This window comes from Pseudomonas sp. MF06569 (assembly GCF_059862735.1).
The window spans coordinates 1-56,228 of sequence record NZ_JCBCUZ010000001.1; the positions used below are offsets into that span (position 1 = coordinate 1).

Below are 56,228 nucleotides of genomic sequence, written 5' to 3' on the forward strand. Positions count from 1 at the left end.
CAGGGTGAAGCCTTGAGCTTGACTGAGCTGAATGATCGCGCGCTCTTCAACGCTGAGTTCGGAATAGGACATAGGGGCAGCACCGTACCGGAAAGGTCAGGTGTTGCACTCAGTTTTCGCGGCCGCCGGGATATTGAACAGCAAGAGTTTATTGATAACACTGAAATCGTATATGTAAAAAATGAAAAAGAAGAAAGAGTGGCACTTTCTAAGTTTGCTTTAACTGATGAGCGTAAAGCGTCAGAAATCTATATGAAAGTTAAAGATTTAGAAAAGGAGGCAGATAAAAAGGGCTATATCGCACTGTTTACGACATTTACGTGCCCAGCAGAATTTCACTCCAATCCTACCACTGGTAGAAACTGCTGGAATGGAGCGACGCCTAGGGAAGCATCGGATTGGCTTTCGGCAAAGCTTGTTTCGTTAAACAAAGATAGAGAAAGGCACGAAATTGAAACGCTTGGAATGTGGTGCAAAGAAGCCCACAAAGACCAGTGTGTTCATATGCACTCGATGTTTTTTGTTCGTCCCGACCAAGCGGATGAACTAATTGGCCTTATACACAAGCACTATTCTCATAGTGGAAATGCTGTAAGAATTGTTCGTATATCAGAAGAAGAAGCAAAAAAAGCGGGTAAAAAAGGCGCAAGCCCTGCTTCATATATAACGAAGTACGTTATCAAAAGTCTTCGTGAAAAGTCAGATGAGTCGATGAAAAACAAGGCAGTTGCTCGCCTTTGGGGTTATAGGATGTATGGTTTTTTCGGAAAAACTCAAACTATTCTATGGCGTGCATTTGATAGATTTTTCGACAAAGAACCACACGAACTATTCAAGACATTAAAAAACAAGGCTTTTGTATACCTTGCAAAACTTAGGCAAGAAGGAAGATTCTGGGCTTTTTGTGAATATGCTAATGAATTTGTTCAGTCTGTAATTGTTGAACACGATAAAGTTTCTTGGAGCGGATTTGAATTTATTAGAAAAGTGAAGTGGGGGTATCGAGTCGTAGGAACTGATGATTGTCTAAAAACAAAGTTTGAGTGTAGTTTGAAAACGAACTTCGCTTGAAGATAAAGAGCCAGCGGCTCTCATCATTCAATATGTAGAGTTTACGTATTTTTCAATTTGTGTGAGTTTTCATTTTTGACTTTGCTTGAAGGAACACTCCTGTCTAAGTTTTCAGTCCATTCGTTTTTTGAGGTTTTGTTATTTGCGGCTCTATGCTTCACTTCTTCGTGTGTACGTTTTTTTGTTCTTGCTTCAAAGTCTTTATCTTTCTTATCGTAATGCCTATCAATTGCGTTGAATAACTCTAATGACGCAACACTTTTATATTTGACAATTTCTTTAACTCGATTATCAAACTCATCTTCATCCAGCGCATCGTTCTTCAAGAAAACCTTGCCCAATCTCGTTTTTTTTAAGTTCCTATCGAAAAAAGGTTTAAGCCCTAGCATTTGTAGATATAGGCTTTTCATCTCGTCAAAGATTTTTATAAAATATTCGTGTGTAAAATTCTTGATTGACTCCTTATGTGTTGCTTCTTCTTGTTTGAGCTTCTTCAAGTCTTCTTCAAGTAATATTATTTCTGATTTTTTCTTTTCTTCTTCTTTGTTGTGGTCTTCAATCATTATGCTCAATTCAGAGAGTTTTTCATTCGCTTCGCTTAAATGGGATTGTATTTTTGAAATAGATAACCTTTCATTTAATACTTGCCTTTCGGCTTCTTCTTTCTCTTTATTTGCATTTAATGCTTTTGATTTTGCAACATTGTACGCCTCATTTAATCGTGATGTTTCTGCATTATAAAAACTAAACTGTCTTTCAATTTTCGGCTTTTTAGCATCTTCCTCAATCAAGCGCATACGTGCATTATTTTCTTTTGTCTTTTCAAGTTTCTTTGCTTCAACATCATATCTTGCAAGCATCTTGTTAGAATGTTGGTAGAACAAAGTTTGAAAATATTGAGCCTGGGTTTTTTTTGCAGAATATGAGCGATTGGAAAAATCAAGATGAGTAGCATCAGGATATTCGGCTTTTAACTTTTCAATATTCGCATTTACGAATTTCTTTTGAGCAGTGAGTAAGTCATATTTTTCAGTGCGTTTGTTTTTTGCATCTACAAATATGTGCGGGTGATTACCAATCTCGTCGCCGTGAAAAACAATTAGTTTAATGGGGTAATCGGGGAAGTTTTCTTTGTAGAAAGAATGAATATTGGATATTAAATCAGCGGTTTTCACTTCTACTTTGTTGTGTGTGGGGATTTTAAAAAATGCTTCTTGAACAAATATCTTGTTACGTGAAATATCAGATTTATCGTCAACAACCTTATTGTGAAGTTCAAAAAACTTTTTAACTGTTTCTATTTTTTGACTTTTGCGTGCAAACTCAAACTGATTTAATGCATTAATATCACTTTCAATATCTACCAAATCCTTTTTGTCTAGAAAATTTAAAAGTAAAATTTTTAAAGGGTTGTTGTCATCTGTGATTGAGTTGTGCCATTTGTTTATTTTTGCTTTGTACTTGCTCAATGTATCTGATGTTTTAGATTTCTTATCTTTTGTTTTTTGTTCTACCAATATATCAGTGATAAAACCTTCTTGAATTTCTACCTTTTGTTTTTCTGTTAATGTGTCGAGTGCGATTGGAGATTTGCCGAGCGAAGGACAATAAACTAAATTTAAATGAGAGCGCTCGTCGTCCCATTCTAGAATTTTAGTTGCTAGAATTTTGTTATCAACAGTCGGGGAAATTCGCAGAGAGTGAGCAAGACTTTTGAAAAGTCGAGACATTCCAGCGCTGTTATTTTTGAAATTGAGATGTTTGTAAATCATAGTTGTTGTTTTTTTTGTAGCCATTTTGTTCACCGTTTTTTGATTTTATGTTTTCCCTTAATATATGAATTTAGAAAAATTATGAGCGATAAAGCGATATTTTTATAAATGCTTTTTAGAAATTGATTAAAAAATAATAAGCATGTGCGATATTTTTTAAACCATTTCGTGTGATGTTTTTGTTCGCTTTGCTTGTGATTTGGCTTCTGTCCTGCTGACAAGCACGAGTGGAACTTGGAACCTCATCTTTTGCGCAGCAAAAGTGTGGTGGAAAGTGTAGCGAGTTACTTATAACATCACATAATTAGAATAACATATTGAAATGAGCAAGCAGGGCGTTAGCAAAAACTAGATTGAGTTCAATACTTTTGAGCCCTCTAAAATCAGAATTGAAATTCTGATTTTAGAGGGCTGCGTGACTAATTAACCGTAAGGTCGAACATAGTTTGTAAATCGCCAAGCTCGAAATCCCTAAGTATATTTTTTAGCGGATAAGTTTTTATAGAGCGTGCAATTCTCTCTCCATTTTTGTTGCGCATTTCAAATTTTGTTTGCCTTATAGATTTGTCATGACTAACAAAAAATGAAATATTATGACGCTTGAAGAATGTATTTAGTTGTGCTCGTCCATCATCTGTCATAAACAAATCTATGACGCTTTGGCTGTTTTCAATTTCCAAATTTTCTGCTTCAACGCTTGCGGCGAAAAGTTCCAACTCTATTTGTAGCTTTTCTATTCGTGCCTCCATATTGGAAATTTCTTTCAACATTATTGCGGGAAGTTTAAAATCGGCTTCTATCAGCATCGCATTCAAACTGCTGAGTTTAGTTCGGCAAGATGCTAAATCAGTTTGTTTTTTTTCGAACTCAACATTTTGGGTATTATCAGACGAGACTAGAAGATTTTCAATTTTCGAATTAAGAAATATCGCTTGGGTGGAAATCCCCTTGTAATCATTTGGAAAATCATTAGTCAATCGATTCGCCATGTTAATGCATTCAAGCAAAGAGCCTAAGATATATTCAAAACGTATATTGTCTGCTGTGCAAACATGCTTTTGAATACGGGCATTATCACATTTGAAAAAAGGGTATATCTTATCTTTATACCGACTGCCCCGATGGTCATAGTACAATTTTCCGCCGCACGATGAACAGTAAATGCAGTGTTTGAATATATTAAAGTCTTGTTCTGTTCTCCTTCCCGACCAGTTTTTTTGCTTTCGGTTACTCATAACATCAATTACTTTATAGAACAAGCTCGGCTTAATTAGGTTAGGGTAATAGTTCTCGATAAAACCCGTCAGGATTTTTTTTGATTTACCATCAGTAGTATACTCAATTCGATGAGTTGCCATGCAACCGATAACGGTTTTGTGTTTGATTATTTTGTTCAGCGAGCCGTTGCTCCATTTTCTATTCGACGTTTCATTTATTTTTATTAGAGCGGTATTCATACCGTATTTCAATAAAAGCTCAAAAAGCTGATTTATTTCTTTTTGTTCTTCTTCGTGAATAACAAATTTATCATTTTCAACACGCAACCCATATGGTATGGATTTACCCTTTTTAATTATTACCTCTCCATTTGTAGCTTTGGCTTTACGTGCTTTCCAAGCAGATAATAAACGGTCTGATTTTGTTTCAGATTCTTCGTTAGCTCTCTTTGCAATCAGGCTAATCATCAGCAAGTTTTCAAAATCTCTCGAAGGGTCATTATACGAGTAGGTTTTTTTATCCACAGTTGTATAAATATTTATTCCTTTTTTGAGAATGCCTTGAAGAAGTTCAACACCATCGAGCACACGTTGACGAGTTATACGGTCGATGCTCTCCACGACAAGATAATCGCCTTGGCGGATAGCGCCGCTGTGTATTCTGTCCAGCATCTCTTTGAAATTGCCTGAGCGGGCATTGTCACCACGAAAAGCGGATTTGCCTTTGTCGTATACGACCTCTGCAATGGGCGTCCCTGTGGACGTCTCAAAGAGGTCTAGGGCAGTTAATTGACGGTTCTCGCTGTCCCCTGAGGCTTGTATTGCACGGGAATAGCGTATGTATGCATAGGCTTTTCGCATTTCAGCACGTCCATAAAATTCACTCTGAAAACTATATCACCCAATCATCAGCGGTTTATCCCTTGGTGTGCTGGTGGTGGAGGCCAGTGTGGCCAGCGGCTCGCTGATCACCGCCCGCCTGGCGGCTGAACAGGGGCGCGAGGTGTACGCCATGCCCGGCTCTATCCACCATCCGGGGGCACGGGGTTGTCATCAGTTGATCCGCGATGGCGCCACTCTGGTCGAGACCGTGGAGCATATTCTGGAAGGCCTGCGTGGCTGGCGCTCATTGCCGTTATCCACCACCGATTTATTTACACCAAGCTGTCATCCATTAGTGCAATTGTTGCAGGCAGCGCCTCAAACCAGCGAAGCACTGGTCACTGCCAGTGGTTGGGATTTACCTCGATTGCTGGCGGCAATGACCGAACTCGAACTGGCGGGGCACGTCGTGCTGGAGGGCGGGCGTTGGTTTGCGCGGCCCAGCTAAGTACACTGCGTGTAGTACATATCTGGAGACATTCAATGATCAGCACCTGGCGCGTCCAACAAGCTGCAAGAGCCATTCGCGCAGGCGCGGTGATTGCCTATCCAACCGAGGCGGTCTGGGGTTTGGGCTGCGACCCGTGGGATGAAGAAGCGGTCGAGCGGTTGCTGGCGATCAAGTCGCGGCCTGTGGATAAAGGCCTGATTGTGGTGGCTGACAACATCCACCAATTCGACTTTCTGTTTGAAGACTTCCCCCAGGAATGGATCGACCGTATGGCCAGCACCTGGCCGGGGCCGAACACCTGGCTGGTGCCGCATCAGGGCTTGTTGCCCGAGTGGATTACCGGCGTGCATGACACCGTGGCGCTGCGTGTGAGTGATCACCCGCTGGTGCGTGAGCTGTGTGCATTGGTGGGCCCGATCGTGTCGACGTCCGCCAACCCGGCGGGCTTGCCCGCTGCGCGTACCCGGTTAAAAGTTGAGCAGTATTTCCGTGGGCAAATTGATCATGTACTGGGCGGCAATCTGGGCGGGCGTAAAAACCCGAGCCTGATCCGCGATCTGGCGAGCGGCAAGGTGGTTCGCCCGGCGTAGGCACACAGGCTTTTCTGTTGTGTGGGGGCGGGCTTGCTCGCGATTGAGGCACTACGGTGTGTCAGTTACACCGCAGCGATTCCATCGCGAGCAAGCCCGCTCCCACAGGGATGGACGCTTGTTTTAAGGCAACAAAATCGTAGAACCCGTCGTACGGCGTGCCGACAGCTCAGTCTGTGCCCTGGCGGCATCACTCAGCGCAAAACGCTGGCTGATATCAACCTTGATTGCACCACTGCGGATCATCGCAAACAGCTCATCGGCCATCGCTTGCAGGTTATCGGCGCTATTGGCGTAGGACGCCAGTGTTGGACGGGTCACGTACAGCGAGCCCTTCTGCGACAAAATCCCCAGGTTAACCCCGGTCACCGCCCCCGATGCGTTGCCAAAGCTGACCATAAGACCACGGGGTGCCACGCAATCGAGCGAGGTCAGCCAGGTGTCTTTGCCCACGCCGTCATACACCACCGGGCACTTCTTGCCGTCGGTCAATTCCAGCACACGCTTGGCCACATCCTCATGGCTATAGTCGATGGTTTCCCATGCGCCCAGCGCCTTGGCATGGGCCGCTTTTTCGGCTGAACTGACGGTGCCGATCAGCTTTACGCCCAGCGCTTTTGCCCATTGGCAGGCAATCGAACCGACGCCACCGGCGGCAGCGTGAAACAGGATTGTTTCGCCACCTTTGAGTTCATAGGTCTGACGCAGCAAGTATTGGGTTGTCAGCCCCTTGAGCATCACGGCGGCGGCCTGCTCAAAGGAAATATCATCGGGCAGTTTCACCACATTCGCGGCGGGCAACACATGCAACTCGCTGTATGCGCCCAAGGGGCCGGTGCCGTAGGCCACGCGATCGCCGACCTTAACGGTACGCACTTCACTGCCCACCGCTTCAACAACCCCGGCGCCCTCATTACCCAGCCCGGACGGCAGCTCAGCCAGCGGGTACAAGCCGCCACGGTAATAGGTATCGATGAAATTCAGACCGATGGCCTGATTGCGTACCCGCACGTGCTGCGGGCCCGGCTCGGCGGGTTGGAAGTCGACATACTCAAGCACTTCAGGGCCGCCGTGGGCCCGAAACTGGATACGCTTAGCCATCTGCACTTTCCTTGCTGAATTGACGAAGCCGCTATCCAACGCTTAAGCGTGATCTTCGTCAACTGCGGTGATGCGCAGGGCGATGTTATGCTAGCGGCCCTTTGCCGCCGGCCCCGCTCTGATGGACGTGCCGCGTCGCTTTGCCCGATTTAAGGTGATGTCATGACTACTCGCACCGAGGCTGTAAAAGCCTATCTGCTCGACCTTCAAGACCGCATTTGCAACGCACTGCAAACTGAAGACGGCGGCACTCAATTCGTTGAAGACGCCTGGCAGCGCCCGGCGGGCGGTGGCGGTCGTACCCGTGTAATTGAAAACGGCCACGTGATTGAGAAAGGCGGCGTCAACTTTTCCCACGTTTTTGGCAGCGGTTTGCCGCCATCCGCCAGCGCCCATCGCCCAGAACTGGCGGGCCGTGGCTTTGAAGCCCTGGGTGTGTCGCTGGTGATCCACCCGCACAACCCGCATGTGCCAACATCCCACGCCAACGTGCGCTTTTTCATCGCTGAGAAAGAAGGTGAAGAGCCGGTCTGGTGGTTCGGTGGCGGCTTTGACCTCACGCCCTACTACGCCGTTGAAGAAGACTGCGTGCACTGGCATCGCGTGGCCGAGCAGGCGTGTGCGCCGTTTGGCGCCGATGTGTACCCGCGCTACAAGGCCTGGTGCGACACCTACTTCCATATCAAGCATCGCAACGAGCCACGGGGCATTGGCGGCCTGTTTTTCGATGACTTGAACGAGTGGGATTTCGACACCTGTTTCGCCTTTATTCGTGCCATTGGCGACGCCTATATCGACGCCTACCTGCCGATCGTTCAGCGCCGCAAAAACGACGAATACACCGCCCAGCAGCGTGAATTCCAGGAATTCCGCCGTGGCCGCTACGTGGAATTCAACCTGGTTTATGACCGTGGCACCCTGTTTGGCCTGCAATCGGGCGGTCGCACCGAGTCGATCCTGATGTCGCTGCCGCCGCAAGTTCGCTGGGGCTACGACTGGAAAGCCGAGCCGGGCAGCCCGGAAGCGCGTCTGACGGATTACTTCCTGCAAGACCGCGACTGGTTAGCCAACGCCTGACACTGCCCGAGGAGCTTGCCTGATGGACCGTTACGTCGTTTTTGGTAACCCGATTGCCCACAGCAAATCCCCGGTACTGCATCGCCTGTTTGCCGAGCAAACCGGCCAGGTCATGCAATACGACACCTTGCTCGCGCCGCTGGATGATTTTTCCGGCTGTGCCACAGCGTTCTTTCAAGAGGGGCGCGGCGCCAACGTCACCGTGCCATTCAAAGAAGATGCCTACCGCCTGGCCGATCAACTGACCGCCCGCGCGCAACGGGCCGGTGCCGTCAATACGCTGAGCAAGCTGGCCGACGGCAGTTTGCTGGGGGACAACACTGATGGCGCAGGGCTGGTGCGCGACCTGACAGTCAATGCCGGTTTCAGCCTCAAGGGCAAACGCATCCTGGTACTGGGCGCGGGCGGTGCGGTGCGTGGCGCATTGGAACCCTTGCTGGCCGAAGGGCCGGCCTCGGTGACAATCGCCAATCGCACGGTTGAGAAGGCCGAACTGTTGGCTGAACTGTTCTGCGACCTGGGCCCGGTGGCGGCCAGTGGTTTTGACTGGCTGCACGAGCCTGTCGACCTGATCATCAACGCCACCTCGGCCAGCTTAAGCGGCGAACTGCCACCCATTGCCAGCAGCCTGATCGAGCCGGGTAAAACCCTGTGCTACGACATGATGTACGGCAAGGAGCCGACGCCTTTTTGCGTGTGGGCCAGCGGGCATGGCGCGGGTCAGGTGATGGACGGTTTGGGGATGCTCGCTGAACAGGCGGGTGAGGCGTTCTACCTGTGGCGCGGTGTGCGGCCGGACACGGCCCCGGCGTTGGCTGAGTTGCGGCGGTTGCTGGCGTTTTAACTGTGTGTGGGCTTGCTTGCGATTCGGCTGGTGCGGAGTATCAGTAACCCTGAGCCGATCCTATCGCGAGCAAGCCCGCTCCCACATCACCCGTACGAGAGCGATATGCAGAGAATCAAGGGCTACCACGCTCACATCTATTTCGACGCCTCGACCATCGATCAGGCGCGGGCCTTGTGCGAAGAGGCGAAGCAACTGTTTGGCGTCACCATGGGCCGCGTGCACGAACGCCCGGTCGGCCCGCACCCGGACTGGAGCTGCCAGCTGGCGTTCGGCCCGGAGCTTGTGGGTATCGTCCTGCCGTGGCTGGCGCTCTACCGGCACGGTTTGGTGGTGTTTATGCATCCCGATACCGGCAATGACCTGCTGGACCACACCGACCATGCGATCTGGATGGGCGCGATTCGGCCGCTGGATTTGTCTGTGTTTTAAACGGGGGCGCGCAGTTCAGCGCCCGGTTTAACCCTCTCCTACATACTATTTTTAGTTACGGAAATATCCGACATTAAGTACGGCGGCTTCGCTGTGGTCATATTTTGGTACAAGGCCTAAAGTTTTCAGGGCGATAAGATTTTTAATATTGAATCTTGGATGGTGTATGGAAATAACACGTCCAAAACCATGTTTCGCGCTGTGCTCTGGAGATTAAATGTTTCTGGTGGCTGTATTTAATCCTCCTGTGGATAAGGCGATACATCAGTAATATTGGAGGCTGGTAGTGCGTAGATATCTTCTAGGTGGGCTTATATCACTGGTGTTTGCTTGGGGCTCAATGCCCACCCATGCAGCTTGCACGTTTGTTAATAAAAAAACGAATATCAGTGTTTTTTCCTTTGATGTTTCGGGTGAGGATTGTGAGCTTATTGATTTTAACCGTGAAACCGTGATTACTCTTCGAGTTGAGTATCCGTCCATGAAGTTGGTTGACTATAAAAATAAATCTAACAATGTAATGGTATTAGTTCTATTTCCTATATCCGTTCCTCCGTTTGATATAAATCGAGTCACCCGAACATTAAAAACCATTGCGTCTTTTGATGGGGTTGAACTGTTAGAGGGTAGTGAGAAGATGTATAGAGTCGCGGGCCGTGATGGAAGCAATGCTTACATACATGAGTGGGACCTTATTTATGTGGGAAAAAGAGCGTACAAAAATATTTTTGGGGTTGACTATTTGTTTAAGCGTGAGATTTCCGACCTTAAAGAAGTCGATAATTTTGCGTTGAGTTTTCTGGATCGTTTTTTAATTAATTAATTAAGGAGGCGCCAATATGGTGCAAATACCTCTTACACCCGCGGATGTCATATACCTGAAAAGTAGACTCGCCGTGAAAGACTACGCGGGAGGATACCATTACTTATATAATGTTGCTCAAAAAGCCATTGCCAACCAGGCCGATGGCGAAGTGAGAGACCAGATGTTGATGACGGCTAACTGGCTTATGGCTGCAAAATCTATCAATAATATTGATGGGAGCTTTGTAAGCGAACTGGTTTCCAATTCCATGCGATATGCAGTTGAGCGCTCCGGAAGGAAATTCACTTCGCGTATGTATAAAAATGCTTCTGACAGATTAGCCCACCAAGTTATTGCGGATTTTATTTATGCTAAAGGCATTTTGCCAATTAAAGAGGTGATCAAAAGAGACGTACAAGCCGCAGTTGAAGGCTTGGGCTTGGAACCATGGCAATGGGCCGGGACGCTCGGTGATGAGTTTCCTGTGTGGGGGGGTGGACTAGGGCATAATTACGTTGAGATTCCGGGCCGTAACTTTTTAGAGCAAATGGAAAATTATGCCACGGTATTTATACAAAATGCCGCTGCTATTGGGATGATTTTCGAAAAGTATTTTGGCAATGCCTCAATGATTATACCTATTGTAATAAAGATAGTATTTGAAGATTTATTAGTAAAAGGTGTAGAGGTTGATATTTCACTGCCTGTAGTTCCTGGTGGCGGTATAAGTAAGGGTACGGCTGGTAGTCTTGACAGTGGCGGAAGTGGGGGGGCAGGTGGCGCTACTTCTGCATCGAACGGCTACAGCACAGGCGGAGGGGTACCTGTGACAAATATCCAAAGGCCAGCTGCTAATGTTGATATTTCTTTGGAAAGTGTTGGAGGTCTCAACTATATAACGCCAGAACAAATTGCAAGAATGAAATGCGCCTTAGAAAACAAAGTAGACCCTTTGATTTTGGATCTGGGTGGGGCCGGAGTAAAACTCACCAACCCTCATACCTCTCCTGTTCATTTCGACATGAACAACGATGGCGAGAAGGTGCAAACGGGGTGGAGCAGTACTGACGAGGGTATGGTTGTTTTGGACCTTGATGGCAACGGAAAAATTGATAATGTCTCGGAGTTGATGTCAGAGTATTTTGGTGCCGAACAAGGAAGCCGTGATTCTCCGAGTAAAAAAACCTTTGATAATGCATTTGATGCACTGCGCAGCCTGGATAGCAACAAAGACCTTAAGTTTGATAACCAGGATGAACGCTGGGGGGATGTGAGGGTTTGGGTTGATGCCAATCATGATGGCCAAAGCTCAGCAGATAGCCCTCAAGAAACTGGCAATGCAAGCGAGTTATACTCACTGGACGAATTGGGTATTTCACACATTGATCTGACGTATACGAAGCCATTAGCAGATACCCGTAATGGGAACGATATAGTTGGGGTGAGTAGTTTTATTCAGAAAGGTGAAGTTAAAAAATCAGTGGCTGTTAATTTCTCGACTATTGTTCCCGATGAGTCGTCGGAAGATTCAGTGCTCAATTGAATGAGTGTCAAAAATAATATAAAAAATCCATGATTAGCCTGCATGCTGACTTCTTTCTTTGGACTCGTCTCCACTCCTGTGCATTGAGCACATTGTTGGTCACTTCAACTCTTTGAGCCTGTCGACGTCTAAAATCAGTCTGTTTTTTGACCATTTCACTGGTGTGTGCTTTTTTTTTGATTTTTTTCAACGCCCGAAAATTCCTTTTTCTGTTGCCGCCTCCACCCCCCTGACAGCCCCACCCCACAACGGCTGAACGTTGATCATGGCCATGTGTCATACCCAGGCATGAGCTAACGTATCAGACGTGTAGCCGTGGGTAGCGATTAGTGCTGAAAGGCCATCCATGTTTAACTTGAATGCTCGTTCAACTTAAACCGGTGGTCCGCTGCCCGCTCACAACAGGAGGCTAACCCTTGCCGAATCCGCTCTTTTTGATCCCGTTTTACCTCTATAAGGTGCACATCCAATGAGTGTACCGATCACGCCTGAAACGTCTTCGATCCGCATGAACCCGCCGGTATTTTACTTTGCCGCCGTGTTTATCCTGATCTTTGGCCTGGTGGTCATCGCCATGCCACAAGCAGCCGGTGAATGGCTGCTGGCCGCACAGAACTGGGCGGCCAATACGGTCGGCTGGTACTACATGTTAGCGATGACCCTGTATCTGATCTTCGTGGTCGTCACCGCCTTGTCCGGCTACGGCAAGATCAAGCTCGGTGCCGACCACGACGAACCCGAGTTCAGTTACCTGTCCTGGGCGGGCATGCTGTTCGCCGCCGGGATCAGCATCACGCTATTTTTCTTCTGTGTGTCCGAACCCCTGACCCATATGCTCGCCCCGCCCCAAGGCCCGGCCGGTACGTCAGAGGCTGCGCGCCAAGGCATGCAGCTGCTGTTCTTGCACTGGGGCCTGCATGGCTGGGGCGTGTTCGCCTTTGTGGGCATGGCGCTGGCCTACTTCGCCTACCGTCACAACTTGCCGCTGGCGCTGCGCTCGGCGCTCTACCCGCTGATCGGCAAGCGCATCAACGGGCCTATCGGCTATGCGGTGGATGGCTTCGGCATCATCGCCACCGTGTTTGGCCTGGGCGCCGACATGGGCTTTGGGGTGTTGCACCTCAACTCCGGGCTCGACTACCTGTTCGGCCTGCCGCATACCCAATGGGTGCAAGTGGGCCTGATCACGCTGATGATGGGCGCGGCGATCCTGGTGGCCATTGCGGGCGTCGATAAAGGCGTGCGGGTGATGTCCGACATCAACATGCTGCTGGCATGCGCGCTGCTGCTGTTTGTGCTGTTCGCAGGCCCCACCCAGCATTTGCTCAACACCCTGGTGCAAAACATCGGTGACTATCTTGGCGCCTTGCCGACCAAGAGTTTCGACGTGTACGCCTATGACAAACCCAGCGACTGGCTGGGCGGCTGGACGGTGTTCTACTGGGCCTGGTGGATCGCATGGTCGCCGTTTGTGGGCCTGTTCATTGCGCGTATTTCACGGGGCCGTACCATCCGCGAGTTCGTGTTCGGCGTACTGCTGATTCCGTTGGGCTTCACCCTGGCGTGGATGTCGATTTTCGGCAACAGCGCCATTGATCAGGTGCTCAACCACGGCATGGTTGCCCTCGGCCAGTCTGCCATAGACGACCCGTCGCGCACGCTGTACCTGCTGCTGGAGACCTACCCGTGGAGCCGGACCGTGATTGCGGTGACGGTGTTTATCAGCTTTGTGTTCTTCGTGACCTCGGCCGACTCCGGCACCGTGGTGCTGTCCACCCTCTCGGCGCGTGGCAATAACGCGGACGAGGACGGCCCTAAATGGCTGCGGGTGTTCTGGGGTGCGATGACGGCGCTGGTTACCAGTGCGCTGCTGTTCTCGGGCAGTATCGATGCGCTCAAGTCAGCGGTGGTGCTGACCTCGCTGCCGTTCTCGCTGATTTTGCTGCTGATGATGTGGGGCCTGCATAAGGCGTTCTACCTTGAGTCGCAAAAGCAGATTGCGCAGATGCACTCCCTGGCGCCGGTTTCGCACTCCCGTCGTGGCGGTTGGCGTCAGCGCTTGAGCCAGGCCGTGCACTTCCCGTCCCGTGACGAGGTGTATCGCTTCATGGATACCACCGTGCGCCCGGCGATTGAAGAAGTGAGCGCGGTGTTCCTGGAAAAAGGCCTGAATGTCGTCACCCAGCCGGACCCGGCCAACGACAACGTGAGCCTGGAAATCGGCCACGGCGACGAACATCCGTTCATCTACCAGGTGCAGATGCGTGGCTACTTCACGCCTTCCTTCGCCCGTGGTGGCTTTGGCAAAAAAGAGCAACTGCGAAACCGCCGTTACTACCGCGCTGAAGTGCATTTGGCCGAAGGCAGTCAGGATTACGACCTGACGGGCTACACCAAAGAGCAAATCATCAACGACATCCTCGACCAGTACGAACGTCATATGCAGTTTTTGCATTTGGTGCGGTGACAGCCAGGGCCCGCCTGCAATGGGCGGGCCTTGATTTTGTAGTTGCTGCTACGGGGGGCGACTCTAAAGAAATTACAGGGATAGCGATCTGACAGTTTCATCGCGTTTTGGCAGATCCAGTTCCACGTATCCGGCTTTCTCGAAGCGTTTATGGATACGGCTGCCCAGCCCTCTGTTCTGCTGCTTGTTGTTTTTGCTCATGGATATTCCTGCCTTGCGTGCAGAACGGTGACTATCTCGATCCGATTCGTGACTCTATAGACCACCAGGTAATTGGGATGCACGACAATTTCCCGAGTCCCGAGTACTCGACCGAATCTATACAAATAGGGATGCTGAGGTAGAGCGGATATAGCGGCTTCAATGTTCTTGTAGAGCTCACTGGCCGCGACAAGATTGCGGTCGCTGATGTACTCAAGAATCTCGCTGAGTTGAGCCCGAGCAAGGGGCCGCCACTCAACCAGCATCGCGCTCTTTGCGTTTTGACTCGATCAGGGCCTGCATCTGGGCCATTACTTGATCGTGGGGGATGCCCGGGCGCGGATCATCAAGTGCGGCCTGTACCTTGGCTCGGAACCAGCGATCATAACTGGCGGCCTGCTCTTCGGTTTCGAACTCTGAAACGATCGGGGAAAGGTGGGCGCTCATGGAGACCTCCTCCTGCGTGGGTGCCTTTGAGTCTAATCCGTCCACCGCTTGCTGTCTTTGTAGCCACGACGAAGTGCACCTCAAGGGGTGTTTTCCAGCCACAAAAAACCCCGAAGGGCTCACACCTTTCGGGGTTGTGGATAAACCACGGTTTACAGCTTGGCGATGGACACTTCGGTGGATTTTACAAACGCGATCACTTCGCTGCCGACCACCAGTTCCAGCTCTTTGACCGAGCGGGTGGTGATCACGGAGGTCACGATGCCCGATGCGGTCTGTACGTCGATTTCCGACAGCACGTCGCCCAGCACGATTTCCTTGATGTGGCCTTTGAACTGGTTGCGAACGTTGATGGCTTTAATGGTCATGGTGTCGATTCCTGTCTTGGGATAGAAAGTGGTTTTATTGCGCCCAGCGCAGTTGCGTAGGCAGCGGTGCAACGGGTTCCGGCTCAGGTGGCGAGCCAGGCAGTGCGAGAACACGGTTCAGTACTTCGGTTTCCAGTGCGGCCAGGCGGTGCGAGCCGCGTACTCGAGGGCGTTGCAGATCGACGGTGAGGTCCAGCCCCACCTGCCCTTCTTCAATCAAAATCACCCGGTCAGCAATCGCGACGGCTTCGCTGACGTCGTGTGTCACCAGCAACACGGTAAAACCATGCTGGCGCCACAGGCGTTCGATCAGGTCCTGCATTTCAATTCGGGTCAGGGCATCCAGCGCGCCCAGCGGTTCGTCGAGCAGCAGCAAGCGCGGCTGGTGGATCAGGGCGCGGGCCAGGGCCACACGCTGTTTTTGCCCGCCCGACAGTGCTGCTGGCCATTCATTGGCGCGTTCGGCCAGGCCGACTTCTTCCAGGGCTTTGAGCGCTTTGGGGCGCCAGTCGCCTTTAAGGCCAAGGCCCACGTTGTCGATGACTTTTTTCCAGGGCAGCAAACGTGCTTCCTGAAACATCAGTCGCGTGTCTTCACGGGCCGCTTGCAGCGGTGCGCTACCGGCCAGCAATTGGCCTGCGGTGGGCTGGTCGAGCCCGGCCAGCAGGCGCATCAAGGTGCTTTTGCCGCAACCGCTGCGCCCGACAATGGCGACAAATTGCCCCGCCGGGATATGCAGATTGATATCTCGAAGCACCAGCCGCTCGCCGAAGGCTTTTTGCAGGCCGTTGATGGCCAGCGGGATGCCCTGGCGCAAACGTGGAGGTTGTTGAGCTGTCATGCTGCACCGCCTTTAACGACTTGATACGCCGGGTGCCAGCGCAACCAGATGCGCTCCAGACCACGGGCCGCGGTATCGGCCAGCTTGCCGAGCACGGCGTACAAAACAATTGCCAGCACCACCACGTCGGTTTGCAAGAACTCCCGGGCGTTCATCGCCAGGTAGCCGATGCCGGAGCTGGCGGAGATGGTTTCGGCCACGATCAACGTCAGCCACATAAAGCCCAGGGCAAAGCGCACGCCCACCAGGATCGAAGGCAACGCCCCCGGCAAGATCACCTGCCAGAACAGGCTGAAACCGGACAACCCGTAGTTGCGCGCCATCTCGACCAGCGCCGGGTCGACGTTGCGGATGCCGTGGTAGGTGTTGAGGTAGATCGGGAATAAAGTCCCCAGTGCTACCAGAAAAATCTTCGCCGACTCATCGATACCGAACCACAGGATGACCAGCGGAATCAGCGCCAGGTGCGGTACGTTGCGGATCATTTGCACCGAGCTGTCGAGCAGGCGTTCGCCCCATTTCGACAGGCCGGTAATAAAGCCCAACGCCAGGCCGATGCTGCCGCCGATGGCAAAGCCCAATCCGGCACGCCAGCCGCTGATGGCCAGGTGTTTCCAGATTTCGCCACTGCGTACCAGCTCGATCCCGGCCGTGATCACGGCACTGGGGGCGGGCAGGATGCGTGTCGACAACCAGCCCGCCGACACGGACAGCTGCCATACCGCCAGCAGCAACACAGGCAAGGCCCAGGGCGCCAGGGTGTGACCGATTTTATTGAGGCCCGAGGCCTTGCCTGAACTCATGGCGACCTCAGCTCTGCGACGCGGCTTTAGGGAGAATGTCATTGGCGACCATTTCGCCAAACGGGCTCACGTAGCTGGCGCCTTTTGGCAGTTCCGGGCGCTCGATATCCAGGTGCGGGAACAGCAGTTCGGCAACGCGGTACGACTCTTCCAGATGGGGATAACCCGAGAAGATAAAGGTGTCGATGCCAAGGTCGGCGTATTCCTGAACCCGGGCCGCCACGGTTGGGCCGTCACCGACCAGTGCCGTGCCGGCACCGCCACGCACCAGGCCCACGCCGGCCCACAGGTTGGGGCTGACTTCAAGGTTGTCGCGGCTACCGCCATGCAGGGCGGCCATGCGTTGCTGGCCGACCGAGTCGAAGCGCGACAGCGAGGCTTGAGCGCGGGCGATGGTGTCGTCGTCCAGATGGGAAATAAGTTTGTCGGCGGCTTTCCATGCCTCTTCGTTGGTTTCACGCACGATCACGTGCAGACGAATGCCGAAGCGTACGGTGCGGCCCAGCTTGGCGGCCTTGGCACGTACCTGTTCGATTTTTTCGGCGACGGCGGCCGGTGGCTCGCCCCAGGTCAGCACCATTTCAACTTGTTCGGCAGCCAGGTCTTGCGCAGCTTCCGACGATCCACCGAAGTACAGCGGCGGGCGCGGTTGCTGGATCGGTGGGTAAAGCAGCTTTGCGCCTTTGACGGTGATGTGTTCGCCGTCGTAGTCCACGGTTTCGCCTTCGAGCACACGACGCCAGATGCGGGTGAACTCCACCGAGGCCTGATAACGCTCTTCATGGCTGAGGAACAGGCCATCACCGGCCAGTTCTTCCGGGTCGCCGCCAGTCACCAGGTTAAACAGTGCGCGGCCACCGGACAGACGGTCCAGGGTCGCGGCCTGACGTGCCGCCACCGTGGGCGAGACAATGCCAGGGCGCAGGGCCACCAGAAATTTCAGGCGCTGGGTAACGGGGATCAGCGCTGCGGCCACCAACCAGGAGTCTTCGCACGAACGCCCTGTCGGAATCAGTACTCCGCCAAAGCCCAGACGGTCTGCGGCTTGTGCGACTTGTTGCAGGTAGCCGTAGTCAACGGCACGAGCGCCTTCGGAGGTGCCAAGGTAATGGCCGTCACCGTGGGTAGGCAGGAACCAGAAAATATTGAGGCTCATGGAGTGGTCTCCTAAATGGGGGCAGCAAGCGTTAGTTGGCTTTGGCCAGATTGGCCGGGGGCGTCCAGATCACGTCTTTCACAACCAGCGGCTTGGGGATCAACTTGAGTTGGTAAAAGGTGTCAGCGATTTTTTGCTGCGCGTTGACCACTTCAGGGGTCAGAAACTGTGCCCCATAGCCTTGGCGTTTGACCGCTGTCAGGGTGATTTCAGGAGACAGGCCCAACAGGGGCGCGACTTGTTGGGTCACGTCGTCAGGGTGGGCTTTGGCCCATTCGCCAATGTTGCGCACTTCATCGACCAGGGTTTCGATCACCTTGGGATGCTGTTCGGCGTAAGGCTTGGTGGCCAGATAGAACTGATGGTTGTCGGCGATACCGCTGGCGTCACGCAGGGTGCGCGCTTGCAGCTGTTGTTCGGCGGCGGCCTGGTACGGGTCCCAGATCACCCAGGCATCGACACTGCCGCGCTCGAAAGCGGCACGGGCATCGGCGGGTGGCAGGAACACGGTCTGGATATCGGTGTATTTCAGGCCAGCGTCTTCAAGGGCCCGCACCAGCAGGTAGTGAACGTTGGAGCCTTTGTTGAGCACGACCTTTTTGCCTTTGAGGTCTTTGACCGAGGTGATCGGTGAGTCCTTGGGCACCAGAATCGCTTCGCTGGTAGGGGCTGGCGGCTCGTAGGCCACGTAGAGCAGGTCGGCACCGGCGGCCTGGGCGAACACGGGCGGGGTTTCGCCGGTCACGCCGAAGTCGATGGAGCCCACGTTCAGGCCCTCAAGCAGTTGCGGGCCACCGGGGAATTCGGTCCATTGCACATCAACGTCCTGCTCGGCCAGACGCTTGTCCAGCGTGCCTTTGGCCTTGAGCAGCATCAGCGTGCCGTATTTTTGATAACCGATGCGCAGGGTATCGGCTTGAGCCTGGGTAACAGCGCCGAAGGACACAGCCGCAGCTAACAGTGCGACCAGACCGCGACGCAAAATGACAGGGCGCATGGCGCTCTCCTTTTGAGGTTCGAGATTCGGGTAGCACCTGCCGAGCCGTTAGCGGATCAGTAAGGTGGTGAAGCGTGTTGCTGTCTGTGGGGATCTTGCTTTAAATGCTCCAGCGAGCCGTGACCAGGCGCTCGTTGAGGATGCCGGGATCCAATGGTTTGGGGCGTCGCGCCAGGGCGCTGTAGAACTGTTCAAGGGACTCGTTCATGCGCTGTTCCAGCACGGGCACCAGTTGCGCTTGTGCGCTGCCTTCGCCGTAAGCGATCTGGCTGTCTTCGGCAAAAATGCCGTGCAGCATTTCCTGAGCCTTGAGCGCCGACAGTACGGGTTTGAGTGCGTAGTCCACGGCCAGCATGTGGGCGATGCTGCCACCGGTGGCGATGGGCAACACCACTTTGTGGCTCAGTGCGCGTTCGGGCAGCAAGTCGAGTACGGTTTTGAGTGCGCCGCTGAACGAGGCCTTGTAAACCGGCGTCGCAATCACCAGGCCGTCGGCGTTTTCAATCTGCTGCAGCAGGTCGATAATTTTTGGGCTGTCGAAGCGTGCGTGCAGCAAGTCTTCGGCCGGGAAATCACGTACCTGATAACTCACCACTTCGACGCCTTGCTGGTTGAGCCAGCGTTTGGCGTGCTCCAGCAACACTCCCGAACGGGATCGTTGGCTTGGGCTTCCTCCGAGTGTCACGACCAGCATCTAGACGTTTCCTTGAATGAATATGTGCAATTCGCTGTCAGCGTTTTCGCTTGAGTGAACAGACCTTAACAGGTGATTTATATATCTATAAATCATATTTATTCATTTGTTTATTCTTAAAATGCATATGCGATTTTGTTAAATGAAACGCAAAAAAAAGGCCGTCGAAACGGCCAGAAACCCTGCTGAAGACACTGGGAAATTGAGTAGTCGCTGCCGTAGGCTGCGAAGGGTTGCGCAGCAACCCGTTTATCCGAGTCGCCTCAGTCCTTCGCAGCCTGCGGCAGCGACTACGGGTGTAGGGATTATTTATTGGGCTGCGGCGTTAGGCGCAGGTAGGGCTTCACGGCGCGGTAGCCCTTGGGGAAGCGTTTCTTGATTTCGTCTTCGTCCTTGAGCGATGGCACGATGACCACTTCGTCGCCGTCCTGCCAGTTGGCCGGTGTCGCGACTTTGTGGCTGTCCGTCAGTTGCAGGGAATCAATCACCCGCAGAATTTCGTTGAAGTTGCGCCCGGTGCTGGCCGGATAGGTGATGGTCAGGCGGATTTTTTTGTTCGGGTCAATCACGAACAGCGAGCGCACCGTCAGGGTGTCGCTGGCATTGGGGTGGATCAGGTCGTAGAGGTCGGACACCTTGCGATCGGCATCGGCCAGGATCGGGAAGTTGACCACGGTGTTCTGGGTTTCGTTGATGTCTTCGATCCACTTGTGGTGCGAGTCCACCGGGTCTACCGACAGCGCGATGGCTTTGACGCCACGCTTGGCAAACTCATCCTTGAGCTTGGCGGTAAAGCCCAGTTCGGTGGTGCACACCGGGGTGAAGTCCGCCGGGTGCGAGAACAACACGCCCCAGCTGTCGCCCAGCCATTCATGGAAGTGAATCTTGCCAGCGCTGGAATCCTGTTCGAAATCGGGGGCGATGTCGCCGAGTCTGAGGCTCATGGTGCAGCTCCTTTTTATAGGGAATGGCAGGGCGTGATGGCTTTACTCTGCCTGCGTCACGAGCTAATTAAAAAGAATAAATATCGATTTGGTTAGGTCTGAATGGAATATTAAAAACTGTTTCATTGGACGCAACAATGCACCAGGTCCAGTCTGAACTCAGTTGGGCAAGGGGAGCGGCAGGGAGCTGCGACATTTGAATGTGTTGCGAATTGACCGTTCAGGTCTTCGGTAAACACCCTGCCCGGCATTGCGCCGGGCAGGATTTTTCTAACCTTTGATCTACAACAGGCTTACAGCAACGGGATCGAGTAGCTGACGATCAGACGGTTTTCGTCTTGATCACGCTGGTTGGCAATGTCGTTGCGCCACATGGCGTTTTTCCACATGAAGCCCAGGTTTTTCAGCGTGCCTTCCTGGATAACGTAAGCCACGGTGATATCGCGTTCCCACTCGGAAGCGCCATTGCTGGTCTGCACACGGTTGGCGTTGTAGGTGTCGATGTTATCGCCACGCAGGTAAACCGCGCCCGCCGTCAGGCCAGGAACGCCCACTTTAGCGAAGTCATACGAGTAGCGTGCCTGCCAGGTGCGTTCGCCAGCACGGGCAAATTTCGAGATCTGCATGTCGGTAGGGATGTAAGCCGATGCGCCGTCGCCCTGGTTCAGGAACGGGAAGTCGCTGCTGCCGTTGCTGACCTGATAACCGCCACCGAAGGTGTGACCTTCAACGGTGTACAGGAACAGGCCGCTGATCAGGTTGTTGTCGACCTTACCCTTGCCGTTGGCCTGGGTGTGGTAATCGCCTGTGGTGTAGTAGGCCGGCTCGTTACCGTTCTTGCCGTCGTCGGAGCTGTTGAAGTAACGCAGGTCAGATTTCAACACGCCCGGGCCAATGGACCAGTTGTGGGTCAGACCCAGGAAGTGTTGCTTGTAGAAGTCTTCCAGGTTGCCGTAGTAGTACTGCAGCAACAGGTCTTTGTTGAGTTTGTAGTCAACGCCGCCGTAGTAGAACTTGTTAACGAACTTGCCCGTGCTGTAGTTCGAGCCACCGTTGGCGCCGCCAAGCGACAGGCCTTCGTTGTTGCTGGAGTTACGGCCCTTGGCGTGTTCGATCTGGCCGCCGGTGAAGGTCAGGTCCTTGAACTCGCTGGAGGTGATCTGGCCACCCTGGAAGGTTTGCGGCAGCAAACGACCGTCGTTGGTCACGATAACCGGCAGTTTTGGCTGCAGGGTGCCGATGCGCAGTTCGGTCTGGGAAATCTTGGCTTTAGCGGTCAGGCCCAGGCTGGAGAAATCGTCTACAGCGTGGTTGCCGTCGCTTGGGAATACCGAGCCGCCAGAGTTTGTGCCATTAGGGTTGCCGTGTTTGGCAGTGCTGGAGTCAAGTTTGACGCCCAGCAGGCCAATGGCGTCCACACCGAAGCCGACTGTGCCCTGGGTGAAACCCGAGGTGTAGTCCAGCTGGAAGCCTTGGCCCCATTCAGCGGTGTAGTTGGAGTTTTTCGGCGCACCCGAATCACGGTTGTCGTTGTTGATGTAGAAGTTACGCAGTTTCAGCGTGGCTTTGCTGTCTTCAATGAAGCCTGCAGCGCTTGCTTGTTGTGCCAACAACCCTACGGCCACAGCGATGGCCAAGGTGGACTTGTTCATTGTGTTGCTCCTTTGCGTTTCTAATTTTTGTATTTCATTAGCCCCGGATCTGAGGTCTGGGTGCTGCAGATGCGCGATTAGCGCCAGACGGTGACTGGCAAGTCAATCGTAACCAATCATGTCTACGACCTTTGTCTAGTCTCCCGTCGTTTGTGCGCAGATTAATGGCTATTTAATAAACCTAAAAAGAATTATTTATGATCTTTTAAGATCGAATAGGCATAAAGCAGGATATTTCCTACGCGCACGAAAAGGAATGCTATCGGTCTTTCGTCTAATTCCTAAACATAATTTCATGAATCTTTTAATAGCGTTTGGTTCTTAAACCTTGGCTTCGATCACAGGCAGGGAAAAATGCCTGGGCATCTGTGGCACGAGCCTGCCTGCGGATGTCGCGGAACTACATAAGCTAATGCTTAAAAGTTATTTATTTAGAGTTTCTTAGATCATTTAACCTCGCATTCTGCCGATATCCGGCCGCCTGCCGAGGAGCTTCCTGATGAAATTGCATTCTCCCTTACGCCTTTTGGCTGCTTTGTCTCTGGCGGGTGCCAGCTTCTTTGCGCAGGCCGCCAGCACGGATGTCACCGTGGCTTACCAGACCACCGTGGACCCGGCAAAAGTTGCCCAGGCCGATGGCGCCTACGAGAAAGCCACGGGGGCCAAGATCAACTGGCGCAAGTTTGATAACGGTGCCGACATCATTGCCGCCATCGCCTCGGGGGATGTGCAGATTGCTTACCTGGGCTCAAGCCCGCTGACGGCAGCAGTGACTCGCAACGTTCCGGTTGAAACCTTTCTGATTGCTACCCAGCTGGGCGGCTCTGAAGCTCTGGTCGCTCGCGACGGTTCCGGCATCAACGGTCCGCAGGATCTGGTCGGCAAAAAAGTGGCCGTGCCCTTTGTGTCCACCGGTCATTACAGCCTGCTGGCCGCTTTGAAGCACTGGAACATCGACCCTTCGAAAGTACAGATTCTGAACCTGGCGCCACCGGCCATCGTGGCGGCCTGGAAGCGTGGCGATATCGATGCCACCTACGTGTGGGATCCGGCACTGGGTACGGCCAAGGAAAACGGCAAGGTGCTGATTACTTCGGGTGAGCTGGGCAAGCTGGGCGCACCGACCTTTGATGCCTGGATCGTGCGCAAGGACTACGCCGCCAAGCACCCGGAAGTGGTCAAGCAGTTTGCCAAGGTGACGCTGGATGCCTATGCCGACTACCACAAGGATCCAAAAGCCTGGCTGGCCAATCAGAGCAACATCGACAAGGTGGTGAAACTGTCGGGCGCCAAGGCAACGGATATCCCTCTGTTGCTGCAAGGCAACGTGTACCCGCTGGCGGCTGACCAGGTTGTCTTGCTGGGCGCACCGACCACCAAAGCCCTGGCCGACACCGCTGCCTTCTTGAAAGAGCAGAAAAAAGTCGACGCCGTACTGCCGGACTACGCGCCGTCGGTCAACGCCACTTTTGTTACTCAATAATCAACGCAGCTGAGGAGTCGACGGTCATGGCCTTGTTATCGCTGGAGCGCATCAGCGCACAGTATCCTGGCGCCGCTGAGCCGGTGCTGTCGGACATCTCCGTCAGCCTCGGCCCTCAGCAACTGCTGGTCGCCCTCGGCCCTTCGGGCAGCGGTAAAACCTCGTTGCTGAATTTGATTGCAGGCTTTGTCGAGCCCAGCAGTGGTCGAATCACCCTGGATGGCGTGCCGGTACATGGCCCCAGCGCAGAGCGCGGCGTCGTGTTTCAGGACGATGTGTTGCTGCCGTGGCAAGACGTGCTGGCGAACGTGGCCTTTGGCCTTGAACTGGCCGGTGTCCCGCGCAGCAAACGCGAAGCCCGCGCCCGTGAAATGCTTGCGCTGGTGGATTTGTCCGGTTTTGAGAAGCGCCGGGTGTGGGAGCTGTCGGGCGGGCAAAAACAGCGTGTGGGCCTGGCCCGAGCGCTGGCTGCCGACCCCCGTGTGTTGCTGATGGACGAACCGTTCGGCGCCCTCGATGCCTTTACCCGTGAGCAGATGCAGGAACTGCTGCTGCAAGTGTGCCGTCGCACCGACAAGCCCGTTTTCCTGATTACCCACGACATTGAAGAAGCGGTGTTTCTGGCCACGGATCTGATTTTGCTGGCGCCCAACCCGGGTCGCATTGTTGAACGGTTGACCCTGGATTTTGGCCAGCGCTACAACGCGGGCGAGTCTGCCCGCTCGATCAAGTCCGACCCTCGTTTTATCGAAACCCGTGAACATGTGCTTGAGCGCGTGTTTTCACAACGCGGTGCCGCCCAGCGGCAGGAGCGCGCATGAGCAGTTATGAAGCCGTTACTGGCGCCCCCGTTGCTGTGCCCCACGCACCGCGCCCGGTTAAACGCAGCCTGAGCACGCGCTGGATCAGCGTCTTGACCCTCGTCACTCTGATCGCCGTCTGGTGGGCTGTCACTGCGGGCGGGTGGATCGAGCCGCTGTTTTTGCCACCGCCCTCTGCCGTGCTGCAAAAAGGCTGGTTGCTCGCGACCGCTGGCTATATGGACTCCACCCTGTGGCAACACCTGGGCGCGAGTTTGAGCCGTATCGGGCTGGGGCTGGGCTTTGCGATTCTGACGGCAGTGCCGGTGGGTATCGCCATTGGTCACAACCGGATTGCGCGGGGGATTTTCGACCCGCTGATCGAGTTCTACCGCCCGATTCCGCCTTTGGCCTATTTGCCGCTGATCGTGATCTGGTGCGGGATTGGCGAGTTGTCGAAAGTGTTGCTGATTTACCTGGCGATCTTTGCCCCTATCGCCATTGCTACCGCCACGGGCGTACGCACGGTCGACCCGGCCAAAGTGCGCGCGGCGCAGTCGTTGGGCGCCACGCGCTGGCAGCTGATTCGCCATGTGATTTTGCCGAGTGCCTTGCCGGATATTTTGACCGGAGTACGCATTGGTCTGGGCGTGGGCTGGTCGACCCTGGTGGCCGCCGAGCTGATCGCCGCCACCAGTGGCCTGGGCTTCATGGTGCAGTCCGCTGCGCAATTTCTGGTCACCGATGTGGTGGTGCTGGGGATTCTGGTGATCGCCATCATCGCCTTTGCCATGGAAATGGGCCTGCGGGCCCTGCAACGCAAGCTGGTGCCGTGGCACGGCCAGGCTCACTAATTAACAGAACTCGACGCTGATTAATCGGCGCGCTGATAAAGAGACAGATCATGAGCCTGACCATTACCCCGATTAGCTCTGCCCTTGGCGCCCAGATAGACGGCGTTGACCTGACTCAGCCCCTGAGTCTTGAGTACCGTGATGCCATCGAGCAAGCGTTGTTGGCGCATCATGTGGTGTTCTTCAGGAATCAGTCGATTACGCCCCAGCAGCAGGCACGTTTTGCCGCCAACTTTGGCGATCTGCATATTCATCCGATTTATCCCAACGTGCCGGAGCAGCCTGAAGTGCTGGTGCTGGACACGGCCGTGACCGACGTGCGCGACAATGCGGTGTGGCACACCGACGTGACTTTTTTGCCGACGCCGGCCATGGGCGCGGTGTTGAGTGCCAAGCAACTGCCGGCGTTTGGTGGCGATACATTGTGGGCGGCCGGGATCGCGGCTTTTGAAGGGTTGTCCGGGCCGCTGCAAGTGTTGCTGGAGGGGTTGACGGCCACCCATGACTTCACCAAGTCGTTCCCGCTGGAGCGTTTTGGATCGACCCCTGAAGAGCTGGCGCGCTGGGAGCAAACCCGCAAGAACAATCCGCCGTTGTCGCACCCGGTGATCCGTACGCACCCGGTGAGCGGGCGAAAATCGCTGTTCGTCAACGAAGGCTTTACCACGCGGATCAATGAGCTGTCTGAAGCCGAAAGCGAAGCGATCCTGAAGCTGCTGTTCGCCCATGCCACCCGCCCGGAATACACCATTCGCTGGCGCTGGCAGGAAAACGACGTGGCATTTTGGGACAACCGCGTGACCCAGCATTACGCCGTGGATGACTACCGCCCTAACCGCCGCGTGATGCATCGTGCGACCATTTTGGGTGATGCGCCGTTCTGAGCCGCTCATCCACTTCTGTGGGAGCGGGCTTGCTCGCGATTCAGGCGGTGCGGTCTCTCGTTGAACCGAGTCGATGTAATCGCGAGCAAGCCCGCTCCCACAAAGGCAATCTCAGAAGAGTGGATGCAGGCAAACGGTCAGGTGTTTGACGGGCTTTCACGCTTGGGCAAAAAAGTCGGCAAGTACAGTCCCAGATAAGCATCTACCACGCGCATCCCTTCTTCGGCCATGCGCCGCGTGATGCATCGTGCGACCATTTTGGGTGATGCGCCGTTCTGAGCCGCTCATCCACTTCTGTGGGAGCGGGCTTGCTCGCGATTCAGGCAGTGCGGTCTCTCGATGAACCGAGTCGATGCAATCGCGAGCAAGCCCGCTCCCACAAAGGCAATCTCACAAGAGTGGATGCAGGCTTACAGTCAGGTGTTTGACGGGCTTTCACGCTTGGGCAAAAAAGTCGGCAAGTACAGTCCCAGATAAGCATCCACCACGCGCATCCCTTCTTCGGCCATGCGCGGGGTGATGCGCCGTTCTGAGCCGCTCATCCACTTCTGTGGGAGCGGGCTTGCTCGCGATTCAGGCGGTGCGGTCTCTCGATGAACCGATTCGATGCAATCGCGAGCAAGCCCGCTCCCACAAAGGCACTCTCACAAGAGTTGATGCAGGCTTACGGTCAGGTGTTTGACGGGCTTTCACGCTTGGGCAAAAAAGTCGGCAAGTACAGCCCGAGATAAGCATCCACCACGCGCATCCCTTCTTCGGCCATGCGCGGGGTGATGCAGTCGTGCAACTGGATGGAGCGCGCATACACGCGGTCGCCCAGTTCCATCGCCAAGGCAAATACGTCCACGTCCTGTGGCAGTACTGGCAGCTCAAAATGACGCATAAACAAGCCATGCATCAGTTGGCCCAGTTCAAGGTCGTGCTGGCGGTCGGCCCGGGTGACTTCGGTGAGGCCATGCTGGGCCAGGATCAGTTGCCGGGCGGCAGCATCCTCGCTGTAGATCGTCAGCATTCGCTGCTCAATAATGCGCGACAAATCTCCCCAACCCTTTAAGCCGTCATGTTCGATCGGCACCTGCAGGCAGGCGCGGAATGCGCCATGCACGTCACCGGTCAGCGCTTCGAGGAGCGCGGGCACTCCCGCAAAAAAGTGATAGACCGATGACGGCGGGATTTGCGCGCGTTCGGCCACGCTGTAAATCGACAGGCTGGACACCCCTTCTTCTGCCAGCAATGTGCGGGCAGCATTGAGTATCAAATCGATCCGGACCTGGCTGCGGGCGCGTGACTTTCGAGGGGTGGCAAGGCGCGTCATGGGTGTCTCCTGCGGGGCAGTCGGCATTGTACGAGCCGGGTCCGAGGTTGTCTGTAAACCCGCAGCGTTAGCCCGCGAACTTCACCATGCGATCGTTAGTCGGCTGGATTGGGCGCGCATTCATCGGGAACAACTGCTTGAAGGCATTGAGTTGTTGTTGGGAGACCGTGCCCGGCACCTTCAACACCTGCCAGCGAACGCCTTCGGTACAGGGCGGAGTCGTCAGCGATCCCATGAACGTGAAGTAATCCAGCTTTTCAGGAAACAGGCTCTGTACATCCAGGTTGTTCAAGGTCACTGAGTCACCCTCACGACGCGGCAGGCTTGAAAACAGGGAGTCCAAGGCTTTGTTCTTTGCTCCGACGTCAAACAACAGGGCAATGACTGCCAGGTTGCCAACGGCATCACGGTGTACCAAATGAGCGCTAAATGGGTACTTTCGACCATCGATTTGCATTTCAGCGGGGGTATGGAAGTGCATTTGCACGAAGTTATGGGTGCCTGACGCCAAGGTCACATCGCCTTTTGATTCAGTGGTGACTTCCAGGCTATGACCATTATGTTTCACCACGGCCGGGCCAGCCGGGTAGTGAATGGCCAGGGCAGGCAGAGCTGCGGAGGTGTTGGCCTTGATATTGATCGGTGATTGCTGGGTGCCAGCGCTGCACAGGGCGTGCTCGTCGTGCAGGTCGCCCCACTCGTCAGGTCCTGTGGGCGACAGGTAATTCCAGTTAGTGTGGCTGGTCGGGGCAGCGGTTACGGGGCCAAGGCCGATGGCAAACAGGGCGATGCCCAGGTAATGGAGTTTCATGAATGTGTCTTCGTGGACGGTGGCTGGTAAGGACAGCCGGGAAAACATTTTGAAACAATCTGTGCGGTGTTTATGTAGGGGGTTTCTGGAGGAGCGGGTAGGAAAATACGATTCGATGGGTGGTCGATGCCCATAAAAAAACGCCGCAGGCCGTGAGGCCTGTGGCGTTTTTTGTGGACTGCAATCGCTTACACGGTATGCAAGTACCAGTTGTATTCGAGGTCGGAGATGGAGTGTTCAAACTCTTCCAGCTCGCTCTCTTTACAGGCGACAAAAATATCGATGTATTTCGGATCGATGTATTTGGCCATGACTTCGCTGTCATCCAGCTCGCGCAACGCATCGCGCAGGTTGTTTGGCAGGCTTTGCTCGTTCTGCTCGTAGCTGTTGCCTTCGACTGGCGCACCCGGTTCGATCTTGTTGGTCAGACCGTGGTGAACACCGGCCAGCACAGAGGCCATCAACAGGTACGGGTTGGCATCGGCACCGGCAACCCGGTGTTCGATACGTACCGAGTCGGACGAGCCGGTGGGTACGCGAATGGCCACGGTACGGTTGTCCAGGCCCCAGCACGGCGAGTTCGGCACGTAGAACTGTGCGCCGAAACGACGGTAGGAGTTGACGTTCGGGCAAAGGAAGGCCATCTGCGCTGGCAGGGTCTCCAGCACACCGCCGATCGCGTGACGCAATGCGGCGTTCTGCTCGGGATCCTCGCTGGCAAAAATATTTTTGCCCTCTTTGTCCAGAATCGATATGTGAACGTGTAGTCCGTTGCCTGCCTGGCCCGGGTAAGGCTTGGCCATGAAGGTGGTGTCCATCTCATGGTCGTAGGCGATGTTTTTGATCAGACGCTTGAGCAGTACCGCGTAGTCGCAGGCCTTGATCGGGTCGGCAACGTGGTGCAGGTTCACTTCGAATTGCGCCGGGGCACTTTCTTTAACGATGGCGTCAGCCGGGATGCCTTGCTCTTTGGCACCTTCCAGAATGTCCTGGAGGCAGTCGACGTATTCATCGAGGTCGTCGATCAGGTAAACCTGAGTCGAGTGCGGACGTTTGCCGGAGATCGGCGAACGTGGAGGCTGTGGGCGACCGTTAACGTTCTCCTGGTCAATCAGGTAGAACTCCAGCTCGAAAGCTGCGCAGATGGTCAGGCCCATTTCGTCAAATTTGGTAACAACTTGACGGAGCACTTCCCGTGGGTCGGCGAAGAAAGGTTCGCCTTCAAGCTCGTGCATGGTCATCAGCAATTGCGCGGTTGGGCGCTTTTGCCAAGGCTCGTTGCACAGGGTGTCGGGGATGGGATAACAGATTCTGTCTGCGTCACCGATATCCAGACCCAGGCCGGTGCTTTCCACCGTTGAGCCATTGATATCAAGGGCAAATAGAGAGGCCGGCAGGTTGATGCCTTTCTCGTAAACCTTGTGCAGGCTGGTGCGTTCGATGCGCTTACCGCGCACCACACCATTCATATCCGCAATGAGAAGGTCTACGTACAGAACCTCAGGATGATCCTTAAGGAACGCGTTCGCTTCGTTAAGCTGAACGGCACGCGGGGGTACCGACATGATGCAACACCTTTGTTGTTAAAAATATCAATCATTGAGCGCTACGGGTTTCAGTCAACCCGAACGGCATACCGAAGTCAAGCAGCCTCTTTTTTGCCCTTAAAAAGCGCCTAAAGGCCATTTTTGACGCTTTTTGGGGCGTGTTTGGCCTGTTTCAATTCTTGCCGACCGCGGGCTTGAGCGGACCGTGTTGTATTTTTTACGGGGGTGTTGTGTAAAAAAATGAACAAGGCTAAGCTCGATTCAAACCCATAACAGCAATAATACCGGGGTGTTACATGTCACGCCTGCCGTTAATCGGCGTTACCGCCTGCACCAAGCAGATCGGTTTGCATCCTTATCACATCACTGGCGATAAGTACGTGCGAGCAGTTGCAGTGGCTGCCAAAGGCTTGCCTCTGATCATTCCGTCATTGGCGCAACTGATTGATCCGACCGATATTCTTGACGGTCTGGACGGCATTCTCTTTACCGGATCGCCCTCCAATATTGAACCCCATCTCTATGGCGGTACCGCCAGTGTGCCAGGCACGTTGCATGATCCTGAACGTGATCTGACTACCCTCCCCTTGATTCGTGCTGCGTTGGCGGCTGGTGTTCCGGTGCTCGGTATTTGCCGCGGCTTTCAGGAATTGAATGTAGCTCTGGGTGGCTCACTTCACCAGAAATTGCACGAAGTCGAAGGCTTTATTGAGCATCGCGAAGATCCCAGCGCCCCGGTTGAAGTGCAATACGCGCCGAGCCACGCCATGCACGTTCAACCCGGCGGCGTCCTGGCAGGCCTGGGCTTGCCTGCGGAGTTCGAGGTCAATTCGATTCATACCCAGGGCATCGAGCGGGTAGCGCCGGGCCTGCGGGTTGAAGCGATTGCCCCGGACGGTCTGGTTGAGGCGGTGTCGGTGGAGGGCGGCAAGGCTTTTGCTTTAGCGGTTCAGTGGCACCCCGAATGGCAGGTAAGCTCTAACCCGATTTATCTCGCCCTCTTCCAGGCATTTGGAGATGCCTGCAGAAGGCGCGCAACACAACGCGACGCGGATGCGTCAGTAAACGCCTGACTTATTCAAGTCAGGACACTCAGCCCAGAGGCATTTATGAGTAACAACCTCGACCAGCTCACCGATTGGTTGAAAGACCACAAGATCACAGAAGTCGAATGCATGATCGCCGACCTCACCGGGATTACTCGCGGGAAGATTTCGCCGACCAACAAGTTCATTGCTGAAAAAGGCATGCGCCTGCCCGAAAGCGTCCTGCTGCAAACCGTAACGGGCGACTATGTCGAAGACGACATCTATTACGAGCTTCTGGATCCGGCCGATATCGACATGATCTGCCGCCCTGACCAGAACGCAGTCTTTGTGGTGCCGTGGGCGATTGAGCCGACCGCTCAGGTGATTCACGACACCTACGACAAGCAGGGCAACCCGATTGAGTTGTCGCCGCGCAACGTGCTTAAAAAAGTGCTCAAACTCTATGCCGACCACGGCTGGCAGCCGATTGTGGCGCCAGAAATGGAGTTTTACCTGACCAAGCGCAGCGACGACCCGGATTACCCGTTGCAGCCGCCGGTCGGTCGCTCCGGTCGCCCTGAAACCGGTCGTCAGTCCTTCTCCATTGAAGCGGCCAACGAATTCGATCCGCTGTTCGAAGACGTTTACGACTGGTGCGAGCTGCAAGAGCTGGATCTGGACACGCTGATCCATGAAGACGGCACGGCGCAGATGGAAATCAACTTCCGTCATGGCGACGCACTGTCGTTGGCCGACCAGATCCTGGTGTTCAAGCGCACGATGCGCGAAGCCGCACTCAAGCACGACGTAGCCGCCACGTTCATGGCCAAGCCCATGACCGGTGAGCCTGGCAGCGCCATGCATTTGCACCAGAGCATTATCGACATCAACACGGGCAAGAACATCTTCTCCAATGAAGACGGGACCATGAGCCAGTTGTTCCTCAATCACATCGGCGGGTTGCAGAAGTTCATTCCAGAACTGCTGCCCCTGTTCGCGCCGAACGTGAACTCCTTCCGCCGCTTCCTGCCGGACACCTCGGCACCGGTAAACGTGGAATGGGGCGAAGAGAACCGCACCGTGGGCTTGCGTGTGCCGGATGCAGGCCCGCAAAACCGCCGGGTTGAAAACCGTTTGCCGGGCGCCGACGCCAACCCGTACCTGGCCATTGCGGCCAGCTTGCTGTGTGGCTACATCGGTATGGTCGAGGGCATCAACCCGAGTGCGCCAGTGGTCGGGCGTGGTTATGAGCGTCGTAATTTGCGTCTGCCTCTGACCCTCGAAGAGGCATTGGCCCGCATGGAAAGCAGCAAGACTGTCGAGAAGTACCTGGGCACCAAGTTCATTGCAGGCTACGTGGCCGTCAAACGTGCCGAGCATGAAAACTTCAAGCGCGTCATCAGTTCGTGGGAGCGGGAATTCCTGCTGTTCGCCGTCTGACACGCCGAGGGGCTGCGCCTTGGAGGCGCGCCCCTCCTCTACTGAATAAAAGGAGAGCTGTATGACTAACAAGAACCCGCAAACCCTTCAATGGCAACAACTGAGTAACGACCACCACCTGGCACCATTCAGCGACTTCAAACAGTTGAAGGAAGTGGGCCCACGTATCATCACGCACGCCAAGGGCGTGTATCTGTGGGACAGCGAAGGCCACAAGATTCTCGACGGCATGGCCGGCCTGTGGTGTGTTGCCATCGGTTATGGCCGTGACGAGCTGGCCGAAGCTGCCAGCAAGCAAATGCGCGAGCTGCCGTACTACAACCTGTTTTTCATGACCGCGCACCCGCCGGTGCTCGAGCTGTCCAAAGCCATCGCCGAGATCGCGCCTGAAGGCATGAATCACGTGTTCTTCACCGGCTCAGGCTCTGAAGGCAACGACACCATGTTGCGTATGGTTCGCCACTACTGGGCGATCAAGGGCCAGCCCAACAAGAAAACCATCATCAGCCGCAAAAACGGCTACCACGGTTCCACCGTGGCCGGCGCCAGCCTGGGCGGCATGACCTACATGCACGAACAGGGTGACTTGCCGATCCCGGGCATTACCCACATCCCGCAGCCGTACTGGTTCGGTGAAGGTGGCGACATGTCCCCGGAAGAGTTCGGCATCTGGGCTGCCAATCAGCTTGAAGAAAAAATCCTCGAACTGGGCGTCGATAATGTCGGTGCCTTCATTGCCGAGCCGATCCAGGGCGCAGGCGGCGTGATTGTGCCGCCCGCCACTTACTGGCCACGCATCAAGGAAATCCTGGCCAAGTACGACATTCTTTTTGTTGCCGATGAAGTGATTTGTGGTTTTGGTCGCACCGGCGAGTGGTTCGGCAGCGATTTCTACGACCTCAAGCCGGACATGATGACCATCGCCAAGGGCCTGACCTCGGGCTACATCCCGATGGGCGGCCTGATCGTGCGCGACGAGGTGGTTGCCGTGCTCAACGAAGGTGGCGATTTCAACCACGGCTTCACCTACTCGGGTCATCCGGTGGCAGCGGCAGTGGCACTGGAAAACATCCGCATCCTGCGCGAAGAAAAAATTATCGAGAAGGTCCACGCTGAAACGGCACCGTATTTGCAAAAGCGTTTACGTGAACTGAACGATCACCCGTTGGTGGGCGAAGTGCGTGGTGTAGGCCTGTTGGGTGCCATTGAACTGGTGCAGGACAAAGCCACCCGCAAACGTTACGAAGGCCGTGGTGTTGGCATGATCTGCCGCCAATTCTGCTTCGCTAACGGTCTGATCATGCGTGCCGTAGGCGACACCATGATCATCTCGCCGCCTCTGGTGATCAGCAAAGACGAGATCGATGAGCTGGTGACCAAGGCGCGTAAGTGCCTGGATCTGACCTTGGAAACATTGCAAGGTTAACTGCTAGGCTTTGGGCGCAAGACAACTTAGGTTTTAAAGTAGGCAATTGCGCTCAGAGCCTTAAGAATCAAGGCTCTTTCCTTGAAAGCCTGCCCCAGATCTTGCCAGACTAGCCTCCGGCTTTAGTCACCTTGAGATCAGGTCGCTGAATCGGTGGTTTAAAAGAACAATTGGAGCATTACAGATGACGGCATCCGGATTTAAAAAAGCTGGCAAGACACTTCTCGCTCTCTCCTTGATGGGCGTGATGGCTGGGGCAGCTCAAGCTGCGGACAAGGTTCTGCACATTTACAACTGGTCCGATTACATCGCACCCGACACCGTTAAAAAATTCGAAGACCAAACCGGTATCAAGGTGGTCTACGACGTGTTCGACAGCAACGAGACCCTTGAGGCCAAGCTGCTGGCGGGCAAGTCCGGCTACGACATCGTCGTGCCGTCCAACAATTTCCTGGCCAAGCAGATCAAGGCCGGGGTTTACCAGGAGCTGGACCGTTCCAAGCTCCCTGACTGGAAAAACCTCGATCCTGCGTTGCTCAAGGCCGTTGGCGATGCCAGCGACAAAGACAACAAACATGCGTTCCCCTACATGTGGGGCACCATCGGTATTGGCTACAACCCTGAGAAGGTCAAGGCTGCTCTGGGCGTCGACACCATCGATTCCTGGGACGTGCTGTTCAAGCCAGAGAACGCTGCCAAGCTCAAGAGCTGCGGCATAAGCTTCCTCGATTCGCCGACCGAAATGATCCCGGCCGCCCTGCACTACCTGGGCTACCCGACCGATTCCCAAGACAAGAAGCAACTGGCTGAAGCCGAAGCGCTGTTCTTGAAGATTCGTCCTTCGGTTGGCTACTTCCACTCCTCCAAGTACATCTCCGACCTTGCCAACGGCAACATCTGCGTCGCAGTGGGTTACTCGGGTGACCTGGAGCAGTCCATCTCCCGCGCCAAAGAAGCCGGTGACAAGGTCAAGCTCAAGTACGTGATTCCTAAAGAAGGTGCTGGCAGCTTCTACGACATGGTCGCCATTCCCAAGGATGCCGAGAACGTTGACGCCGCTTACGCCTGGATGAACTTCCTGATGCAGCCAGAAATCATGGCCGAGATCACCAACAGCGTGCGCTTCCCGAACGGTAACAAGGCTGCAACGCCGCTGGTGAATAAAGACATCTCTGGCGACCCGAGCATTTATCCGTCCGATGAAGTGAAAGCCAAGCTGTACGCCATCAGCGATCTGCCGCCTACAACGTTGCGTTTGCTGACGCGCAGCTGGACCAAGATCAAGTCCGGTAAATAACCAAGCGCTGTGTAGTCGCTGCCGAAGGCTGCGAAGGGTTGCGTAGCAACCCGTTGTCCCAAAGGCCCCGCGATCCCCTCGCAGCCTGAAGCAGCGGCTACAGAATCTTGGATAAACGGATACAAATCAGGGCTTTACGGTAATTAATCGCGGAAAACTTTGCTGTGTCGGTTTATCGAGGGTAAGTTGCGCGCCGGTTTTGTCTTTGGCGGTTCGACTGCCGTGTGACGCGGGCAACTCAGGCCCACCTATTTAGAGGACCATCACGTGTCTATATCTTTGTTTCGCAAGACCTTGTTGGTCGGGGCCGGTTTGACGCTCGCCGTCAGCGTGCAAGCGGCACCTACGGTGCATATTTACAACTGGTCGGACTACATCGCGCCGAACACGCTGGCTGATTTTGAGGCCGCTACCGGCATCAAGCCCGTGTATGACGTCTTCGATTCCAACGAAACCCTGGAAGGCAAACTGCTGGCCGGGCGTACTGGTTATGACGTGGTCGTTCCGTCTAACCACTTCCTGGGCAAGCAGATCAAGGCGGGTGCGTTCCAGAAGCTCGACCTGTCGCAACTGCCGAACTATTCCAATCTCGACCCGGCCTTGCTCAAGCGTCTTCAGGCCAATGATCCGGGTAACCACTATGCCGTGCCGTATCTGTGGGGCACCAATGGCATTGGTTACAACGTCGACAAAGTAAAAGAAGTACTGGGCGTCGACAGCATCGACTCCTGGGATGTGGTGTTTAAACCCGAGAACATGGAAAAGCTCTCCAAGTGCGGCGTGGCCTTCCTGGATTCGGCGGATGAAATGCTGCCTACCGTACTCAACTACCTGGGCCTGGATGCCAACAGCACCAACCCCAAGGACTACAAGAAAGCTGAAGAAACACTGATGTCGGTGCGTCCATACGTCACCTACTTCCACTCTTCCAAATACATTTCCGACCTGGCCAACGGCAACATCTGTGTTGCGATCGGTTTTTCCGGTGATGTATTCCAGGCCAAGGCCCGTGCCGAGGATGCCAAGAAAGGCGTGAACATCGCCTATATCGTGCCCAAGGAAGGCGGCGCCCTGTGGTTTGACATGCTGGCCATTCCCAAGGACTCCGGCAACGTCAAGGAGGCCCACACGTTCATCAACTACTTGCTCAAGCCTGAAGTGATTGCTCAGGTCAGCGACTATGTCGGTTACGCCAACCCAAACCCTGCGGCCGACAAAGTGATGGATGAGTCCATTCGTACCGATGAAGCGGTTTACCCGACCCAGGCGGTGCTGGACAAGACTTACGTATCAATCGAGCTGCCCGCGAAAATACAGCGTCTGATGACGCGTACGTGGACCAAGGTCAAGACGGGCAAGTAATCTCGCAAGACCACCTATCCAAGGCCCGATCATCTAGGTCGGGCTGCTAAATTTGTTGGGAGTTTCGTAATGGCTGTTGCCTCCGGCGCCTATAAGAAAGCCCTCGAGGGCGACCAGACACCTAAAAAGGTGTTGGTCAAAATCGACCGGGTCACGAAAAAATTCGACGAGACGATTGCCGTGGACGATGTGTCCCTGGAAATCAACAAGGGCGAAATCTTCGCCCTGCTCGGCGGATCGGGATCGGGCAAATCGACTTTGCTGCGCATGCTCGCCGGTTTCGAGCGCCCAACAGAGGGCCGTATTTTCCTCGACGGTGTAGACATCACTGACATGCCGCCCTACGAGCGGCCGATCAACATGATGTTCCAGTCCTATGCCCTGTTCCCGCATATGACCGTGGCCCAGAACATCGCCTTCGGCCTCAAGCAGGACAAAATGTCCAATGCCGAGATCGATGCCCGCGTGGGCGAAATGCTCAAGCTGGTCCACATGAGCCAGTACGCCAAACGCAAGCCCCATCAGTTGTCCGGTGGTCAGCGTCAGCGTGTGGCCCTGGCCCGTTCGCTGGCCAAGCGTCCGAAACTGCTGCTGCTCGATGAGCCGATGGGCGCACTGGACAAAAAACTGCGTTCGCAGATGCAGCTTGAACTGGTGGAAATCATCGAGCGCGTCGGCGTGACCTGCGTCATGGTGACCCACGATCAGGAAGAGGCCATGACCATGGCCCAGCGAATCGCGATCATGCACCTGGGCTGGATCGCCCAGATCGGCAGCCCGATCGACATTTACGAGACACCGGTCAGCCGTCTGGTGTGCGAGTTCATCGGTAACGTCAACCTGTTCGACGGTGAGGTGGTCGACGACGCTGAAGGCTATGCGCGCATCAAGTGCCCGGAGCTGGAGAACGACATTTACGTCGGTCACGGCGTCAGCACTTCGGTGGAAGACAAACACACCACCTACGCCATCCGCCCGGAAAAAATGCTCGTCACCACCGAAAAACCGGCCTGTGAGTACAACTGGTCGCGGGGCAAGGTGCATGACATCGCCTACCTGGGTGGTCACTCGGTGTTTTACGTCGAATTGCCGAGCGGCAAGCTGGTGCAGTCCTTTGTGGCCAACGCCGAACGCCGTGGCGCGCGCCCTACCTGGGACGACGAAGTCTACGTGTGGTGGGAAGACGACAGCGGCGTGGTACTGCGCTCATGAACATGCGAAAGCTCAAACGCCGACTGCAACGAATAACCCCCGGTGGCCGTCATGTGGTCATCGGGATTCCATTCCTGTGGCTGTTTCTGTTTTTCATGCTGCCGTTCTTCATCGTCTTGAAGATCAGTTTTGCCGAAGCTGATGTCGCGATTCCGCCGTATACCGAGATCTACAGCTACGTTGACCAGAAAGTCCAGCTGCTGCTGAACCTGGGCAACTACGCGATGCTGGGCGACGACGAGCTGTACATCGCCGCCTACCTGGGCTCGCTGAAGATGGCCTTTTTCAGCACGGCGTTGTGCCTGCTGATCGGTTATCCAATGGCCTATGCCATCGCCAATGCGCGCAAAGAGATGCAGACCGTGCTGGTGCTGCTGATCATGATGCCGACCTGGACCGCGATCCTGATCCGGGTGTATGCCTGGATGGGCATCCTCAGCAACAACGGCCTGCTCAATGGTTTCCTGATGTCGATGGGCTGGATCAGCGAACCGCTGCAGATCCTCAACACCAACATCGCGGTGTACATCGGCATCGTCTATTCGTACCTGCCGTTCATGATCCTGCCGCTGTACGCCAACCTTGTGAAGCACGACACCAGCCTGCTGGAAGCCGCGTCTGACCTGGGTTCGAGCACGTTCAACAGCTTCTGGAAAATCACGGTCCCGTTGTCGAAAAACGGCATCATTGCCGGCTGCATGCTGGTGTTTATCCCGGTAGTGGGCGAGTTCGTGATTCCGGAACTGCTCGGCGGCCCGGAAACCCTGATGATCGGTAAAGTGTTGTGGCAAGAGTTCTTCAACAACCGTGACTGGCCGGTGGCGTCTGCGCTTGCCGTGGTCATGCTGGCGATCCTGATCGTGCCCATCATTCTGTTCAACCGCAGCCAGGCTAAAGAGCTGGAGGGCAAGATATGAATCGCATCCGTTTTTCTAGCTTCATGTTGGTCGCGGGGTTGCTGTTCATCTACCTGCCGATGCTGATCCTGGTGATCTACTCGTTCAACGCCTCCAAGCTGGTCACGGTGTGGGGCGGCTGGTCGCTGAAGTGGTATGTGGGCCTGCTGGACAACACGCAACTGATGGGCTCGGTGATGCGCTCGCTGGAGATCGCGCTGTACACGGCGATTGCAGCGGTGGCGCTGGGGACGTTGGCAGCATTCGTGCTGACCCGTATCAGTCGCTTCAAGGGCCGTACGTTGTTTGGCGGCCTGGTGACGGCGCCGCTGGTGATGCCTGAAGTGATCACCGGTCTGTCGCTGTTGCTGCTGTTCGTGGCCATGGCGCAGATGATCGGCTGGCCGCAAGAGCGTGGCCTGGTCACTATCTGGATCGCCCACACCACGTTCTGTTCGGCCTATGTGGCCGTGGTGGTGTCGTCGCGTCTGCGTGAGCTGGACCTGTCGATCGAGGAAGCGGCGATGGACCTGGGTGCCAAGCCGTGGAAGGTGTTCTTTCTGATCACCATCCCGATGATCGCGCCATCGCTGGCCGCAGGCGCCATGATGTCCTTTGCCCTGTCGCTGGACGACCTGGTACTGGCCAGCTTCGTGTCGGGGCCGGGTTCCACAACCTTGCCGATGGAAGTGTTCTCGGCGGTGCGCCTGGGGGTCAAACCCGAGATCAACGCCGTGGCCAGCCTGATCCTGCTGGCGGTATCGCTGGTGACCTTCATGGTGTGGTTCTTCAGCCGTCGTGCTGAAGAGCACCGCAAAAAGGCCATTCAGCAAGCCATCGACGAATCGGCGGCAGAGTCCTGGAAGCAACCTGATGTGCGTCGTGCACAGTCGACAAACGCGGTTTAAGCCTGCGTCATAAAAAAACCTCGCCTCCTGTGACAGGGTGGCGAGGTTTTTTTATGGGCCAGGGTGAGGGCTTTTGATCCTTCTAAGGCTTGGCCACCATCCAGGCTCCGTCCATTTTGCCGTCACCGGTGGCGTCGCCAGCCTTTTTGTCCATGACAAAGGTATACAGCGGCTTGCCGTCATAGGTCCACTGCATGGTGCCGTCATCACGCTTGATCATGGTCCATTTGCCCATGTCTTTGTGGTCGCCACTGACCATCAGAGGTGGCCAGTTAGCTGCGCACTTGTCATTGCACATGGATTTACCGCCCGCATCCTTGGCGAAGGTGTAGAGCGTCATACCGTTGTGGTCGACAAGCATGCCATCCTTGGTCATCGCCGGATCAGCCGCAAATGCCAGACCTGGCAAGGTAAAGGCTGCAGCTAACAGCAATGTCTTTAGGGAAAACGAGCTAGAAGTCATCGGAATCGTCCTCTTTGTGGTTGTACGATTTGCACTCAAAGCGTAGTTCACTAACCGCTAGCGCGCGTTCCAACCCCAAAGCTGTCACACGACTGCAATAATTCCGTTATCTAATGCGCCACAAGACAGTTAAATGACACGAGGATTACGGCATGGTTGGCAGGAGCATTTTGATCGTTGATGACGAGGCGCCGATTCGCGAGATGATCGCCGTGGCCTTGGAAATGGCGGGCTACGACTGCCTTGAAGCCGATAATGCTCAGGACGCCCACGCCATCATCGTGGACCGCAAGCCGGACCTTATCCTGCTCGACTGGATGCTGCCTGGTGGCACTTCGGGGATCGAACTGGCCCGACGTCTCAAGCGTGAAGAGCTGACCAGCGATATTCCGATCATCATGCTCACGGCCAAGGGCGAAGAAGACAACAAGATCCAGGGGCTCGAAGTGGGCGCTGATGACTACATCACCAAGCCATTTTCCCCCCGTGAACTGGTTGCCCGCCTCAAGGCCGTGCTGCGCCGTGCAGGCCCTGCCGATGCCGAATCCCCTATCGAGATCGGCGGCTTGCTGCTCGACCCCATCAGCCACCGCGTGACCATCGACGGCACCCCCGCCGAAATGGGCCCTACCGAATACCGCCTGCTGCAGTTCTTCATGACCCACCAGGAACGTGCCTACACCCGCGGCCAATTGCTCGACCAGGTCTGGGGCGGCAACGTGTACGTGGAGGAGCGCACCGTGGACGTGCACATCCGCCGCCTGCGCAAAGCCCTCGGTGAGGCTTATGAAAATCTGGTACAAACCGTGCGTGGCACCGGTTACCGGTTTTCGACCAAGGCCTGATCCCGGCTTTATCTGATCCAACGGCAAGCAAGGACCCGCGCGACGTGAATCAAAACTGGCATGGCACTCTGATTCGTCATTTGTTGCTTCTGGTCGCCGGCTGCCTGGTGGTCGGGCTGCTCAGTGGCTATTACGGCTGGAGCCTGGCCATTGGCCTGGCGTTCTATCTGGGCTGGACACTCAAGCAGTTGTTGCGTTTGCACGAATGGCTGCGCCAGCACAAACCCGACGAAGCCCCCCCCGATGGCTACGGCCTGTGGGGCGAAGTGTTCGACAGCATCTACCATCTGCAACGCCGCGATCAGCGTGTGCGCGGGCGTCTGCAAGCGGTGATCGATCGGGTACAAGAGTCTACGGCCGCCCTGCAGGACGCCGTGGTGATGCTCGACAGTGATGGCAATCTGGAATGGTGGAACCGCGCGGCAGAGACCCTGCTGGGGCTCAAGACGCCCCAGGACAGCGGCCAGCCTGTGAGCAATCTGGTGCGTCACCCGCGCTTCAAGGAATATTTCGAGCTGGGCAATTACGTTGAGCCGCTGGATATCCCTTCACCGGTCAACGACCACCTGCGCATCCAGCTCTACATCACGCGCTATGGCAACAACGAACACCTGATGCTGGTGCGCGACGTGACGCGGATTCATCAGCTGGAGCAAATGCGCAAAGACTTTATCGCCAACGTGTCCCACGAACTGCGTACGCCGTTGACGGTGATCTGCGGCTATCTGGAAACCCTGCTCGATAATGTCGAAGACGTGAACCCGCGCTGGAAACGGCCCTTGTCGCAAATGCAGCAACAGGGCGAGCGCATGCAGACCCTGCTCAACGACTTGCTGCTTCTGGCCAAGCTCGAAGCCACGGACTACCCCTCGGACAACCAGCCGGTGGCCGTCGACCTGTTACTGCGCTCGATCAAAAGCGACGCCCAGGCGTTGTCCGGGCAGCGCAACCAGACGATTACCCTGGACGTCGAAGCCGATTGTGCCCTCAAAGGCAGTGAAGCCGAATTGCGCAGCGCGTTTTCCAATCTGGTCTTTAACGCGGTCAAATACACCCCCGATGGTGGCAGCGTGCGCATTCGCTGGTGGGCGGACAGCAGCGGAGCGCACCTGAGCGTGCAGGACTCGGGCGTGGGCATCGACAACAAGCACTTGTCGCGCCTGACCGAACGCTTCTACCGCGTGGACTCCAGCCGAAACGCCAGCACTGGCGGCACCGGGTTGGGACTGGCCATCGTCAAACATGTCTTGTTGCGCCATCGTGCGCGCCTGGAGATCAGCAGTGTGTTGGGCCACGGCAGCACCTTCACCTGCCATTTCGCGCCGACCCAAGTGACAAAATCATCGCCCGGTACGCTGATCGACTAGGCCCTGCGGCCTTTGCCCACTAGGCAAGGGCCACATCAGCCGTTACATTGTTTGGCCATATCTCCCCATTTGTAACGACGGAACCCGTAAAACTCCATCATGGACCCTTCCCCTGGCTTGACCCTCGCGACACTCTTCGCCGACTTCGGCATGATTCTTTTTGCTCTGATCCTGGTTTTGCTCAACGGTTTTTTCGTTGCGGCCGAATTCGCCATGGTCAAATTGCGCTCGACCCGGGTCGAAGCGATTGCCGAGGACAACGGCTGGCGCGGACAGATCCTGCGCACCGTTCATAACCAGCTCGACGCCTACCTTTCGGCTTGCCAACTGGGTATCACCCTGGCATCGCTGGGTCTGGGCTGGGTCGGTGAGCCGGCGTTCGCCCACATACTGGAGCCGCTGCTGGGCGCCGTCGGTGTTGAATCGCCTGAAGTGATCAAGGGCGTATCGTTCTTTACCGCCTTCTTCATCATTTCGTACCTGCACATCGTGGTCGGCGAACTGGCCCCCAAATCCTGGGCCATTCGCAAGCCAGAGACCCTGTCGCTGTGGACCGCCGTGCCGCTGTACCTCTTTTACTGGGCCATGTACCCGGCGATCTACCTGCTCAACGCCAGCGCCAACGCCATTTTGCGCATTGCTGGCCAAGGTGAGCCCGGTGCCCATCACGATCACGCCTACAGCCGCGAAGAACTCAAACTGATCCTTCACTCCAGCCGCGGTCAGGACCCGAGTGACCAGGGCATGCGTGTACTGGCTTCGGCGGTGGAAATGGGTGAACTGGAAGTGGTCGACTGGGCCAACTCCCGGGAAGACCTCGTGACCCTGGACTCCAAGGCCCCGCTCAAGGAAATCCTGGCGCTGTTCCGTCGTCACAAATTCAGCCGCTACCCGGTCTATGACGCAGACACCAATACCTTCGTCGGTCTGCTGCACATCAAAGACCTGCTGCTCGAACTGGCTGATCTGGATCACTTGCCCGAGACCTTCAACCTTGAAGAGCTGACCCGGCCGCTGGAACGCGTGTCGCGCCACATGCCGCTGTCGCAATTGCTGGAGCAGTTCCGCAAGGGCGGTGCTCACTTTGCCCTGGTTGAAGAAGCGGACGGCAAGGTGGTGGGCTACCTGACCATGGAAGACGTGCTGGAAGTACTGGTCGGCGATATCCAGGACGAACACCGCAAGGCCGAGCGCGGCATCCTGTCTTATCAGCCCGGCAAGCTGCTGGTACGTGGCGACACGCCGTTGTTCAAGATCGAACGCCTGTTGGGTGTTGACCTTGACCACATTGAAGCCGAGACCATTGCAGGCCTGATCTACGACACCCTCAAGCGGGTGCCCGAAGAAGAAGAACAGCTGGAAGTCGAAGGCCTGCGCATCATCATCAAAAAGATGAAAGGCCCGAAAATCGTCTTGGCTAAAGTCCTGAAGATGGATTAAAGCCCGATCCCACGCCATCTGTGGGAGCGGGCTTGCTCGCGATGCAAGCGCCGCGGTTTATCAGAATGACCGCGTTGATCCAATCGCGAGCAAGCCCGCTCCCACCAAAGTCCCCCTCCCTCCCTCCGTCTGTAAGAACTTTTACCAGCGAAAGCTGGTTGAAAGGATTCCCCTCTAGCATCGAGTCATTACCGGCAACAGACCGGTTGGCCTGCCACGTGAACAACACGCGGTCAGCGCCCTACTACAACAATAATGGTGACTTTTATGCTGACCTTCCTTGGCTTTGCCATGGTCATTACATTTATGTACCTGATCATGACCAAGCGTCTTTCCGCCCTGATCGCCCTGATTCTGGTTCCCATCCTGTTTGCCGTGTTTGGCGGTTTTGCGCCAAAAATCGGCCCGATGATGCTCGAAGGCATCACCAAGCTTGCCCCGACCGGGGTGATGCTGATGTTCGCCATCCTCTACTTTGCCCTGATGATCGACTCCGGCCTGTTTGACCCGGCAGTGCGCAAGATCCTCAAGCTGGTCAAGGGCGACCCGCTCAAGATCTCGGTGGGCACTGCGGTGCTGGCCCTGGTGGTTTCTCTGGACGGTGACGGCGCGACCACTTACATGATTTGCGTGGCCGCCATGCTGCCGCTCTACAGCCGCATCGGCATGAGCCCGCGGATCATGGCCGGCCTGATCATTCTGGCCGGTGGCGTGATGAACATGACGCCCTGGGGTGGCCCGACCGCCCGGGCAGCCAGCGCCCTGCATGTCGACCCTTCGGACATTTTTGTACCGATGATCCCGGCAATGCTCGCAGGCTGCGCAGCGATCCTGGTGATTGCCTGGTTCTACGGCAAGCGTGAGCGTGCGCGTCTGGGTGAACTGCACCTGCATGGCGATGAAATCGACCACAGCGAAATCAGCGTCTCGCAATACCCGGATGCCCGTCGGCCAAAACTGATCTGGTTCAACGGTGCCCTGACCCTGGCGCTGATGGTTGCCCTGATCGCCGGTTTGCTGCCTCTGCCTGTGCTGTTCATGGTCGCGTTCAGCATCGCGATGATCGTTAACTACCCGTGCCTGCAACAGCAAAAAGACCGCGTTGCGGCCCATGCTGGCAGCGTACTGGCGGTGGTGGGACTGATTTTTGCGGCGGGTATTTTTACCGGAATCCTGTCGGGCACCGGCATGGTCGACGCCATGTCCAAAAGCCTGCTGGCGGTGATCCCACCTGCGCTGGGGCCTTATCTGGCCGTGATTACCGCACTGGTGAGCATGCCGTTTACCTTCTTCATGTCCAACGATGCGTTCTACTACGGCGTACTGCCGGTACTGGCCGAAGCCGCCAGCCACTACGGCATCACTGCCGCTGAAATGGCCCGTGCTTCGATTGTTGGCCAGCCTGTGCATTTGCTGAGCCCATTGGTGCCATCGACTTACCTGCTGGTGGCGCTGGCCGGTATCGAGTTCGGCGATCACCAGCGCTTCACCCTCAAGTGGGCCATCCTGGTGTGCCTGGTCATCATGGTTGCGGCGCTGCTGCTGGGGACGTTCCCGCTGTTCAGCACGCTTTAACCCCCTCCGGTGTGGGAGCGGGCTTGCTCGCGATGCAAGCGACGCGGTGTTTGAGTTAAACCGTGTCGAAGCCATCACGAGCAAGCCCGCTCCCACAATGCCATCATCGTCTCCAAGTGTTTCAACCTTCCCCCCGCTATGCGATGCTGGCGCTCTGCTCAATTGCCGACTACATCTTAAGAAACATCTGTAGGAACGGCCCGCAGCTATCTGATCCTTAGACACATCTATTACAGGGAGCCAGCATGCTGACCCTGCTCAATTTGCTTTCTGCTGTTGCCTTGCTGATCTGGGGCACTCACATCGTCCGAACCGGCATTTTGCGGGTCTACGGCACCAACCTGCGTCATGTCATCGGGCAAAACGTCTCCAGGCGCATGTTCGCCTTTGTCGCCGGGATTGTGGTCACGGCCATGGTGCAGAGCAGCAACGCCACGGCCATGCTGGTCACTTCATTCGTCGGCCAGGGGCTGATGGCCCTGACTCCCGCGCTGGCGACCATGCTTGGGGCCGATGTCGGTACGGCCTTGATGGCCCGGGTGCTGACTTTCGACCTTTCGTGGTTGTCGCCGCTGTTGATTTTTCTGGGTGTGATTTTCTTTCTGACACGCAAGCAAACCCGCGCCGGGCAACTGGGCCGGGTGGGGATTGGTTTGGGCCTGATCATTCTGGCCCTGCAACTGATCGTCGAAGCGGCTGCGCCCATCACCCACGCCCAGGGCGTGAAGGTGATCTTTGCCTCGCTGACCGGCGATATCCTGCTGGATGCCCTGGTCGGTGCCCTTTTCGCAATGGTCTCCTACTCAAGCCTGGCGGCCGTGCTGTTGACCGCAACACTGGCCGGCGCAGGCGTGATCAGCCTGCACGTGGCAATCGGCCTGGTGATTGGTGCCAACATTGGCAGCGGTGTGCTGGCCTTTCTCAGCACCAACATGCAAAACGCCGCCGGGCGTCAGGTGGCATTGGGCAGCCTGCTGTACAAGCTCATCGGCCTGTTGCTGATCATGCCCGTGCTCAACCCGCTGGTGGCCTGGATGGACAGCCTGAGCTATAGCGCCCAGGAGCTGGTCATCGGTTTTCACCTGCTCTACAACACCGTTCGCTGCTTCTTGATGCTGCCCACCGTGGGCGTGATGGCGCGAATTTGTGCCTGGCTATTGCCCGAGCGCGCGCAAGCGAACGGCGTGGTCAAGCCGCGCCACCTCGACCCGGCAGCCCTCGATACGCCGAGCCTGGCCCTCACCAATGCCGTGCGCGAAACCCTGCGCATTGGCGACCTGATCGACACCATGTTGGTCAATATGCTCGACGTTCTGCGCGGCAAGCAAACCGCTGTCACCCAAGAAATGCGTACCCTGAGTGATGAAGTCGAGGTGCTCTACAGCGCGGTCAAACTGTACCTGGCACAGATGCCCCGGGAGGACTTGAGCGAACAGGACAGCCGGCGCTGGGCAGAGATCATCGAACTGGCGATTAACCTCAAACTCGCCAGCGATGTGATCGAACGCATGCTGCGCAAAGTCCAGCAGCAGAAAACCTCCCAGCGTCGATCGTTTTCAGAAACAGGGCTGGAGGAGCTGGTGGGCTTGCAAACCCAACTGATCGAAAACCTGCGGCTGGGGCTGACTGTGTTTCTGAGTTCAGACCCGCAAAGCGCCCGCCAACTGCTGCGCGAGAAGCGCCGCTTCCGCGCCCAGGAACGGCGACTGGCCCACGCCCACGTGAGTCGGTTGCAGCGCAAGGTCACGCAAAGTATCGAGACCAGCTCGATGCACCTGGAGCTGATCGCGGACATGAAACGCTTGAACTCGCTGTTTTGCGGCAGTGCCTACGTGGTCCTTGAAACCTCTGAAACCGGCGCGCTGGAGCTGGATGACGCAGCGGACACGCAACATTTCCCTTGAACGTTGTAGGTCGGGGTGTTGTCAGCCGGTATGCAGCGACTAAGCTGCACCGGCTCAAGGACTCGAGAATTCAGGGATTTTTTATGCGTTGCCTGCTGTTCATCTGTTTACTGCTTGGCGCGACTCAGGGCTTTGCCCTCGATCGTTACAGCGTCGAGGGTTATCAACTCCCCAACGGTCTGCAACTCATCCTCAAGCCCGGTAATGATCGCGGGCACGTGGCGATTCGGCTGGTGGTGGGCGTAGGGCTGGATGACTTTTCATGCGCCGATCAGCAATTGCCGCACCTGCTGGAGCATCTGCTTTTCAGCGGCACCGATGACACCGGAGAAGGCGGCCTGGAGGAGCGCATGCAGGCGCTGGGTGGCGAGTGGAACGCCTTTACCAGTCACGCCGACACCACATTCGTGATCGAGGCCCCGGCTAAAAATCAGCGCAAGATCCTCGATCTGCTCCTGGGGCTGCTGACCCGCACGCAACTTACCGAGCAACGTATCAGCGATGCCAAGCAAGTGGTTGAGCGTGAAGACGGTGGCCATTATTCGCACCTGCAGCGTTGGCTGGATCGCCAGGATCTGGGCCACAGCGCGAGTAATCAACTGGCGGTTGAACTGGGGCTCAAATGCGCTGAGCGGGCCGAAGTGCATGATCTTACGCGCCAACAGCTGGAGGCCGTGCGCCAGAACTGGTATGCGCCTAACAACATGACGCTGATTATCGTGGGTGATCTGGACCGGTTGCTGCCGGCCTATCTGGAGCGCACCTACGGCGCCCTCGAACCGGTTGAGCCCAGCGAGCACAGGCCCCTGGCCGCGATCGATGCCAAGGCCCAGGCTGAGCGTGAACTGGTGCGCGGGGTGGTAGGTGACACCGCGACCCTGCACTGGCTGTTGCCGGAGCCGGTGATCGAGGGGCAGTCCGATGAAACCTGGAGCCTGCTGCGTGATTATCTGGAGTGGGCGCTGTACAGCGAGCTGCGGCTCAAGCACGGGTTGTCCTACGGGCCCTGGGCTGAGCGCGAAGTGTTTGGCGGCGTGAGTTTTTTGAGCCTGAATGCGGATCTTGAGCGCGAAAATGTACCTCAAGCGCGGCAGGTGATTGAGCAACTCAAGGCCCGGCTTCTCAAGGACGGCCTGGACCCGCAGGTGTTTGCCCGGCTCAAGAACGCCGCCATTGCCCGCCAGGCGTGGGCGGTGCAAGGCAACAGCGCGCTGGCCGATTACTATTGGGCCTCACTGGGTGACTACGATGAGGGGCACTTCGCCGATCCGGCCAAGCAGCTAAAGGCCATCAGCCTTGAGCAGGCCAATACGGCACTGCGCGAGTTGCTTGCAGAGCCGGGTTATATCCGCATCGAGAAGCCGTTGTTCGGTTATCACAGCTTGAGCATGGCCATTCTGGGTGCGCTGGCGTTGCTGATTATCCTCGCGGTGAGCTGGCGTGCATGGCGTCGACGTTAAGCGGTCATTTGCGCCACTGCGAAACTCTTTGATACCGTAAAATCATTGCCAATTCGCGGCTGGTTGATCCAGCCGCCAGCGTGCGGAGTATTCATCGTGAGTGATCGTTCCAATCCTTGGCAATTGCAGGCCATCGTCTGCCAACTGCGCGCGGCGCGAAATCAGTGGCGCACGCAAAACGGGCGGGTCAGTGGTGAGCAGGGTGGCCGCGAGCTGCCTTCGCGTGCCGCGATGGCCGATATCCTTGAGGCCCTGTGCGGTGCGTTGTTCCCCATGCGTCTGGGCCCGGTGGACCTGCGTGAGGAAAGTGAAGACTTCTACGTTGGCCACACGCTCGATGTTGCGCTCAACGCGCTGTTGACCCAGGCCCGGCTGGAACTGCGCTACGCGGCCCGCCAGGGCGGCCTGCCCGATGAGGGCGTGGATGCGACCGCGACCTTGCTGATTCAGGACTTTGCCCTGGCCTTGCCGGGCTTGCGCAGCATTCTGGATACCGACGTATTGGCGGCGTACCACGGTGATCCGGCGGCACGTAGCGTGGACGAAGTGCTGTTGTGCTATCCAGGGATTCTGGCGGTGATTCATCACCGGCTGGCCCATCACCTGTATCGCGCCGGGTTGCCTTTGCTGGCGCGGATCAGCGCAGAAATTGCGCACTCGGCCACCGGCATTGATATACACCCAGGCGCGCAGATCGGGCCGAGTTTCTTCATCGATCACGGGACAGGTGTTGTGATCGGAGAAACCGCGATCATCGGCGAGCGTGTGAGGATCTACCAGGCCGTGACCCTTGGGGCCAAGCGTTTCCCGGCAGATGAATCGGGGCAACTGCAAAAAGGCCATCCACGCCATCCGATCGTTGAGGATGATGTGGTGATCTACGCGGGTGCGACGATTCTGGGGCGTATCACCATTGGTCAGGGATCAACCATTGGCGGCAACGTGTGGCTGACCCGCAGCGTACCGGCGGGCAGTAACCTGACCCAGGCCAACTTGCTGCACGATGACGGGACGCAAAAGTAAGATCGGGTGACACCTTGCCCCTCACCACGCCTCTTCCGAGGGCGAAACGTGGTGAGGGGTTCTTGATTTAGCGAGCGTTGCGCACGCCTTCAGCCAGTGCTGCGCACAGGCTCAGTACACCATCCACCGCCTGTTCAGGGGTCGCTGCATTTTCGATCTTGTCGATCAATGCCGAGCCGACCACCACGCCATCGGCCAGTCGTGCAATCGCTGCCGCCTGTTCAGGGGTGCGAATGCCAAAGCCCACGCTGATTGGCAGGTCGGTATGGCGACGCAGGCGCTCGATGGCCGCGCTCACCTGTTCAGTGGTAGCTGAACCTGCTCCGGTCACGCCTGCCACCGATACGTAGTACACAAAGCCCGAGCTGCCAGCCAGTACGGTCGGCAAGCGCCCGTCGTCAGTGGTCGGCGTGGTCAGGCGGATAAAGTCGATGCCTGCGGCCTGCGCGGGGTCGCACAGCTCGCTGTTGTGCTCGGGTGGCATGTCGACCACGATCAGGCCGTCTACACCTGCCGCAACGGCGTCGGCAATGAACGCGGGCACACCGTAATGATGGATCGGGTTGTAGTAACCCATCAGCACCAGCGGCGTGTCGCTGTTGCCTTCACGGAACTCGCGAACCATCTGCAGGGTTTTTGCCAGGTTTTGCTTGGCGCCCAGTGCACGGATATTGGCCAGCTGAATCGCCGGGCCATCGGCCATCGGGTCGGTGAAGGGCATGCCCAGCTCGATCACGTCGGCGCCCGCCGCAGGCAAGCCCTTGAGGATCGCCAGCGAGGTGGCGTAATCCGGGTCACCTGCCGTGACGAAGGTCACCAGGGCCGCGCGGTTTTGTTCCTTGAGTTCGGTAAAGCGCGTTTGCAGGCGGCTCATCAGTGTTGCTCCTGTTGAGACTGTTCCATGTGGTGCATCACGGTTTGCATGTCCTTGTCGCCTCGCCCCGACAGGTTGACCACCATCAAGTGATCTGCCGGCAGGGTCGGTGCGCGCTTGAATACTTCAGCCAGGGCGTGGGCGCTTTCAAGGGCCGGGATGATGCCTTCAAGGCGGCAGCACTTGTGGAAGGCATCCAGGGCTTCGTCGTCCGTCACCGAGGTGTATTCGACGCGACGGATGTCGTGCAACCAGGCGTGCTCAGGGCCGATGCCAGGGTAGTCGAGACCGGCGGAAATGGAGTGGGCGTCGATGATCTGGCCATCGTCGTCCTGCAGCAGGAAGGTGCGGTTGCCGTGCAGCACGCCCGGTTCGCCGCCGTTGAGGCTGGCCGCGTGCTTGCCGGTTTCGATGCCGTAACCCGCCGCTTCCACGCCGATGATTTCAACGCTGGTGTCATCCAGGAACGGATGGAACAGGCCCATCGCGTTGGAACCGCCGCCGATGCATGCCACCAGGCTGTCCGGCAGGCGGCCTTCCTGGGCTTGCATCTGGTCGCGGGTTTCCTTGCCGATCACGGCCTGGAAGTCGCGCACCATCGCCGGATACGGGTGTGGGCCCGCCACGGTGCCGATCAGGTAGAAGGTGCTGTCAACGTTCGTCACCCAGTCGCGCAGGGCTTCGTTCATGGCGTCTTTGAGGGTGCCGGTGCCCGCTACAACCGGGATCACTTCAGCGCCCAGCAGTTTCATGCGGAACACGTTCGCCTGCTGACGCTCGATGTCGGTGGTGCCCATGTAGATCACGCACTGCAGACCAAAGCGGGCCGCCACGGTGGCGGTGGCCACACCGTGCATCCCGGCACCGGTCTCGGCGATGATGCGTTTTTTGCCCATGCGCCGCGCCAGCAGGATCTGGCCGATGCAGTTGTTGATCTTGTGCGCGCCAGTGTGGTTCAGCTCTTCGCGCTTGAGGTAAATCTTGGCGCCGCCACAGAACTCGGTGAGCCGCTCGGCGAAGTACAGCGGGCTTGGGCGGCCCACGTAGTCGCGCTGGAAGTAGGCCAGTTCCTTGATGAACTCAGGGTCTTTTTTGGCCAGCTCGTACTCGCGATCCAGATCAAGGATCAGCGGCATCAGGGTCTCGGCTACGTAACGGCCGCCGAATGAGCCAAACATGCCATTGGCGTCAGGGCCGGTACGTAAAGTGGATTGAGTCATGTGACGCTCCAGATAAAAAGTTACGAAGGTCGATGGGCCAGACTTTACCCGCGACAGCCCGGGATGAAAACCGATAAGATCGCCACAACATGTCAGGAAAACTCACAGATACCATGAGTCGAGATCTCCCGCCCCTGAATGCCCTGCGCGCATTCGAAGCCGCCGCCCGCCTGAGCAGTGTCAGCCAGGCCGCCGAGCAGTTGAACGTCACCCACGGCGCTGTCAGTCGACAGTTGAAAGTGCTTGAAGAGCACTTGGGCGTGAGCCTGTTCGTAAAGGAAGGCCGCGGCCTGAAGCTCACTGATGCCGGAATTCGCCTGCGTGACGCCAGCAGCGAGGCGTTCGATCGCTTGCGTAATCTGTGCGCAGAACTCACGCAAAGCCAGGTCAATGCCCCTTTTGTGCTCGGTTGCTCGGGCAGTTTGCTGGCGCGCTGGTTTATTCCGCGCCTGGGTCGATTGAATGCCGATTTACCGGACTTGCGCTTGCACCTGTCCGCCGGTGAGGGTGATCTGGACCCCCGCCGTCCCGGGCTGGACGCCTTGCTGGTGTTTGCCGAGCCGCCGTGGCCCGCCGATATGCAGGTGTATGAGTTGGCCAGCGAGCGTATTGGCCCGGTGGTCAGCCCGCGCTATGTCCGTTATGCGCAACTGTGTGGTGCGCCCGCCAGCGCCTTGCTCGACGAATCATTGCTGCACACCACCTCGCGGCCCCAGGCATGGCCAAGCTGGGCACAGCAGAACGCCATCGAGGCGAAGGATTTGAAATACGGGCAGGGGTTTGAGCACTTGTATTACTTGCTTGAAGCCGCCGTTGCGGGGCTGGGTGTGGCGATCGCTCCCGAGCCGCTGGTGGCGCAGGACCTGCAAGCCGGACGTCTGGCTGCGCCCTGGGGCTTCAACGAAACCCCGGCGCAGCTGACGTTATGGTTGCCCAAGCGCGCCGCAGACGGGCGCGCCGGGCAACTGGCGCAATGGCTCAAGGCTGAGCTTGCGCGCAGCGCAGATTAGTTGCCGCGCTTGCACAACAGGAAAGCAGCCAGCAGACCCAGCGCGCCGATGGCAACGCCCGCGGTGGCGTACGGATGCTCCTGGGCGTACTCACGGGTAGCGATCGCGGTTTCGCGAGTCTTGTCTTTCACTTCTTCGTAGGCGTCGCTGAGCAGATGGCGCGAATGCTTGAGTGCGTTTTCGGCATTGTTCTTGAGGATGCCAAGGGTCTTTTTGGACTCGTCTGAAGCGTCGTGCTTGAGGCTTTCCAGAGACTTGAGCAGGCTCTCGATCTCTGCTTCCATGCTTTGCAATGAGGCTTTACGTAGGGAATTGCTAGCCATTAGGGCTCTCCTGCATTGATGAGTGAGGTGCTTGTTAAGTCCGACTACAGAGATTTCAGAAAGTGCAGTTGGCCTGAACTTTTCCGTTCAAATTGCCTACAAAGTATTTAGCACAATCGCTGCTAGGCTTTGATCTACGACAAAGGAGAACGTTATGTCTGACCATCACACCTACAAGAAAGTTGAACTGGTAGGCTCGTCCCCGAGCAGCATAGAAGACGCCATCAGTAATGCACTGGCCGAGGCCAACAAAAGCATCAAACACCTGGAATGGTTCGAGGTGGTCGACACCCGTGGGCACATCAAGGACGGTAAAGTTGCGCACTATCAGGTGACGCTCAAGGTCGGATTTCGGATTGCCAGCAGCTAAAGAGTGATGGCGTTTTGAACTTACTGGCTGGCCGTTTGCCATAAACTCGGCTACACCGTCTGGGTGCAGCACGGCACATGCCGCGTTGCACCCTTTTCGTTTTGACCGGGGAATGTCACCGATGAAAAAGATTTTATTGGCTGTAGGTTTGCTGAGTCTGGCAGGAACGGCGTTTGCAGCGGGCAAGCCATGCGAAGAGTTGAAAAGCGAAATCGCGGCGAAGATTGAGGCCAATGGCGCCAAGCATTATTCGCTGACTGCTGTAGAGAAAGGCACTTCGGCTGACGGCAAAGTGGTGGGTACCTGTGAAGGCGGTACCAAGGAAATCGTGTACAAGCGCGGGTAAGTCCAGCGCAGCAGTAAATCTTGTGGGAGCGGGCTTGCTCGCGATGTGCACGCCGCGGTGTTTCAGATCAATCGCGTCGATACCATCGCGAGCAAGCCCGCTCCCACACTTCCCTTTGCGTCAGGCCCCTTTCATCACCTGCGACAGCAATTCATATGAATGAATGCGGTCTGCGTGTTCATACAAATCACAGGTAAAGATCAGTTCGTCAGCCTGTGTCTGCTCCACCAGCACGTCCAGCTTGGCCTTGATTTTCTGCGGGCTGCCGACCATCGCCAGGCCTAGGAAGCTCATCACCGCCTCTTTTTCGTGGGGCAGCCACAACCCGTCCATCGTCTCCACCGGTGGGCGCTGCACCAGGCTCTGCCCACGCATCAACGCCAGAATCCGCTGTTGTACGGAGGTCGCCAGGTACTCGGCCTGCTCATCGGTATCGGACGCCACCAGCGGGATGCCGAGCATCACATAGGGCTTGTCGAGGGTCGCTGATGGCTTGAAGTGATTGCGATAGACGCGAATCGCTTCGTGCATCAAGCGCGGTGCGAAATGCGAGGCAAAGGCGTAAGGCAAACCACGTTCACCGGCCAGTTGCGCGCTGAACAAGCTGGAGCCCAACAGCCAGACAGGAACGTTGGTTCCTGTGCCCGGCATGGCGATGATCCGTTGGTCCGGGGTGCGGGGGCCGAGGTAGCGCATCAGTTCAGCCACATCTTCGGGGAACTCATCGGCACTGCCCGAGCGCTCGCGGCGCAGGGCGCGGGCGGTCATCTGGTCTGAACCCGGCGCACGGCCCAGGCCCAGGTCGATGCGTCCCGGGTACAGGCTTTCGAGGGTGCCAAACTGCTCGGCAATGACCAAAGGCGCATGGTTGGGCAGCATGATGCCGCCCGAACCCACGCGAATGGTCGAGGTGCCGCCTGCCAGATAGCCAATCAAAACGGAGGTCGCCGAGCTGGCGATGCCGTCCATATTGTGGTGCTCAGCCACCCAAAAGCGGTTATAGCCAAACTTTTCTACGTGCTGTGCCAGATCCAGCGAATTGCGCAACGACTGGGCGGCGCTGCCATTTTCGCGCACAGGCACCAGGTCGAGGGTCGAGAATTTGATGTCAGACAATCGTTTCATCAGCCGGCTACTCCAGGTGGGGTGCAGGTCAAGGTGCTCGCAAAACCTGCCAGTGATTACAGAAATATGGGCATATACCCGAGTTTCAATGGCAGTCCGGGAATTGAGTGACTAAAAAAGACGACTGGTCCGACAAGATGAACTTTGTGGAGCCGACTACCCTCACAACCTTAGTCATGGCGTGAAACCTTCACGCCGCTCTTCAGGAGGCACGCATGAGTATCAAAAAGAAAGCATCGGCTCATTGGGCAGGCGACCTTAAAACCGGTATCGGCTCCATCTCCACTGAAACCGGGGTACTGCGCGAAGCGCCGTATGGTTTCAAGGCGCGGTTTGAAGGCGGCAAGGGCACCAACCCCGAAGAGCTTATTGGCGCAGCCCATGCAGGCTGTTTTTCGATGGCGTTGTCGATGATTCTCGGTGATGCCGGGCTCAAGGCCGACAGCATCGACACCACGGCTGAAGTAACGCTCGACCAGGTGGACGGCGGCTTTGCAATCACGGCAGTGCATCTGGTGCTCAAGGCCAAAGTGCCCGGCGCAACCCAGGCGCAGTTCGACGAGTTGACCACCAAGGCCAAAGAAGGCTGCCCGGTGTCCAAAGTGCTGAACGCAAAAATCACCCTGGATGCCACTCTGGTGAGCTGACGACTTGCGTGCGCCCCGCTTGTCACAAGCGGGGCTGCGTTGGCCCGGACAATGGCTACTTGGCTGCGACAGATCAGTCTTGCGCTGCGCCAGATGTGATCGAATGATCACCACTCGCGTCAGATCATGACTTAGCGTTCTGCCTCAAGGGAGTCTCACCATGAAACGTTTTGCTTTGGCTGTAGTTTGCTGTGCAATGGCCACCTCGGCTTTGGCGGCCCCCAAGCCGTGTGAAGAACTGAAAGCCGAAATCGAAGCCAAGATCCAGGCCAACAACGTGTCGTCCTATACGCTTGAAATCGTGGCCAATGAAGAAGTCCATGACGAGAACATGGTGGTAGGGTCGTGCGAATACGGCAGCAAAAAAATCATCTACCAGAACAACGACCGCCAGGCTTCACGGTAAGCAATTGACCAGCCGCTCCTCGGCAATCACCTTGCCCGCTGCGTTGTACAGCCGGGCGTAGGCGTTGAAGCCCAGTGAGCGCGCTTGCAGCCGGTAACGTTGGCCCGGCTGGAAGTTGTCGTAATTCAGGGTGACGTAGCACAGGCGTTCCTGCGGGTCGCTAAACATGCCCATACCGCCTACAAACACCTCGAAATCGAAGCGCACCATCA

55 protein-coding genes and 3 pseudogenes (1 of these 58 running past the window's edge) are annotated in these 56,228 nt (G+C 56.0%); 33 read left to right on the forward strand and 25 right to left on the reverse strand.

Annotated elements, in window-relative coordinates; translation table 11 throughout:
• The first annotated feature begins 132 nt into the window (after positions 1–132).
• Positions 133–1,071 (forward strand): replication endonuclease, encoded by a 939-nt coding sequence (locus AC19YQ_RS00005; RefSeq protein ID WP_500594494.1) that lies wholly within the window; start codon positions 133–135, stop codon positions 1,069–1,071.
• Positions 1,072–1,112: 41 nt separating this feature from the next.
• On the opposite strand, the gene AC19YQ_RS00010 is transcribed toward AC19YQ_RS00005, so the two are convergent.
• The gene (locus AC19YQ_RS00010; protein ID WP_500594336.1) at positions 1,113–2,867 is read right to left on the reverse strand and encodes a hypothetical protein; all 1,755 of its coding nucleotides are present in this window, start codon (positions 2,865–2,867) and stop codon (positions 1,113–1,115) included.
• A gap of 395 nt (positions 2,868–3,262) precedes the next feature.
• Positions 3,263–4,921 carry a recombinase family protein gene (locus AC19YQ_RS00015; RefSeq protein WP_500594337.1) on the reverse strand — a complete coding sequence of 553 codons (1,659 nt, stop codon included), beginning with the start codon at positions 4,919–4,921 and terminating at the stop codon, positions 3,263–3,265.
• Between the two features lie 43 nt (positions 4,922–4,964).
• Here AC19YQ_RS00015 and AC19YQ_RS00020 point away from each other — a divergent pair.
• A pseudogene (locus tag AC19YQ_RS00020) lies at positions 4,965–5,390 on the forward strand (DNA-processing protein DprA); the annotation flags it as partial.
• A gap of 35 nt (positions 5,391–5,425) precedes the next feature.
• Positions 5,426–5,983 carry an L-threonylcarbamoyladenylate synthase type 1 TsaC gene (gene tsaC, locus AC19YQ_RS00025; RefSeq protein ID WP_133074960.1) on the forward strand — a complete coding sequence of 186 codons (558 nt, stop codon included), beginning with the start codon at positions 5,426–5,428 and terminating at the stop codon, positions 5,981–5,983.
• 123 nt (positions 5,984–6,106) lie between these two features.
• On the opposite strand, the gene AC19YQ_RS00030 is transcribed toward tsaC, so the two are convergent.
• A complete protein-coding gene (locus AC19YQ_RS00030) occupies positions 6,107–7,084 on the reverse strand; it encodes an NADPH:quinone reductase (protein ID WP_326398897.1) in 978 nt (325 codons plus the stop codon).
• A gap of 162 nt (positions 7,085–7,246) precedes the next feature.
• On the opposite strand from AC19YQ_RS00030, the gene hemF reads away from it, so the two are divergent.
• The 6 genes from hemF to betT all read left to right on the forward strand — a co-directional run bounded on the left by hemF (position 7,247) and on the right by betT (position 14,252).
• A complete protein-coding gene (gene hemF / locus AC19YQ_RS00035) occupies positions 7,247–8,161 on the forward strand; it encodes an oxygen-dependent coproporphyrinogen oxidase (protein WP_326398895.1) in 915 nt (304 codons plus the stop codon).
• A gap of 22 nt (positions 8,162–8,183) precedes the next feature.
• Complete coding sequence (gene aroE, locus AC19YQ_RS00040; RefSeq protein ID WP_500594338.1) at positions 8,184–9,005, forward strand: shikimate dehydrogenase; 822 nt, start codon at positions 8,184–8,186, stop codon at positions 9,003–9,005.
• Between the two features lie 105 nt (positions 9,006–9,110).
• Positions 9,111–9,437 (forward strand): DOPA 4,5-dioxygenase family protein, encoded by a 327-nt coding sequence (locus tag AC19YQ_RS00045; RefSeq protein ID WP_326398891.1) that lies wholly within the window; start codon positions 9,111–9,113, stop codon positions 9,435–9,437.
• 286 nt (positions 9,438–9,723) lie between these two features.
• Positions 9,724–10,260: a hypothetical protein gene (locus AC19YQ_RS00050; protein ID WP_500594339.1), complete on the forward strand. Its 537-nt coding sequence runs from the start codon at positions 9,724–9,726 to the stop codon at positions 10,258–10,260.
• 73 nt (positions 10,261–10,333) lie between these two features.
• Positions 10,334–11,785: an SPM autocatalytic domain-containing protein gene (locus AC19YQ_RS00055; RefSeq protein WP_500594340.1), complete on the forward strand. Its 1,452-nt coding sequence runs from the start codon at positions 10,334–10,336 to the stop codon at positions 11,783–11,785.
• Positions 11,786–12,293: 508 nt separating this feature from the next.
• On the forward strand, positions 12,294–14,252 hold the full coding sequence (gene betT, locus AC19YQ_RS00060; protein ID WP_219262037.1) for a choline transporter BetT: 1,959 nt from the start codon (positions 12,294–12,296) through the stop codon (positions 14,250–14,252).
• 72 nt (positions 14,253–14,324) lie between these two features.
• On the opposite strand, the gene AC19YQ_RS00065 is transcribed toward betT, so the two are convergent.
• From AC19YQ_RS00065 to AC19YQ_RS00115, 11 genes are all read right to left on the reverse strand, one after another.
• Positions 14,325–14,453 (reverse strand): hypothetical protein, encoded by a 129-nt coding sequence (locus AC19YQ_RS00065; protein WP_257622897.1) that lies wholly within the window; start codon positions 14,451–14,453, stop codon positions 14,325–14,327.
• Positions 14,450–14,719: a type II toxin-antitoxin system RelE/ParE family toxin gene (locus AC19YQ_RS00070; protein ID WP_500594341.1), complete on the reverse strand. Its 270-nt coding sequence runs from the start codon at positions 14,717–14,719 to the stop codon at positions 14,450–14,452. Before AC19YQ_RS00070 ends, AC19YQ_RS00065 begins: the two co-directional genes overlap by 4 nt.
• Positions 14,709–14,900 (reverse strand): type II toxin-antitoxin system RelB family antitoxin, encoded by a 192-nt coding sequence (gene relB / locus AC19YQ_RS00075; protein ID WP_326398884.1) that lies wholly within the window; start codon positions 14,898–14,900, stop codon positions 14,709–14,711. Before relB ends, AC19YQ_RS00070 begins: the two co-directional genes overlap by 11 nt.
• A 152-nt stretch (positions 14,901–15,052) precedes the next feature.
• A complete protein-coding gene (locus AC19YQ_RS00080; RefSeq protein WP_003444581.1) occupies positions 15,053–15,268 on the reverse strand; it encodes a TOBE domain-containing protein in 216 nt (71 codons plus the stop codon).
• A 34-nt stretch (positions 15,269–15,302) separates the two neighbouring features.
• Positions 15,303–16,109, reverse strand: a complete 807-nt coding sequence (gene ssuB / locus AC19YQ_RS00085; RefSeq protein WP_019828605.1) for an aliphatic sulfonates ABC transporter ATP-binding protein — start codon at positions 16,107–16,109, stop codon at positions 15,303–15,305.
• Positions 16,106–16,912, reverse strand: coding sequence for an aliphatic sulfonate ABC transporter permease SsuC (gene ssuC / locus AC19YQ_RS00090; protein WP_133074967.1), 807 nt, complete (start codon positions 16,910–16,912; stop codon positions 16,106–16,108). Before ssuC ends, ssuB begins: the two co-directional genes overlap by 4 nt.
• Before the next feature lie 7 nt (positions 16,913–16,919).
• Positions 16,920–18,068 (reverse strand): FMNH2-dependent alkanesulfonate monooxygenase, encoded by a 1,149-nt coding sequence (ssuD, locus tag AC19YQ_RS00095; RefSeq protein WP_019828602.1) that lies wholly within the window; start codon positions 18,066–18,068, stop codon positions 16,920–16,922.
• A gap of 31 nt (positions 18,069–18,099) precedes the next feature.
• Positions 18,100–19,065, reverse strand: a complete 966-nt coding sequence (locus AC19YQ_RS00100) for a sulfonate ABC transporter substrate-binding protein (protein WP_500594342.1) — start codon at positions 19,063–19,065, stop codon at positions 18,100–18,102.
• Between the two features lie 100 nt (positions 19,066–19,165).
• The gene (gene ssuE, locus AC19YQ_RS00105; protein ID WP_133074969.1) at positions 19,166–19,759 is read right to left on the reverse strand and encodes an NADPH-dependent FMN reductase; all 594 of its coding nucleotides are present in this window, start codon (positions 19,757–19,759) and stop codon (positions 19,166–19,168) included.
• A 305-nt stretch (positions 19,760–20,064) separates the two neighbouring features.
• Entirely contained in the window at positions 20,065–20,703 is a 639-nt protein-coding gene (locus tag AC19YQ_RS00110; RefSeq protein WP_095027738.1) for a peroxiredoxin, read from the reverse strand.
• A gap of 293 nt (positions 20,704–20,996) precedes the next feature.
• Positions 20,997–22,355 (reverse strand): OprD family porin, encoded by a 1,359-nt coding sequence (locus AC19YQ_RS00115; protein WP_500594343.1) that lies wholly within the window; start codon positions 22,353–22,355, stop codon positions 20,997–20,999.
• Positions 22,356–22,854: 499 nt separating this feature from the next.
• Here AC19YQ_RS00115 and tauA point away from each other — a divergent pair, with 499 nt between their 5' ends.
• The 4 genes from tauA to tauD are packed head-to-tail and all read left to right on the forward strand — an operon-like array spanning position 22,855 to position 26,376.
• Positions 22,855–23,838, forward strand: a complete 984-nt coding sequence (tauA, locus tag AC19YQ_RS00120; protein WP_019828597.1) for a taurine ABC transporter substrate-binding protein — start codon at positions 22,855–22,857, stop codon at positions 23,836–23,838.
• A gap of 26 nt (positions 23,839–23,864) precedes the next feature.
• A complete protein-coding gene (gene tauB / locus AC19YQ_RS00125; RefSeq protein WP_133074971.1) occupies positions 23,865–24,659 on the forward strand; it encodes a taurine ABC transporter ATP-binding subunit in 795 nt (264 codons plus the stop codon).
• On the forward strand, positions 24,656–25,492 hold the full coding sequence (gene tauC / locus AC19YQ_RS00130; RefSeq protein ID WP_019828595.1) for a taurine ABC transporter permease TauC: 837 nt from the start codon (positions 24,656–24,658) through the stop codon (positions 25,490–25,492). Before tauB ends, tauC begins: the two co-directional genes overlap by 4 nt.
• A gap of 50 nt (positions 25,493–25,542) precedes the next feature.
• A complete protein-coding gene (gene tauD / locus AC19YQ_RS00135; protein WP_500594344.1) occupies positions 25,543–26,376 on the forward strand; it encodes a taurine dioxygenase in 834 nt (277 codons plus the stop codon).
• A 137-nt stretch (positions 26,377–26,513) separates the two neighbouring features.
• On the opposite strand, the pseudogene AC19YQ_RS00140 reads toward tauD, so the two are convergent.
• The 5 genes and pseudogenes from AC19YQ_RS00140 to AC19YQ_RS00160 form a co-directional block, all read right to left on the reverse strand.
• A pseudogene (locus AC19YQ_RS00140) lies at positions 26,514–26,618 on the reverse strand (TetR/AcrR family transcriptional regulator); the annotation flags it as partial.
• Between the two features lie 174 nt (positions 26,619–26,792).
• Positions 26,793–26,900, reverse strand: a pseudogene (locus AC19YQ_RS00145) (TetR/AcrR family transcriptional regulator); the annotation flags it as partial.
• Positions 26,901–27,046: 146 nt separating this feature from the next.
• Entirely contained in the window at positions 27,047–27,691 is a 645-nt protein-coding gene (locus AC19YQ_RS00150; RefSeq protein WP_339475010.1) for a TetR/AcrR family transcriptional regulator, read from the reverse strand.
• A gap of 67 nt (positions 27,692–27,758) precedes the next feature.
• Complete coding sequence (locus AC19YQ_RS00155; RefSeq protein ID WP_500594345.1) at positions 27,759–28,502, reverse strand: carbonic anhydrase; 744 nt, start codon at positions 28,500–28,502, stop codon at positions 27,759–27,761.
• Between the two features lie 188 nt (positions 28,503–28,690).
• Positions 28,691–30,067, reverse strand: a complete 1,377-nt coding sequence (locus AC19YQ_RS00160; protein WP_019828592.1) for a glutamine synthetase family protein — start codon at positions 30,065–30,067, stop codon at positions 28,691–28,693.
• 278 nt (positions 30,068–30,345) lie between these two features.
• Between AC19YQ_RS00160 and AC19YQ_RS00165 the strand changes: the two genes are divergently transcribed.
• The 8 genes from AC19YQ_RS00165 to AC19YQ_RS00200 all read left to right on the forward strand — a co-directional run bounded on the left by AC19YQ_RS00165 (position 30,346) and on the right by AC19YQ_RS00200 (position 39,618).
• Entirely contained in the window at positions 30,346–31,122 is a 777-nt protein-coding gene (locus tag AC19YQ_RS00165; protein WP_133074975.1) for a gamma-glutamyl-gamma-aminobutyrate hydrolase family protein, read from the forward strand.
• Between the two features lie 36 nt (positions 31,123–31,158).
• On the forward strand, positions 31,159–32,517 hold the full coding sequence (locus AC19YQ_RS00170; protein ID WP_133074976.1) for a glutamine synthetase family protein: 1,359 nt from the start codon (positions 31,159–31,161) through the stop codon (positions 32,515–32,517).
• Between the two features lie 61 nt (positions 32,518–32,578).
• Positions 32,579–33,943, forward strand: a complete 1,365-nt coding sequence (locus tag AC19YQ_RS00175; protein WP_133074977.1) for an aspartate aminotransferase family protein — start codon at positions 32,579–32,581, stop codon at positions 33,941–33,943.
• A gap of 184 nt (positions 33,944–34,127) precedes the next feature.
• Positions 34,128–35,240 carry a polyamine ABC transporter substrate-binding protein gene (locus AC19YQ_RS00180; protein ID WP_019828588.1) on the forward strand — a complete coding sequence of 371 codons (1,113 nt, stop codon included), beginning with the start codon at positions 34,128–34,130 and terminating at the stop codon, positions 35,238–35,240.
• A gap of 267 nt (positions 35,241–35,507) precedes the next feature.
• A complete protein-coding gene (locus AC19YQ_RS00185; protein WP_219261988.1) occupies positions 35,508–36,602 on the forward strand; it encodes a polyamine ABC transporter substrate-binding protein in 1,095 nt (364 codons plus the stop codon).
• A 69-nt stretch (positions 36,603–36,671) separates the two neighbouring features.
• Complete coding sequence (potA, locus tag AC19YQ_RS00190) at positions 36,672–37,814, forward strand: polyamine ABC transporter ATP-binding protein (RefSeq protein ID WP_046808802.1); 1,143 nt, start codon at positions 36,672–36,674, stop codon at positions 37,812–37,814.
• The gene (locus AC19YQ_RS00195) at positions 37,811–38,731 is read left to right on the forward strand and encodes an ABC transporter permease subunit (protein ID WP_500594346.1); all 921 of its coding nucleotides are present in this window, start codon (positions 37,811–37,813) and stop codon (positions 38,729–38,731) included. Before potA ends, AC19YQ_RS00195 begins: the two co-directional genes overlap by 4 nt.
• The gene (locus AC19YQ_RS00200) at positions 38,728–39,618 is read left to right on the forward strand and encodes an ABC transporter permease subunit (RefSeq protein WP_133074981.1); all 891 of its coding nucleotides are present in this window, start codon (positions 38,728–38,730) and stop codon (positions 39,616–39,618) included. Before AC19YQ_RS00195 ends, AC19YQ_RS00200 begins: the two co-directional genes overlap by 4 nt.
• Positions 39,619–39,700: 82 nt before the next feature.
• On the opposite strand, the gene AC19YQ_RS00205 is transcribed toward AC19YQ_RS00200, so the two are convergent.
• The gene (locus AC19YQ_RS00205; RefSeq protein WP_500594347.1) at positions 39,701–40,081 is read right to left on the reverse strand and encodes a COG4315 family predicted lipoprotein; all 381 of its coding nucleotides are present in this window, start codon (positions 40,079–40,081) and stop codon (positions 39,701–39,703) included.
• A gap of 152 nt (positions 40,082–40,233) precedes the next feature.
• Between AC19YQ_RS00205 and phoB the strand changes: the two genes are divergently transcribed.
• The 7 genes from phoB (at position 40,234) to epsC (ending at position 49,695) form a co-directional block, all read left to right on the forward strand.
• Positions 40,234–40,926 (forward strand): phosphate regulon transcriptional regulator PhoB, encoded by a 693-nt coding sequence (phoB, locus tag AC19YQ_RS00210; RefSeq protein ID WP_016782809.1) that lies wholly within the window; start codon positions 40,234–40,236, stop codon positions 40,924–40,926.
• 44 nt (positions 40,927–40,970) lie between these two features.
• Positions 40,971–42,293 (forward strand): phosphate regulon sensor histidine kinase PhoR, encoded by a 1,323-nt coding sequence (gene phoR, locus AC19YQ_RS00215; RefSeq protein WP_133074983.1) that lies wholly within the window; start codon positions 40,971–40,973, stop codon positions 42,291–42,293.
• A gap of 99 nt (positions 42,294–42,392) precedes the next feature.
• The gene (locus tag AC19YQ_RS00220; RefSeq protein ID WP_219261989.1) at positions 42,393–43,733 is read left to right on the forward strand and encodes a hemolysin family protein; all 1,341 of its coding nucleotides are present in this window, start codon (positions 42,393–42,395) and stop codon (positions 43,731–43,733) included.
• A 267-nt stretch (positions 43,734–44,000) separates the two neighbouring features.
• Positions 44,001–45,308: a CitMHS family transporter gene (locus AC19YQ_RS00225; protein ID WP_133074985.1), complete on the forward strand. Its 1,308-nt coding sequence runs from the start codon at positions 44,001–44,003 to the stop codon at positions 45,306–45,308.
• A 245-nt stretch (positions 45,309–45,553) separates the two neighbouring features.
• A complete protein-coding gene (locus tag AC19YQ_RS00230) occupies positions 45,554–47,212 on the forward strand; it encodes a Na/Pi cotransporter family protein (RefSeq protein ID WP_133074986.1) in 1,659 nt (552 codons plus the stop codon).
• A gap of 83 nt (positions 47,213–47,295) precedes the next feature.
• Positions 47,296–48,672: a M16 family metallopeptidase gene (locus tag AC19YQ_RS00235; protein WP_500594348.1), complete on the forward strand. Its 1,377-nt coding sequence runs from the start codon at positions 47,296–47,298 to the stop codon at positions 48,670–48,672.
• 96 nt (positions 48,673–48,768) lie between these two features.
• Complete coding sequence (gene epsC / locus AC19YQ_RS00240) at positions 48,769–49,695, forward strand: serine O-acetyltransferase EpsC (protein ID WP_133074988.1); 927 nt, start codon at positions 48,769–48,771, stop codon at positions 49,693–49,695.
• Positions 49,696–49,762: 67 nt separating this feature from the next.
• Here epsC and trpA read toward each other — a convergent pair whose 3' ends face one another.
• A complete protein-coding gene (gene trpA, locus AC19YQ_RS00245) occupies positions 49,763–50,569 on the reverse strand; it encodes a tryptophan synthase subunit alpha (RefSeq protein ID WP_339475023.1) in 807 nt (268 codons plus the stop codon).
• Positions 50,569–51,789 (reverse strand): tryptophan synthase subunit beta, encoded by a 1,221-nt coding sequence (trpB, locus tag AC19YQ_RS00250; RefSeq protein ID WP_326427653.1) that lies wholly within the window; start codon positions 51,787–51,789, stop codon positions 50,569–50,571. The genes trpA and trpB overlap by 1 nt, the downstream gene beginning before the upstream one ends.
• Positions 51,790–51,902: 113 nt before the next feature.
• Here trpB and AC19YQ_RS00255 point away from each other — a divergent pair, with 113 nt between their 5' ends.
• The gene (locus tag AC19YQ_RS00255; RefSeq protein ID WP_339475025.1) at positions 51,903–52,799 is read left to right on the forward strand and encodes a LysR family transcriptional regulator; all 897 of its coding nucleotides are present in this window, start codon (positions 51,903–51,905) and stop codon (positions 52,797–52,799) included.
• Here AC19YQ_RS00255 and AC19YQ_RS00260 read toward each other — a convergent pair.
• Positions 52,796–53,122: an ElaB/YgaM/YqjD family protein gene (locus tag AC19YQ_RS00260; RefSeq protein ID WP_133074992.1), complete on the reverse strand. Its 327-nt coding sequence runs from the start codon at positions 53,120–53,122 to the stop codon at positions 52,796–52,798. The two genes, AC19YQ_RS00255 and AC19YQ_RS00260, sit on opposite strands and share 4 nt — an antisense overlap.
• A 154-nt stretch (positions 53,123–53,276) precedes the next feature.
• Here AC19YQ_RS00260 and AC19YQ_RS00265 point away from each other — a divergent pair, with 154 nt between their 5' ends.
• Together AC19YQ_RS00265 and AC19YQ_RS00270 are read left to right on the forward strand one after the other, a co-directional pair.
• A complete protein-coding gene (locus AC19YQ_RS00265) occupies positions 53,277–53,492 on the forward strand; it encodes a dodecin (RefSeq protein WP_133074993.1) in 216 nt (71 codons plus the stop codon).
• Positions 53,493–53,613: 121 nt separating this feature from the next.
• Positions 53,614–53,838 (forward strand): DUF1161 domain-containing protein, encoded by a 225-nt coding sequence (locus AC19YQ_RS00270; RefSeq protein ID WP_095027717.1) that lies wholly within the window; start codon positions 53,614–53,616, stop codon positions 53,836–53,838.
• 120 nt (positions 53,839–53,958) lie between these two features.
• Here AC19YQ_RS00270 and AC19YQ_RS00275 read toward each other — a convergent pair whose 3' ends face one another.
• Complete coding sequence (locus AC19YQ_RS00275) at positions 53,959–54,963, reverse strand: LLM class flavin-dependent oxidoreductase (RefSeq protein WP_500594349.1); 1,005 nt, start codon at positions 54,961–54,963, stop codon at positions 53,959–53,961.
• Between the two features lie 215 nt (positions 54,964–55,178).
• Between AC19YQ_RS00275 and AC19YQ_RS00280 the strand changes: the two genes are divergently transcribed.
• On the forward strand, positions 55,179–55,610 hold the full coding sequence (locus AC19YQ_RS00280; RefSeq protein WP_094999634.1) for an OsmC family protein: 432 nt from the start codon (positions 55,179–55,181) through the stop codon (positions 55,608–55,610).
• A 160-nt stretch (positions 55,611–55,770) separates the two neighbouring features.
• Complete coding sequence (locus tag AC19YQ_RS00285; RefSeq protein ID WP_339475027.1) at positions 55,771–56,016, forward strand: DUF1161 domain-containing protein; 246 nt, start codon at positions 55,771–55,773, stop codon at positions 56,014–56,016.
• On the opposite strand, the gene AC19YQ_RS00290 is transcribed toward AC19YQ_RS00285, so the two are convergent.
• Positions 56,008–56,228, reverse strand: partial view of a PA0061/PA0062 family lipoprotein gene (locus tag AC19YQ_RS00290; RefSeq protein WP_133074997.1) — the 3' portion only. The gene runs 196 nt beyond the window's last position; the window shows 221 of its 417 coding nt (coding positions 197–417); its start codon lies off the right edge, out of view; the stop codon is at positions 56,008–56,010. The genes AC19YQ_RS00285 and AC19YQ_RS00290 overlap by 9 nt on opposite strands.

Coding starts and splice junctions, on each gene's coding strand:
- tsaC (WP_133074960.1), top strand. CDS start 5,426: ATGATCAGCACCTGGCGCGTCCAACAAGCTGCAAGAGCCATTCGCGCA.
- tauB (WP_133074971.1), top strand. CDS start 23,865: ATGGCCTTGTTATCGCTGGAGCGCATCAGCGCACAGTATCCTGGCGCC.
- AC19YQ_RS00045 (WP_326398891.1), top strand. CDS start 9,111: ATGCAGAGAATCAAGGGCTACCACGCTCACATCTATTTCGACGCCTCG.
- ssuC (WP_133074967.1), bottom strand. CDS start 16,912: ATGAGTTCAGGCAAGGCCTCGGGCCTCAATAAAATCGGTCACACCCTG.
- AC19YQ_RS00180 (WP_019828588.1), top strand. CDS start 34,128: ATGACGGCATCCGGATTTAAAAAAGCTGGCAAGACACTTCTCGCTCTC.
- AC19YQ_RS00270 (WP_095027717.1), top strand. CDS start 53,614: ATGAAAAAGATTTTATTGGCTGTAGGTTTGCTGAGTCTGGCAGGAACG.
- AC19YQ_RS00175 (WP_133074977.1), top strand. CDS start 32,579: ATGACTAACAAGAACCCGCAAACCCTTCAATGGCAACAACTGAGTAAC.
- AC19YQ_RS00205 (WP_500594347.1), bottom strand. CDS start 40,081: ATGACTTCTAGCTCGTTTTCCCTAAAGACATTGCTGTTAGCTGCAGCC.
- tauC (WP_019828595.1), top strand. CDS start 24,656: ATGAGCAGTTATGAAGCCGTTACTGGCGCCCCCGTTGCTGTGCCCCAC.
- phoB (WP_016782809.1), top strand. CDS start 40,234: ATGGTTGGCAGGAGCATTTTGATCGTTGATGACGAGGCGCCGATTCGC.
- AC19YQ_RS00070 (WP_500594341.1), bottom strand. CDS start 14,719: ATGCTGGTTGAGTGGCGGCCCCTTGCTCGGGCTCAACTCAGCGAGATT.
- AC19YQ_RS00115 (WP_500594343.1), bottom strand. CDS start 22,355: ATGAACAAGTCCACCTTGGCCATCGCTGTGGCCGTAGGGTTGTTGGCA.
- AC19YQ_RS00260 (WP_133074992.1), bottom strand. CDS start 53,122: ATGGCTAGCAATTCCCTACGTAAAGCCTCATTGCAAAGCATGGAAGCA.
- trpB (WP_326427653.1), bottom strand. CDS start 51,789: ATGACTCAATCCACTTTACGTACCGGCCCTGACGCCAATGGCATGTTT.
- AC19YQ_RS00200 (WP_133074981.1), top strand. CDS start 38,728: ATGAATCGCATCCGTTTTTCTAGCTTCATGTTGGTCGCGGGGTTGCTG.
- ssuE (WP_133074969.1), bottom strand. CDS start 19,759: ATGCTGGTCGTGACACTCGGAGGAAGCCCAAGCCAACGATCCCGTTCG.
- AC19YQ_RS00225 (WP_133074985.1), top strand. CDS start 44,001: ATGCTGACCTTCCTTGGCTTTGCCATGGTCATTACATTTATGTACCTG.
- AC19YQ_RS00110 (WP_095027738.1), bottom strand. CDS start 20,703: ATGAGCCTCAGACTCGGCGACATCGCCCCCGATTTCGAACAGGATTCC.
- betT (WP_219262037.1), top strand. CDS start 12,294: ATGAACCCGCCGGTATTTTACTTTGCCGCCGTGTTTATCCTGATCTTT.
- AC19YQ_RS00220 (WP_219261989.1), top strand. CDS start 42,393: ATGGACCCTTCCCCTGGCTTGACCCTCGCGACACTCTTCGCCGACTTC.
- tauD (WP_500594344.1), top strand. CDS start 25,543: ATGAGCCTGACCATTACCCCGATTAGCTCTGCCCTTGGCGCCCAGATA.
- AC19YQ_RS00255 (WP_339475025.1), top strand. CDS start 51,903: ATGAGTCGAGATCTCCCGCCCCTGAATGCCCTGCGCGCATTCGAAGCC.
- AC19YQ_RS00195 (WP_500594346.1), top strand. CDS start 37,811: ATGAACATGCGAAAGCTCAAACGCCGACTGCAACGAATAACCCCCGGT.
- trpA (WP_339475023.1), bottom strand. CDS start 50,569: ATGAGCCGCCTGCAAACGCGCTTTACCGAACTCAAGGAACAAAACCGC.
- AC19YQ_RS00170 (WP_133074976.1), top strand. CDS start 31,159: ATGAGTAACAACCTCGACCAGCTCACCGATTGGTTGAAAGACCACAAG.
- ssuD (WP_019828602.1), bottom strand. CDS start 18,068: ATGAGCCTCAATATTTTCTGGTTCCTGCCTACCCACGGTGACGGCCAT.
- ssuB (WP_019828605.1), bottom strand. CDS start 16,109: ATGACAGCTCAACAACCTCCACGTTTGCGCCAGGGCATCCCGCTGGCC.
- AC19YQ_RS00150 (WP_339475010.1), bottom strand. CDS start 27,691: ATGACGCGCCTTGCCACCCCTCGAAAGTCACGCGCCCGCAGCCAGGTC.
- AC19YQ_RS00230 (WP_133074986.1), top strand. CDS start 45,554: ATGCTGACCCTGCTCAATTTGCTTTCTGCTGTTGCCTTGCTGATCTGG.
- AC19YQ_RS00030 (WP_326398897.1), bottom strand. CDS start 7,084: ATGGCTAAGCGTATCCAGTTTCGGGCCCACGGCGGCCCTGAAGTGCTT.
- tauA (WP_019828597.1), top strand. CDS start 22,855: ATGAAATTGCATTCTCCCTTACGCCTTTTGGCTGCTTTGTCTCTGGCG.
- AC19YQ_RS00235 (WP_500594348.1), top strand. CDS start 47,296: ATGCGTTGCCTGCTGTTCATCTGTTTACTGCTTGGCGCGACTCAGGGC.
- AC19YQ_RS00080 (WP_003444581.1), bottom strand. CDS start 15,268: ATGACCATTAAAGCCATCAACGTTCGCAACCAGTTCAAAGGCCACATC.
- potA (WP_046808802.1), top strand. CDS start 36,672: ATGGCTGTTGCCTCCGGCGCCTATAAGAAAGCCCTCGAGGGCGACCAG.
- AC19YQ_RS00155 (WP_500594345.1), bottom strand. CDS start 28,502: ATGAAACTCCATTACCTGGGCATCGCCCTGTTTGCCATCGGCCTTGGC.
- AC19YQ_RS00285 (WP_339475027.1), top strand. CDS start 55,771: ATGAAACGTTTTGCTTTGGCTGTAGTTTGCTGTGCAATGGCCACCTCG.
- aroE (WP_500594338.1), top strand. CDS start 8,184: ATGGACCGTTACGTCGTTTTTGGTAACCCGATTGCCCACAGCAAATCC.
- AC19YQ_RS00265 (WP_133074993.1), top strand. CDS start 53,277: ATGTCTGACCATCACACCTACAAGAAAGTTGAACTGGTAGGCTCGTCC.
- AC19YQ_RS00275 (WP_500594349.1), bottom strand. CDS start 54,963: ATGAAACGATTGTCTGACATCAAATTCTCGACCCTCGACCTGGTGCCT.
- AC19YQ_RS00010 (WP_500594336.1), bottom strand. CDS start 2,867: ATGGCTACAAAAAAAACAACAACTATGATTTACAAACATCTCAATTTC.
- hemF (WP_326398895.1), top strand. CDS start 7,247: ATGACTACTCGCACCGAGGCTGTAAAAGCCTATCTGCTCGACCTTCAA.
- AC19YQ_RS00100 (WP_500594342.1), bottom strand. CDS start 19,065: ATGCGCCCTGTCATTTTGCGTCGCGGTCTGGTCGCACTGTTAGCTGCG.
- AC19YQ_RS00160 (WP_019828592.1), bottom strand. CDS start 30,067: ATGTCGGTACCCCCGCGTGCCGTTCAGCTTAACGAAGCGAACGCGTTC.
- AC19YQ_RS00015 (WP_500594337.1), bottom strand. CDS start 4,921: ATGCGAAAAGCCTATGCATACATACGCTATTCCCGTGCAATACAAGCC.
- AC19YQ_RS00165 (WP_133074975.1), top strand. CDS start 30,346: ATGTCACGCCTGCCGTTAATCGGCGTTACCGCCTGCACCAAGCAGATC.
- AC19YQ_RS00065 (WP_257622897.1), bottom strand. CDS start 14,453: ATGAGCAAAAACAACAAGCAGCAGAACAGAGGGCTGGGCAGCCGTATC.
- relB (WP_326398884.1), bottom strand. CDS start 14,900: ATGAGCGCCCACCTTTCCCCGATCGTTTCAGAGTTCGAAACCGAAGAG.
- AC19YQ_RS00280 (WP_094999634.1), top strand. CDS start 55,179: ATGAGTATCAAAAAGAAAGCATCGGCTCATTGGGCAGGCGACCTTAAA.